At 47.0% G+C, this 57,671-nt stretch carries 48 protein-coding genes and 1 pseudogene (2 of these 49 only partly in view); 43 read left to right on the top strand and 6 right to left on the bottom strand.

Features of this window, described 5'->3' with window-relative positions:
- The 3 genes from BS614_RS25000 to BS614_RS24990 form a co-directional block, all read left to right on the top strand.
- A protein-coding gene (locus tag BS614_RS25000) for a ComEA family DNA-binding protein (protein ID WP_074095914.1) crosses the window boundary here: on the top strand, positions 1–111 show its end. It extends 528 nt beyond the left edge of the window; the window shows 111 of its 639 coding nt (coding positions 529–639); its start codon lies off the left edge, out of view; the stop codon is at positions 109–111.
- 39 nt (positions 112–150) lie between these two features.
- On the top strand, positions 151–669 hold the full coding sequence (locus BS614_RS24995; RefSeq protein WP_017687196.1) for a deoxycytidylate deaminase: 519 nt from the start codon (positions 151–153) through the stop codon (positions 667–669).
- Between the two features lie 102 nt (positions 670–771).
- Positions 772–3,639, top strand: coding sequence for a ComEC/Rec2 family competence protein (locus BS614_RS24990; RefSeq protein WP_074095913.1), 2,868 nt, complete (start codon positions 772–774; stop codon positions 3,637–3,639).
- A gap of 15 nt (positions 3,640–3,654) precedes the next feature.
- Here the strand turns inward: BS614_RS24990 and BS614_RS24985 are convergent, their stop codons facing one another.
- A complete protein-coding gene (locus BS614_RS24985) occupies positions 3,655–4,107 on the bottom strand; it encodes a hypothetical protein (protein WP_074095912.1) in 453 nt (150 codons plus the stop codon).
- 792 nt (positions 4,108–4,899) lie between these two features.
- On the opposite strand from BS614_RS24985, the gene BS614_RS24980 reads away from it, so the two are divergent.
- The 5 genes and pseudogenes from BS614_RS24980 to BS614_RS24960 all read left to right on the top strand — a co-directional run bounded on the left by BS614_RS24980 (position 4,900) and on the right by BS614_RS24960 (position 9,362).
- Positions 4,900–5,412, top strand: a complete 513-nt coding sequence (locus BS614_RS24980; RefSeq protein WP_074095911.1) for an RNA polymerase sigma factor SigV — start codon at positions 4,900–4,902, stop codon at positions 5,410–5,412.
- Positions 5,409–6,299, top strand: coding sequence for an anti-sigma-V factor RsiV (gene rsiV, locus BS614_RS24975; protein ID WP_074095910.1), 891 nt, complete (start codon positions 5,409–5,411; stop codon positions 6,297–6,299). The genes BS614_RS24980 and rsiV overlap by 4 nt, the downstream gene beginning before the upstream one ends.
- Positions 6,300–6,470: 171 nt before the next feature.
- Entirely contained in the window at positions 6,471–7,247 is a 777-nt protein-coding gene (locus tag BS614_RS24970) for a DUF3298 and DUF4163 domain-containing protein (protein WP_074095909.1), read from the top strand.
- Positions 7,248–7,566: 319 nt separating this feature from the next.
- Positions 7,567–7,860 (top strand): annotated as a pseudogene (locus BS614_RS32730) (hypothetical protein); the annotation flags it as partial.
- A gap of 62 nt (positions 7,861–7,922) precedes the next feature.
- Entirely contained in the window at positions 7,923–9,362 is a 1,440-nt protein-coding gene (locus BS614_RS24960) for a polysaccharide deacetylase family protein (RefSeq protein ID WP_074095907.1), read from the top strand.
- A 247-nt stretch (positions 9,363–9,609) separates the two neighbouring features.
- Here the strand turns inward: BS614_RS24960 and BS614_RS24955 are convergent, their stop codons facing one another.
- On the bottom strand, positions 9,610–9,912 hold the full coding sequence (locus BS614_RS24955; RefSeq protein ID WP_017687204.1) for a hypothetical protein: 303 nt from the start codon (positions 9,910–9,912) through the stop codon (positions 9,610–9,612).
- A 351-nt stretch (positions 9,913–10,263) separates the two neighbouring features.
- Between BS614_RS24955 and BS614_RS24950 the strand changes: the two genes are divergently transcribed.
- The 3 genes from BS614_RS24950 to holA all read left to right on the top strand — a co-directional run bounded on the left by BS614_RS24950 (position 10,264) and on the right by holA (position 13,359).
- Positions 10,264–10,812, top strand: a complete 549-nt coding sequence (locus BS614_RS24950) for an RNA polymerase sigma factor (RefSeq protein WP_017687205.1) — start codon at positions 10,264–10,266, stop codon at positions 10,810–10,812.
- A complete protein-coding gene (locus BS614_RS24945; RefSeq protein WP_074095906.1) occupies positions 10,809–12,086 on the top strand; it encodes an anti-sigma factor family protein in 1,278 nt (425 codons plus the stop codon). The genes BS614_RS24950 and BS614_RS24945 overlap by 4 nt, the downstream gene beginning before the upstream one ends.
- A 256-nt stretch (positions 12,087–12,342) precedes the next feature.
- The gene (gene holA / locus BS614_RS24940) at positions 12,343–13,359 is read left to right on the top strand and encodes a DNA polymerase III subunit delta (protein ID WP_074095905.1); all 1,017 of its coding nucleotides are present in this window, start codon (positions 12,343–12,345) and stop codon (positions 13,357–13,359) included.
- Between the two features lie 188 nt (positions 13,360–13,547).
- On the opposite strand, the gene rpsT is transcribed toward holA, so the two are convergent.
- Positions 13,548–13,820 (bottom strand): 30S ribosomal protein S20, encoded by a 273-nt coding sequence (gene rpsT, locus BS614_RS24935; protein ID WP_024628504.1) that lies wholly within the window; start codon positions 13,818–13,820, stop codon positions 13,548–13,550.
- 175 nt (positions 13,821–13,995) lie between these two features.
- On the opposite strand from rpsT, the gene gpr reads away from it, so the two are divergent.
- The 18 genes from gpr to BS614_RS24845 all read left to right on the top strand — a co-directional run bounded on the left by gpr (position 13,996) and on the right by BS614_RS24845 (position 31,964).
- Positions 13,996–14,997, top strand: coding sequence for a GPR endopeptidase (gene gpr / locus BS614_RS24930; protein WP_074095904.1), 1,002 nt, complete (start codon positions 13,996–13,998; stop codon positions 14,995–14,997).
- Positions 14,998–15,143: 146 nt separating this feature from the next.
- On the top strand, positions 15,144–16,439 hold the full coding sequence (locus BS614_RS24925) for a stage II sporulation protein P (protein WP_074095903.1): 1,296 nt from the start codon (positions 15,144–15,146) through the stop codon (positions 16,437–16,439).
- A 55-nt stretch (positions 16,440–16,494) separates the two neighbouring features.
- A complete protein-coding gene (locus tag BS614_RS24920) occupies positions 16,495–16,854 on the top strand; it encodes a hypothetical protein (RefSeq protein ID WP_074095902.1) in 360 nt (119 codons plus the stop codon).
- 145 nt (positions 16,855–16,999) lie between these two features.
- Positions 17,000–18,814, top strand: a complete 1,815-nt coding sequence (gene lepA, locus BS614_RS24915) for a translation elongation factor 4 (protein WP_074095901.1) — start codon at positions 17,000–17,002, stop codon at positions 18,812–18,814.
- A 153-nt stretch (positions 18,815–18,967) separates the two neighbouring features.
- On the top strand, positions 18,968–20,152 hold the full coding sequence (gene hemW, locus BS614_RS24910; protein WP_036668565.1) for a radical SAM family heme chaperone HemW: 1,185 nt from the start codon (positions 18,968–18,970) through the stop codon (positions 20,150–20,152).
- A gap of 118 nt (positions 20,153–20,270) precedes the next feature.
- The gene (locus BS614_RS24905) at positions 20,271–20,741 is read left to right on the top strand and encodes an N-acetyltransferase (RefSeq protein ID WP_074095900.1); all 471 of its coding nucleotides are present in this window, start codon (positions 20,271–20,273) and stop codon (positions 20,739–20,741) included.
- Between the two features lie 255 nt (positions 20,742–20,996).
- Entirely contained in the window at positions 20,997–22,028 is a 1,032-nt protein-coding gene (hrcA, locus tag BS614_RS24900; RefSeq protein ID WP_036615092.1) for a heat-inducible transcriptional repressor HrcA, read from the top strand.
- Between the two features lie 44 nt (positions 22,029–22,072).
- Positions 22,073–22,636 (top strand): nucleotide exchange factor GrpE, encoded by a 564-nt coding sequence (grpE, locus tag BS614_RS24895; protein ID WP_074095899.1) that lies wholly within the window; start codon positions 22,073–22,075, stop codon positions 22,634–22,636.
- A gap of 161 nt (positions 22,637–22,797) precedes the next feature.
- Positions 22,798–24,642 (top strand): molecular chaperone DnaK, encoded by a 1,845-nt coding sequence (dnaK, locus tag BS614_RS24890; RefSeq protein WP_074095898.1) that lies wholly within the window; start codon positions 22,798–22,800, stop codon positions 24,640–24,642.
- Between the two features lie 129 nt (positions 24,643–24,771).
- Positions 24,772–25,896: a molecular chaperone DnaJ gene (gene dnaJ / locus BS614_RS24885; RefSeq protein WP_036615086.1), complete on the top strand. Its 1,125-nt coding sequence runs from the start codon at positions 24,772–24,774 to the stop codon at positions 25,894–25,896.
- Positions 25,897–26,136: 240 nt separating this feature from the next.
- A complete protein-coding gene (locus tag BS614_RS24880; RefSeq protein WP_074095897.1) occupies positions 26,137–26,505 on the top strand; it encodes a hypothetical protein in 369 nt (122 codons plus the stop codon).
- A gap of 256 nt (positions 26,506–26,761) precedes the next feature.
- Entirely contained in the window at positions 26,762–26,941 is a 180-nt protein-coding gene (locus BS614_RS24875) for a YfhD family protein (RefSeq protein WP_017687220.1), read from the top strand.
- On the top strand, positions 26,934–27,326 hold the full coding sequence (locus BS614_RS24870; protein WP_074095896.1) for a hypothetical protein: 393 nt from the start codon (positions 26,934–26,936) through the stop codon (positions 27,324–27,326). Before BS614_RS24875 ends, BS614_RS24870 begins: the two co-directional genes overlap by 8 nt.
- Positions 27,327–27,515: 189 nt before the next feature.
- A complete protein-coding gene (gene prmA, locus BS614_RS24865; RefSeq protein WP_074095895.1) occupies positions 27,516–28,481 on the top strand; it encodes a 50S ribosomal protein L11 methyltransferase in 966 nt (321 codons plus the stop codon).
- Positions 28,482–28,484: 3 nt separating this feature from the next.
- Positions 28,485–29,165 carry a site-2 protease family protein gene (locus tag BS614_RS24860; protein WP_074095894.1) on the top strand — a complete coding sequence of 227 codons (681 nt, stop codon included), beginning with the start codon at positions 28,485–28,487 and terminating at the stop codon, positions 29,163–29,165.
- 137 nt (positions 29,166–29,302) lie between these two features.
- Positions 29,303–30,067 carry an RsmE family RNA methyltransferase gene (locus tag BS614_RS24855; RefSeq protein WP_074095893.1) on the top strand — a complete coding sequence of 255 codons (765 nt, stop codon included), beginning with the start codon at positions 29,303–29,305 and terminating at the stop codon, positions 30,065–30,067.
- A 2-nt stretch (positions 30,068–30,069) separates the two neighbouring features.
- Positions 30,070–31,416 (top strand): tRNA (N(6)-L-threonylcarbamoyladenosine(37)-C(2))-methylthiotransferase MtaB, encoded by a 1,347-nt coding sequence (mtaB, locus tag BS614_RS24850; protein ID WP_017687225.1) that lies wholly within the window; start codon positions 30,070–30,072, stop codon positions 31,414–31,416.
- A 110-nt stretch (positions 31,417–31,526) separates the two neighbouring features.
- Entirely contained in the window at positions 31,527–31,964 is a 438-nt protein-coding gene (locus tag BS614_RS24845) for an NUDIX hydrolase (protein WP_074095892.1), read from the top strand.
- A 57-nt stretch (positions 31,965–32,021) separates the two neighbouring features.
- Here BS614_RS24845 and BS614_RS24840 read toward each other — a convergent pair whose 3' ends face one another.
- Positions 32,022–33,023: a Na/Pi cotransporter family protein gene (locus BS614_RS24840; RefSeq protein ID WP_074095891.1), complete on the bottom strand. Its 1,002-nt coding sequence runs from the start codon at positions 33,021–33,023 to the stop codon at positions 32,022–32,024.
- Between the two features lie 697 nt (positions 33,024–33,720).
- Here BS614_RS24840 and BS614_RS24830 point away from each other — a divergent pair.
- From BS614_RS24830 to BS614_RS24805, 6 genes are all read left to right on the top strand, one after another.
- Positions 33,721–35,097 (top strand): class I SAM-dependent rRNA methyltransferase, encoded by a 1,377-nt coding sequence (locus BS614_RS24830; RefSeq protein WP_074096980.1) that lies wholly within the window; start codon positions 33,721–33,723, stop codon positions 35,095–35,097.
- A 200-nt stretch (positions 35,098–35,297) separates the two neighbouring features.
- Positions 35,298–38,801 carry a helicase-exonuclease AddAB subunit AddB gene (gene addB, locus BS614_RS24825; RefSeq protein ID WP_074095889.1) on the top strand — a complete coding sequence of 1,168 codons (3,504 nt, stop codon included), beginning with the start codon at positions 35,298–35,300 and terminating at the stop codon, positions 38,799–38,801.
- Positions 38,798–43,210: a helicase-exonuclease AddAB subunit AddA gene (addA, locus tag BS614_RS24820; protein WP_074095888.1), complete on the top strand. Its 4,413-nt coding sequence runs from the start codon at positions 38,798–38,800 to the stop codon at positions 43,208–43,210. The genes addB and addA overlap by 4 nt, the downstream gene beginning before the upstream one ends.
- Positions 43,211–43,269: 59 nt before the next feature.
- The gene (locus BS614_RS24815; protein ID WP_074095887.1) at positions 43,270–44,454 is read left to right on the top strand and encodes an exonuclease SbcCD subunit D; all 1,185 of its coding nucleotides are present in this window, start codon (positions 43,270–43,272) and stop codon (positions 44,452–44,454) included.
- A complete protein-coding gene (locus BS614_RS24810) occupies positions 44,451–47,870 on the top strand; it encodes an SbcC/MukB-like Walker B domain-containing protein (protein ID WP_074095886.1) in 3,420 nt (1,139 codons plus the stop codon). The genes BS614_RS24815 and BS614_RS24810 overlap by 4 nt, the downstream gene beginning before the upstream one ends.
- A gap of 589 nt (positions 47,871–48,459) precedes the next feature.
- Positions 48,460–48,804, top strand: coding sequence for a hypothetical protein (locus BS614_RS24805; RefSeq protein WP_036674796.1), 345 nt, complete (start codon positions 48,460–48,462; stop codon positions 48,802–48,804).
- Positions 48,805–49,578: 774 nt separating this feature from the next.
- On the opposite strand, the gene BS614_RS24800 is transcribed toward BS614_RS24805, so the two are convergent.
- A complete protein-coding gene (locus BS614_RS24800) occupies positions 49,579–50,712 on the bottom strand; it encodes a bifunctional cystathionine gamma-lyase/homocysteine desulfhydrase (protein ID WP_074095885.1) in 1,134 nt (377 codons plus the stop codon).
- A gap of 1 nt (position 50,713) precedes the next feature.
- The gene (locus tag BS614_RS24795; RefSeq protein ID WP_425320263.1) at positions 50,714–51,664 is read right to left on the bottom strand and encodes a PLP-dependent cysteine synthase family protein; all 951 of its coding nucleotides are present in this window, start codon (positions 51,662–51,664) and stop codon (positions 50,714–50,716) included.
- A gap of 220 nt (positions 51,665–51,884) precedes the next feature.
- Here BS614_RS24795 and BS614_RS24790 point away from each other — a divergent pair, with 220 nt between their 5' ends.
- The 8 genes from BS614_RS24790 to yqfD form a co-directional block, all read left to right on the top strand.
- The gene (locus BS614_RS24790; protein ID WP_024628477.1) at positions 51,885–52,244 is read left to right on the top strand and encodes a histidine triad nucleotide-binding protein; all 360 of its coding nucleotides are present in this window, start codon (positions 51,885–51,887) and stop codon (positions 52,242–52,244) included.
- A 232-nt stretch (positions 52,245–52,476) separates the two neighbouring features.
- Positions 52,477–52,650, top strand: coding sequence for a 30S ribosomal protein S21 (gene rpsU, locus BS614_RS24785; RefSeq protein WP_005547957.1), 174 nt, complete (start codon positions 52,477–52,479; stop codon positions 52,648–52,650).
- Between the two features lie 15 nt (positions 52,651–52,665).
- On the top strand, positions 52,666–53,109 hold the full coding sequence (locus BS614_RS24780) for a GatB/YqeY domain-containing protein (protein ID WP_017687237.1): 444 nt from the start codon (positions 52,666–52,668) through the stop codon (positions 53,107–53,109).
- A 282-nt stretch (positions 53,110–53,391) separates the two neighbouring features.
- Positions 53,392–54,714 (top strand): NfeD family protein, encoded by a 1,323-nt coding sequence (locus tag BS614_RS24775; RefSeq protein WP_074096979.1) that lies wholly within the window; start codon positions 53,392–53,394, stop codon positions 54,712–54,714.
- 166 nt (positions 54,715–54,880) lie between these two features.
- Positions 54,881–55,891: a flotillin-like protein FloA gene (gene floA, locus BS614_RS24770; protein WP_017687239.1), complete on the top strand. Its 1,011-nt coding sequence runs from the start codon at positions 54,881–54,883 to the stop codon at positions 55,889–55,891.
- A gap of 13 nt (positions 55,892–55,904) precedes the next feature.
- Positions 55,905–56,504, top strand: coding sequence for a hypothetical protein (locus BS614_RS24765; protein ID WP_074095883.1), 600 nt, complete (start codon positions 55,905–55,907; stop codon positions 56,502–56,504).
- A 180-nt stretch (positions 56,505–56,684) separates the two neighbouring features.
- Positions 56,685–56,978 (top strand): sporulation protein YqfC, encoded by a 294-nt coding sequence (yqfC, locus tag BS614_RS24760; protein ID WP_017687241.1) that lies wholly within the window; start codon positions 56,685–56,687, stop codon positions 56,976–56,978.
- A protein-coding gene (gene yqfD, locus BS614_RS24755; protein ID WP_074095882.1) for a sporulation protein YqfD crosses the window boundary here: on the top strand, positions 56,975–57,671 show its 5' portion. It continues 497 nt past the right edge of the window; the window shows 697 of its 1,194 coding nt (coding positions 1–697); the start codon lies at positions 56,975–56,977; the stop codon falls past the right edge of the window. The genes yqfC and yqfD overlap by 4 nt, the downstream gene beginning before the upstream one ends.

The following is a 57,671-nucleotide window of genomic DNA, read 5'->3' as shown; positions in this document are numbered from 1 at the left end:
GATTATCGGAATGCACATGGTCCTTTTGCAAAAGTCAGTGATCTGACAAAGGTCAAAGGAATCGGTATGAAGATGCTGGAGAAGATGGCACCGTATGTGCAGATCCGGTAATATTAGAATAAAAAATGTGTTGAGCGGGAGGAATGCAGCATGAGTACAGAGGTACGCAAGGACTGGGATACGTATTTTATGGACATCGCGTATATGGTTTCCACCCGTTCCCGCTGTTCGCGTCGTCATGTGGGTGCCGTTCTTGTTCAGGGAAAGAAACTGCTGGGAACAGCCTATAATGGTGCACCCACCGGCGTCCCGGATTGTTCTGAAGCAGGTTGCATGATATCGGAAGAGTATGAGTTGGTCGTGACCGATGGTCAGGAAGAAATGGTCAAAAAGCAACGATGCATTCGCACAATCCATGCGGAGCAAAATTTGCTTTTATTCACAGATCGAATCGACCGTGAAGGCTCGTCCGTGTATGTGACCGACGAACCTTGCTGGACATGTGCCAATATGCTGGCGAATAGCGGGATTACAGAAATCGTGTTTCATCGTTCTTATCCTAAAGATACCGGCAAGGTTACCAATATGATGGAACAGAAGGGCATAACGTTCCGCAGGCTGGAGAATTATCAGCCCCCGCGGGAAACGATGATGACTGTGAGCAATTAATGTGAATATGGTCGAATACGTGAGGGAGAACCTCCGGCAAGCCTGAATTGGCTTTCCGGGGGTTTTTCTGCGTTCAACGGGTGAAATGAAGGAGGGGTAGAGATGAAAGGCAGACCATTATTAAGTTTTACGATTTGTTGGTTGTGCGGGAGCGGGATAGCTTGCGCGTTAACAGGCTGGACGTTAATCTGGGGGTTAATTGGAGCTATGGCATGTTTGCCACTTTTACTTCGTTTTATGGATGTGCGTGGATGGTCTGTTTTATTTTTACTCGCTGCCTTTATTGGAGGTGCTGCACATTGGGAGTGGAATGACGCACGCAATCATAGTAGTCTGCCGGAGACCATGCATATCGCTGCTCATGAGTTGGACGGATGGTCAGCTGAAATTCAGGGTGAGCTGGTGTCAGATGTACGTATTGATGGAGATCGGGCTGACTTTAAGATACAGATGTCTTCATTATTGCCAATATCGAATTCGTCAGCAGTTACAGATCTTGCAGTATCATCTGCATTCAACATAGATGAACAATTGATGGTACAAGTCAGACTGTTGGAGGAAGAAGAACAACAGGTAGCAGCGGGCTGGAAGAGGGGCGATACAATCACGCTTAATGGTTCTTTTGCCCTTCCTGGCGAAGCAAGGAACTTTGGCGGGTTTGATTATCGCAGTTATTTGCGAACCCTGCATATCCACTGGTTGTTCAAAGTGAAAGGAGCCAGTTCGGTAACAGCAGTTGCTCCTGAGGGACTTGGACAATATAACATACTAAGGTGGACGGATTGGATTAGGCATAAGTTGGGCTCGGCGGTTGAGCAGTTATTTCCTGAGCCTCATGCTGGATATATGAAGGGTCTTATTGTCGGGATGGCTACTGATATCGATCCAGGTACATATGGTCAGTTTTCACAATTGGGTTTAACGCATATCCTGGCAATCTCCGGGACCCATGTAGCTGTATATGTCGCTTCTCTTCTCCTTATTCTATCCTGGCTAAGGCTTACCAGAGAGACGGCACTCACGATTGTTCTGATCCTGGTGCCAGCTTATGTACTGTTATCAGGTGGTTCACCTTCAGTGATTCGGGCAGGAATTATGTCCATGATTGGGTTGTATATGGCACGCCGTGGCCTCGCCAGAGACGGTCTTCAGATGATCAGTGCAGCAGCGTTGGTGATGATGTGGTGGGACCCGTACTTTTTGCTGAGCGTGAGCTTCCAGTTATCCTTTCTTGTGACCGCAGGTTTGATGATCTACATGCCATTGATTAACCGGCTGTTCAGCGGCTGGCCGAAATCTCTGGCAGCAACGGCATCCGTTACCGTGACCGCTCAGCTGATTTCGTTCCCAGTAACTATTTTGTATTTCAACCAGTTCTCACTACTCTCATTTGTAGCTAACTTTCTGCTGGTTTCTTTGATCAGTGCTATTGTATTACCTCTGGGGACGGTCGCCATGTTATTGTCATTCATATGGGTTCCCTTGGCGAAACCTCTCGCATGGATTGCGATGCAACTGAATCAACTGACATTTGTAAGCGTGGAGTGGATGAACAGTTTGCCAGGTTTTGTATTGATCTGGGCAACACCGCCCTTGTTATGGATCGCCGCATATTATGCTGTGTTGTATGCCTTACTCTACCTGTTGCATCGTGGCAATGGTGAGCAGCGAGAAACAACGTTTATTGAGGAGGATACGGCACCTCTTGTGAGGCGACAACCTTCAGTTTCCATGGGGAATATGGGCATTCGCTCTTCGATGTCTACCGTGGCACAGGATCAAGGTAAGAACCATGTAGGTGGAAAAGAAACTTCATTAACGACATTAGGAGCCAGTATTGCCTGGCCGGAGTATACAAGTGCATTTACCGCACGAGGTGCAGGGTATTATGCACATGAACGAATGAGTATAGCTCAGCAATGGTTGTGCGGGTTGCTCGCAATCAGCTTTATTGCTGGATTATGGTGGGCATATCAGACTCCGAAGCCTGCTGGAACCGGCATCGTGCAGTTTTTGGATATTGGACAAGGGGACAGCACATTGATTACAACCCCGGAAGGCAAACACATTCTGGTGGATGGCGGGGGAATGGTTAGTTTTGGGAACACCGAACAATCGTGGAAAACAAGACGTGATCCGTATGAGGTAGGTGCCAAGGTCGTGGTTCCTCTATTGAAAAAAAGAGGCATCCATCAACTGGATGCTGTAATTGTCACACATGCTGATCAGGATCATGCCGGAGGACTTCAGGCGGTGCTGGAACAGATTCCGGTTAAACGTTTCATGTTTAATGGCACGACCAGCGGTAAGGATAACTTTGAAAAGTTACTGGACACAGCCATGGAACGGAAAATTCCTCTGTACGCCATTCAGCAGGGCATGTCCTATAAGGCTGATAAGGAGACAATTTTACATTTTATAGCTCCAGATCTGGCACATATGGATGTAAGTGTATCGGGCAGTTTGCCTGTGTCTGAACATCAGAATCATGATTCGGTTGTCTTTTTGCTAGACATGGCTGGGACTTCCATGTTGTTCACCGGGGATATGGATGCAGCAGCCGAGCAGGACCTGCTCTATATGATTCAGGATGGATCGTTAGCTGCCCATTTTGAACAGAAAGGTGCAGATATTGGAGTTACAGAGGGAGTTGTACAAAGGATACTTACACGACCGTTGCAGGTTGATTCAAAAGATGCTTCAGCATCTGTCTCCATTGACGTTCTAAAGGTCGCTCATCATGGTAGTAAAACGTCGTCCACTGAAGCCTGGCTCCAATACTGGAACGCCAAAACCGCTTTGATATCTGCAGGAGTTAACAATACATATGGGCATCCCAATCCGGGAGTGATGGAACGTCTGGAGGCTACCGGGTCAGATATTTATCGGACAGATCAGATGGGTGAGGTACAGATGAGGGTGAAAGATGGGAAGATTGATATCCGGTACAAGTTGTTTGGAGTTGAGTGAAGGCAGGCAATCTATTTATCGGTGTGAAGATGAGTGAAGAAAACTCCGATTTAATACCAACTGGAAGGTTAAAAAGACAAGAGAACATACAACAATGTGGATAGTTTGAGCAGAAAAAGTAGTGAAGTTACGTGTAAATATCGAGTAGATGATCCCACCTATGCAGCCTAATAGAGCATATGCGGCAATAGCAACGAGCAATCTCATATACGTATTATCTTTTTTTCTGTATAAAAGTAATCCATCCACCAATATAGAAAGTGGCGTAATTAAGAAAAGTAAAATAGCGAGGTTAATCAATAATCCAACTGCAAATTCATACCCGAATGAATAATAGTAAGTATTCTCTAATCTTTCATCTATAGGGACATAGTGATATATCCCCATTGCAAGTGAAATGAACACTGCAGTTAATACAGCTGTAACTATTTTTCCGCGCGGCCTATTGATTCTATGGGTTTTTGTCATTCGAAAATTGACCTCCCTAAATAACTATATTTAATAAGAGATAGATTAAGGCGTTACTATATTTTAACATACAGAGGTTGAGGGAAAGTGGGAATTAGAGAAAGAAAGTACTTAGTTGACCTATAAAAGAAAGAAGTCGTTTCGCTGCGAACGACTTTTTTCTTAATTTCATGGTGGTGACATATATTTTTTGGTAGTGGCATGGTAGGAAATGAGGGATGGGATGCCCATTTATTATTGCATTTGGACGGTTCAAGTTACTGAGTATCATTTGATAACGAACAAAATTCAGGAACTTATTGAAGCGGTCATAATTGAACACGTCGCAACTTTTGAAATGGATATTCCTTCTATTGAAATTTGCAGCCAGCGCGAAGCAAATTAATTCAATACGCGTGGTTCCACCGGCACAGATCAGAAGGAGACGAATTAAAAATATGAAATATCGTTACATAGAAAGCCTACAACGACAAAAGCGCTACAGACTACCAAACAACTTTCGGTTCCGAGTGATACATTGTTTTTTCGGAAAGAAACCTTCAAAAGTTTCAAATGAATTCGGTCATCGGTAGTAGACTGGTATTCGGCAAGTGTAGGAAGGGAAGATTATTTTTAAAAGGACGGGGTGCAGCATTTAATAGAGGCGCCGAGGTTTACGCTGACCTGCTTGTGAGGGCCTTGAACGGTTTGCAGAATTAAAAAAAATTTTGGATGCGAAAACTTTTTGGGAACCCGTATACGTCTTACTTCTTGTTACGACAAAAGATTTATATAGAAAAGGGATAATCGACCATGTTCAATAGGAAAACTGAAAAAATTCTTACACACTGTATTATCGAGCATAAGGAGAACGTATACCGACTTGCTTATAGCTATGTCAAAAATAAGGAGGATGCCCTAGATATCGTACAAGACTCCATATACAAAGCGATGACGCATCTCGAACTTTTGAAGAACCCAGATGCGGTAAAAAGCTGGTTTTACCGGATTGTGGTGAATACCGCCCTGGATTTTCTGCGCAGTAACAAAAAGGTTCAGGCGATGGATCATGAAATGATCGAAACCTACAGCCCCGGGACAGAAGATACGTATACGGACATTGATTTGAAGCAAACGCTCGAATCCTTGCCGGATAAATACAAGAGCGTCATTATACTGAGATATTTTGAAGATATGAAGATCGAAGAAGTTGCTGCTGTACTGGATGAGAATGTGAATACGATTAAAACAAGGCTGTATCAGGCGCATCAGCTATTGCGAATCAAAATAAATGATGAAACAACCAAAGGAGATCGAGTAAGATGAACAATAATATGGAACAGCTACGAAAAGAATATCAAGAAATACCCATTCCTGATGAATTGGATAGCATTGTAAACCAATCGATTCATAAATTCTCTAAGGAGGGAAGGAGGGGCCGCGGCTCAAAGTACAGATGGTTAGCCGTTTCCAGTGCGGCTGCGTTCATGTTCCTTGTTGCGATCAATGTCAGTCCTCCTGTAGCGAAAGCCTTGTCATCCATACCGGGTGTGGACCGGGTTATCCAGGTGCTCACGTTCAAGGAATACGTGGTTGACGAGTCTAATTACAATGCGAATATCAAAGTGCCTTCCATTACCGATATGGAGAATGAGCAGTTGCAAAGCGGGTTGAACGAGAAATATATGAAGGAGAACAAAGCGCTTTACGAAAAGTTCCAGGCGGAAATCAGCGAATTGAAGAAGCAAGGCGGAGGCCATCTGGGACTTGATGTCGGATATGAAGTAAAGACGGACAACGACGAGATTTTATCTATACAAAGGTACGTAGTCAAGACCGCCGCTTCATCCTCGGAGGAGCTTCAGTTTGATACGATCGATAAGAAAAACCAAATCCTCATAACTCTGCCGATGCTGTTCAAGGACGATCGTTATGTGCGGCTCATCAGCGACAACGTTAAAGAGCAGATGCAGGTGCAAATGAGAGAGGACCCTAATAAGATTTACTGGACTCCGGGAGCTACCGACGTGCCGACCACCAGTGAGTTCCAGAGCATCGCGAAGGATCAAGGCTTCTATATCAACAACGACGGCAAGCTGGTGATTGCTTTCAACGAATATGACGTCGCGCCAGGCTATATGGGTTCTGTGGAATTCGTCATTCCCACGGATGTGTTGAAAGACGTTCTAATTAATAACAAATACATTAAGTAATGGAAGAGACCGGTGATCGGGTACCCCGCGCCGGTTTTTTTTTGTTAGTACTTTGGTCGAAGAGACATTGTTCTATTTTTGATTTTCTAAAACTTTCTGTGCCATCTCATGCGTCTAGCCAATGAGTGTGCGTGATTAGACACTCATACAAAGAGATGGAGGATGAAAGCTATGAAAAAGAAAACGATAAAATACATGAAGATGGGGGCCATGGGCTGTGTAGCCATGCTCGGCGTCGGCGCAGCGAGCTTATCTGCAAATGTGCTGGCCTCGGCACCTGTTTCAGCGAACGTAACTGTCAGCTCTAAGGTACATTCAACCGTCCCTTTGGCTACAGGAGTAAAAATCGTGGAGAAGGTACTGAGCACAACAAGCAAGAACCTTATTGTGAACATCAAGGTACCGCAGCTGCACGGCATGCTGGACACCAGATACCAGAATGAACTGAATGGTATCCTTTTATCCCGTGCGCAAAAGGATCTTGCTCAGTGGGAGAAGGATGCCGCAAAAACGGCCAAAAAGGCAAAAGTAAATCACCAGAAGTTCCACCCCTATGAATTTTACGTCAGCTATAAGCTAAAGTCGGACGGAACTGGAAACCCGGCAGGAGTAGTTTCGCTTGAAGTAATCACGGAAGGTTACAGGGGCGGAACAAGCATGCCCCGGATCGATACCTACAATTTGAAAAATGCCTCTGCGGCTCAGCGCGTGACACTGGAGGATCTCCTCGGTTCTAACTATAAAGAAAAGCTTGATGCAGATATTCTTGCGCAAATAAGAAAGGATCCCGATCAATACTTCCTGGAAGAATTCAAAGGGACGTTCACCGAACAGTCGTTTTATATTGAAAAAGGCGAACTGGTTATCGTCTTCCCGAAATACAGTATCGCGCCGGGATATGTGGGTTCACCGGAGTTCCGTTTCAATTTAAAGAATGCCAGCCTCTGAGGCAAAGCCGAATGATATGAAGCCAGAAGTCGCAGTAAAGTTGGATCTGAAAAAGGTGGCAGCTTGCTACTTCTCGAAAATGGCTCCCAAAGCGCTCGGCGCAGCCACTTCGATTCATAAAAATCAGTTTTACGTTATTCTGAATATGGCATCCCGAAGACTCTCTTCTTACGGGATGCTTTTTTTAGTTTTAAAGGTAGAAGTTCCATGAAATTGTTTTGTTCTCTTCATTGATTACATTAATTGGAGAAAACTTTCTTTACAACCTCGGCGTCCTGCCTATGAGCGACAAATCAAAAAGGATAGGGACGAAAGCAAAATGCATGATAACACGAATCATTTCGGAAGTCGGAACTTTGCACCGGTACGAGGCGACGGTAAGCGTTATACGCCAGGACTTGATGGCTTCAGGGCATTATCCGTCATGGCTGTCATGGCCTACCATCTTAATATCAATTGGGCTCAGGGGGATTTGCGTGGCTCCTCATTATCGATCTGTCGAGAGTGAAGGCACTCAGTGGTGCTTTTCTGTCATCGATGTTTTATTGTGAATAACTGGTGGTTGATTTTTCATCAGGTATCGTATTTCGAGAGTTTTGGGCCACCCTTGCCGGAAGAAATGATAGACAATGACTTGCAGTTTTATGACTAGAATAAAGATAAGGATGATTTGAAATGACCAAAAGGAAGAAAACACGGTGGCCCGTTTGGCTGGTTGGATTTATTGTATTAGCTGGCGGGATTCTAGGAATCAATCTAGTGGTGCAAAATGTTCTGGCTGGAAACCACAGCGTTACAGAGAACGTTGAAGTGTCGCCCAGTGCATACCCAGGCTTAAATATCGAAACAAGGACGAAGAATACGAAGCATTATATATTGTCGATTAGCAACGTTCTCACAAACAGCAAGGAGATTAATACTCCTATTCAGACGTGGGTCAATGATCAGGAAAAGAAATTCTTAACCCAGATTAAAACCGGTGCAAAAACGCTTCAAGGCGATTATCGTGCTGAATTGAATATTACAGTAGATACGAATAAAATTAGTGACCATTTATATAGTTTAGTGTTCACTTCCTATCAAATCACCACAGGCAGTGCTAATGGACAATCGATAATAAAATCTTTTAATATCGACACAGCTGAAAATAAAATTTTGAATTTATCCGATATCATGACTTATGACAAAGCAGCTGTTGACCATATTATGTCCATCGTGAAGGAAGAATTGAAGAAACAGAAAAACGTCCACTCTTATGTATTCGAAGCAGAACTTCAAAAATCTATAAAAAATACATCTGAATGGAAATGGTCCATAGGTAACGGAGTCTTTACTTTATACTTTAATAAATACGAGATCGCTGCTGGTGTAGCCGGAACGGTCCAAGTGAACATTCCACTGAAATCCTTGCATTCCTACTTGAAAAAGGACCTCACCAAAAAATGGAATATCACTTATGAAAATAACGAGAAGCCAAAAGGGAAGAAGCCAACTCAGCCTCCGCTTGATCCTAAAGGGAAATATGTGGCTCTTACCTTTGATGACGGGCCTCACCCAAAGGTGACACCTAGAGTTCTAAAGACTTTGAAGGAGTACAACGCGAAGGCTACTTTCTTCATGCTGGGCGTACAAGTAGAGTATTATCCTGATATGGCTAAAAAGGTTGCTGAGGCTGGCCACGAGATCGGCAATCACTCCAAGAGTCATCCGAATCTGGCGAATATGAGCCTGAGTGAGGTACGCAAACAAATCATAGAATCATCGCACCGAATCAAAGATGCGACTGGAGAAAAACCAACCCTATTCCGTCCGCCTTATGGTGCTATGAATGAATCAGTCAAAAAAGTCACCAAAGAACAGAAAACACCCATTATTTTATGGTCTGTGGATTCGCTGGATTGGAAAAGCCGGAACGCCCAAGCTGTAAATAAAGAGGTTGCTAAAAACATCAGATCAGGTTCGATTGTACTTATGCATGATATTCACGCTTCTACAGCTGATGCGCTGCCCCAAATGCTTAAATCACTAAAAAAGCAAGGCTACCAATTCGTAACGGTTTCTCAGTTGTTGTCCTTGAATGAATCCAAAGGCAATGCCCCTTATTATAATCAATAAGTTCATCTCACAAAAAGAGGTACAAACCTTCGTTTTTCTAAGGTTTGTACCTCTTCTATAAGAATTTGGATTTGTACTATCCTATATAAACCGACCTTCATTTATTTGGATTTAAAATCATTCCTTGCTGTTTCATTTGATTGCAGGTTACAGCACAGCACAAAAAAAGCCCGCTTTCCGTTACACTCCGCGAGGGAGAATATCGGAAAACGGGCCATTTTTTCAAAATGTAGAAGAAATATAAGAACTACTCTACGCCATCCTTAAAGTGTTTGCTCCAGTGTTTGTCGCCTTTGTGCAACAGATCTTCTACCGTTTTCTCAAGAGTCATCAACAGCTGTGCTCTGACATCAAGTACGGTTTCTCTGTACAAGCGTTCTTCCGATCCAACGATTTTATCGCCGTACAATGCCTGTGCAGCTACGTACTTCCGATGTTCCTCGACCAGAGTATCAATGGACTCCAATGCATGTTCCACAAAGTGGGAAATACTTTGGTATTCTTTGGGCATTTGTTCTTTTAAAGCTTGGATTTTCGCAAGAGCTGGCATGCTCATCACCTCGTGTTTATGAATGTAAATTTACAATACACCATTTTCATGAAAATTGCATTAAAAACAGCTTAAATTTGGACAAATTTCGACTTTTTTTATTTTCGGAACCAAAAAAGTGCTTATCTATAATGTATGCCATTGCATTTGAATTGAGTCGTGTAAGTAATGGAATCCCTTTTGGATACGTTTGGTGACTCGTTATGCAATTTCTGTTATTCTAAGAGAAGATTTCAGCGGCCCTAATACATACGCCGTTATTTTGTTATGGCAAATTAAAAAAATACTTAACTTTGCAACAATTTTATTGATGATCACGTCTGTAAGGTTGCAGGGAGAGGGGGATCCTTTGTGGTAGAGCCGGAACTCATCAGAGCCGCTCAATCGGGCGATCGCGACGCTCTAATTACCCTATTGCGGGAGATTGAACAACATGTCTATCGGACCGCATATTACATTCTAAATAATGAACAGGACGCTTTGGATGCTGCTCAGGAAGCGTTGATCCGAATTTACACCAAAATCAATTCATACGAAGAAAAGGCCCAATTCAAAACATGGGTACAACGCATCGTCACGAACATCTGTATTGATAAATTCAGAAGAACCAAGCCGTCCGTCTCCATTGACGAACATGACATGGTTTTTCAGGATAATCAGGATGTGGAGTACGAGGTCATGTCTACATATGTGGCCCAGGACATTCAGGATGCGATCAACAAGCTTCCCGAGCATCATCGTACCGTTATTGTTCTAAGATATTTGCAGGACTTATCCTACAATGAAATTGCGGATTGTCTCGATCTTCCGTTGAATACGGTGAAATCTTATTTATTTAGAGCCAGGCAGCAATTACAGAATCTACTACAGGAATATCAGAAAGGTGGTGTGACAGGATGAAATGCGAAGAGGTGGTGGAATGGATGCACCGCTATCTGGATCATGATCTGGGCGAGGCGGAAACCGCGCAGATGCTACAGCATGTGGCAAAGTGTCCGGAGTGCGCCGAGAATTTTAGTTTACTCAGAGCTCTTTCCAGAGAACTGGAAGAATTACCGCAAGTAAGCCCGAAATTTAGTCTGGTTGATGCGATTATGCCACAGCTTGATGCCATTGACGAAGCGCGGAAGGAACAAAGTAGCACCATACAGGAAATGAATCCTGTCCCCGCTGCATTTGAGAATTTACAACGTTCAAGTGAGCGGAAAACGAAGCAAAAATGGCTTAACTCGATGGCAGGACGTATGTCCATGGGTGCAGCGGCTGCGGCAGTTGTATTGGGATTCGCCATCTGGGGATATCAGCCTGAACAGATCGAGAATGCCGATTCCATGCTGATGAGCTCTGGGGCTTCTCAAGAGAGTGGCAATGTGGATGAGAATCCATTAAGCAAGAGTATTGAAAATTCTGATCCGGCAACTTCATCCCAACCAAGCAGCAACGATGTATTTGTGGGTGAATCGAATGCTTCCTCAACGGAAGGGGATAACTTGGGATCAGAAACAATTCCTGAAGAGAACGGTGGAGATGAGGTACAGGAGCCTGAGGTTAAGTCAGATCCGACTCCTCAACAACCGGCTACCGAATCAACCCCTGCACGGAATAAAGGAGCTCAGGATAATTCGTCTAAAACTTCTTCGACCGATAATCAGCAGAGTCAGGTTCAGAACCAAGATTCTGAGCAGAGAAATCAAGGATCAGGAGATTCTCCTAAATCTTCTGCAGATGGGGAAGAGAATGGAGTAACAGAAACAGAAAATGGAGATTCCTTCACTTCTCAGACAATCGTACCGAATGTAAATGAAGATGCTCCGGTGGAAGGCAGTTCTGCTCCTGATTCCAGTGCAGGTGCAGACGCTTCTGGAGGGAACAAAGGATTCGCAGCAGGACCGGATCAGGGAATGACTACAACAGCAGCACCAAAAGAATGGAAGTCACCTGACGGCTCTTATGTAGTTATGCTTATTGGTGATCAAATCAGCATATACTCCAAACCTGTGAGCGAACCGGATGTTCTAAATTTGGTTGAACAACGCAGTATAGAGGGGACACTGAAGTCAGCGAGTTGGTCGAAGGATGGTACCCTATTTAATTACGAAACGGACAAGGACGGAACAACGGCAAAGAACTCGTTTAATGTACCTGCTGTTTCAGGTGGAGCTTCTGCGAAATAATTAAAAATGGGGAGTGCGCTCTTCTAAACGAAAGAACATTTTCAGTATGACAAGCATATAGTGGAAGTAACAAAACGTCCTATCTCAGTTCAAACAACTGACGTCGTATGACCGCGCACCGGCTTTTTCTAGAACTGCTGGTGTCAGCGTTTATATAGATGTAGGACAGGGGGCCTTCATCCATAACTGGATGTAAGGTCCCTTTGTTGTCTTGCGCTTTTTCTGGTAGGATAAGAGGGATAAGGAGGCGCCGTGAATGGATGTAAAAAGTGCAACAAAGGCAATACGTAATGGAGAAACGGCACCGATCTATGTGCTGTACGGAACGGAGAAGTACCAGATACAGCAATTTACGGATATGTTAAAAGAACAGGTTATTGAAGAAGAACATCGTGATTTTGCGATTATTCCATATGATTTGTCTGAAACGGCTGTGGAGGTCGTTATTGAAGAAGCAGAGACCGTACCTTTTCTGGTTCCACGCAAATTAATTATTGTAAGGGATGCGAGCCTGTTCACCGCAGGTAAAGAATCCAAGATTGAACATCAGGTTGATCGTCTGCTTACATATATGGAAAATCCGGCAGATTACAGTACGATTGTTTTCCTGGCCCAAGGGGATAAGCTGGATGAGCGTAAGAAACTGGTGAAAGCTGTCAAGAAACAGGCAGTAGTTCTTGCTTTTGCTCCACTCAGTGGAGAAGAGTTATTGAATTGGATAGTGAAACTTGCGAAGCAGCGGGATGTTTCCTTGGAGACGGGAGCGGCGGAAACGTTGATCAGCTATGCAGGAACGGGTCTTCAGACCCTGTCTGCTGAAGTAGATAAGTTATGTTTGTTTGCGGGTAATGGGGGGACAATCAAACGTGCTGATATCGAGTCACTGGTTGCCCGTAGTACAGAGCAGAATGTATTTTCACTGGTGGAGGAACTTGCTAATTTGCGACTGGAGAAAGCGTTGTCTCTTTTCTATGAGTTGCTGAAGCAGCGGGAAGAACCAATTAAAATTGCGGCTTTAATCGCACGCCAGTTTCGGATCATGATCCAGGTGAAAGAGTTGGGACAACAAAGTTACTCCCAGCAACAGATTGCCAGTCAGCTTGGTCTGCATCCGTATGCTGTTAAGATTGCAGGTGAGCAAGCCCGTAAATTTCAGCCGGAACGTCTGAGAATGATTTTGAGTCACCTCAGCGAACTGGATTACCAGATGAAAACAGGAGCGGTGGATAAAGTGCTTGGTCTGGAGCTGTTCTTATTGAGACTTGGTGCATGAATGGATAAGTAAACGTAATAGATTACTAGTGTGAATAACAAACAAAGCGACCTTTGCTCCAAGATCGTTAAATCATCGGAATAAAGGTCGCTTTATCTTTGTCTTATACTTATCGAATCAGATACTAAAAAATCCTGAAAGCCTATGCTGTTCAGGATTTTTCCATTGGATCGTATAAGTAACGCTTCTTACGCTTGTGCGGAAAGAGCGTTCAGTTTTTTCGCCAAGCGAGACTTTTTGCGTGCTGCAGCATTTTTATGAACCAGACCTTTAGTTACAGCCTTGTCCAGCTTTTTGGAAGCAGCTTGAATCGCAGCTTTTGCAGTATCAACTTCGTTACTTACCAGAGCAGCATCAGCAGCTTTAACAGCTGTACGGAGTGCAGACTTCTGGGAAGCGTTGAGTGCGCGGCGCTTGTCGCTCGTTTTTACGCGTTTAACAGCGGATTTGATGTTTGGCATTACATTCACCTCCTGTAAGGCATTTGCATGAATACAAACGTTTCACAACTTAAAATATTCTATCACGCTAGCATGTAAAATGCAACAGATATTCCTACGATGTTCGACATGCTGTATAAAGAAACCCTTTTTCCCACACAATATGCTCAAATGCGGTAAGGGAGGCAGGGACAGAATGACACTGGATTTGCAAAACTATACAGTTCGTACCGATTTGGCGATCGACTCCAAGGAAATGGCGCAAGGTGGACAGAAACAGACGATTCCCGGACTACAGGAAGATGTAGAGAAAAAAGAGGGAATTACGATTACACGTATTGATGTCCTGACTGAAGAAGCAGCCACGGCTATTGGTCGGGTGAAAGGTCACTATGTCACCTTGGAAGTACCTTCACTACGGAATGGTGATACCGAGTTACAGGAGCGAGTTGCTGCCGAGTTCACACGTGAAATGGAAAATTTTATGGTTAAGGCCGGAATTAACAAAACATCCAAGGTCTTGATTGTTGGCTTGGGCAACTTAAATGTCACCCCGGATTCACTCGGTCCACTTGTTGTGGAAAATCTGATGGTGACGCGTCAGTATTTCGAATTGGTGCCAGATCAGGTTGCGCCAGGGTATCGGGAAGTCAGCGCGATTGCTCCCGGCGTGTTAGGTACAACGGGCATTGAATCCAGTGACATCGTACAGGGGATTGTAGATCGGACCAAGCCGGATGCCATTATTGCGATTGATGCGCTGGCCTCCCGTTCCTTGGAACGTGTAAATACAACGATTCAGGTAGCGGACATTGGTATTCATCCTGGGTCCGGTATTGGAAACAAACGGCGTGGCCTGACCCGGGAGATATTAGGTGTGCCTTGCATCGCCATCGGAGTACCAACCGTATGTTATGCGTCCACCATTGTGAACAATGTGATTGAGATGATGCGCTCACACTTCCGCCAGGAAACGGATCAGACCAAACAGATCATGGGTATGCTGGACGACATCGGTGAGCAGGATCGCTTGAGTCTGGTGAAAGAGGTACTGGAACCACTGGGTCATGACCTCATTGTTACCCCAAAGGAAATCGATGAGTTTATTGAGGGAATTGCCAATGTTATTGCTACAGGACTTAACGCGGCACTCCATGATGCTGTGAATCCAGATAACGTAGCGGCCTATACACATTAAAACTTAAAACTGCTGAGAAGAAGGTCCGAATCTATCGGACTTTCTTTTTTTTGTTTTTGGAATCTTTCATTTTCCTGTTCTATCAAATTGGGCGGGCTCATAGAGTTGAAGTATAAGAGTTGTCCAGCAGGGAAGGAGACAGCAGAATGAACAAGATATTGGCCTGGAATATTGGAAAGTGGAAAAAAAGATGTCTGCACGTGCTGGCCATGGGCCGTACGTTGTTGTTGCTTATGATCATATCTGCTTTGTTTTTTGTCGTACTTGGTCTCGGGGGAATGGCAGAGAAACGCTTGAATAATTCACCCGTTTCTTCCATGAAAGGATTTGCGAGTGCCGTATCAAGCCGCTTTTTCGTCGATATGCTCGGTATGGAGATGCCCCATCTCACCCAGAAGGAACAGACGTCTGCTATATCCGGTGAAAATCTCACCTCATTTGTTTTCCAATTACTAACGAATGTAAATCCTCAAGATCCGAAGAGCCTGATTGCGAGAGAAATGCCGGGTATGGGTTCCAACCAACCTGTTCTGCTCCGTCCTGGATCTGGTAACGAAAAAGCCGAGGCTCCCGAAGATTATCAGCCCGGCCCCGGTCTTACAGATACGGCTTCCGCAGGTGGAGGAAAACCCGGTAGTGAGCTGCATGTTCCACCAGGTCAGGACAATACGGATCCACCTGAGTCGAGTGAGCCTGGAGATGGAGAAGGTAAAGAAGATCCCCCAGCGAAGAATGGCGAGAAAGACAATTCAGGCTCACCGACAACAGGCCAAAAGTCAATTCTTATCTATCATTCCCATCCACGGGAAGGCTACAATCCACTGCTAGGTACGAAAAGTGATAATCCATCATCAGGCAAATCAACAGGCAATGTGTTTCAAGTGGGAACCTACCTCTCAGACAGTCTGGAGAAGCTGGGAATCGGCGTAGAACACGCCAAGGATGATTACCCCACTAAAGTTAAGGACTATAACTGGAACTATTCTTATAAATACTCCCGTCAAACGGTAAAAGCGGCACTCGCTCAAAATGATGATCTGACACATCTCATAGACATTCATCGCGATTCACAGCGTCATGGCAAAACAACAACCACTATTAATGACTTGGGCTACGCCAAAGTGTATTTCATTATTGGACATGAAAATCCAAATTGGCGGCAAAATGAAGCCTTTGCAGCGAAAATTCATAAGAAACTGGAAGCCAAGTATCCTGGGGTATCCCGTGGTGTGTGGGGCAAAGATGGTGGAGGAGCCAACAATGGAGAGTATAACCAAACCCTTTCACCCAACAGCATTTTGATTGAGATTGGCGGCATCGACAACACAGGAGCTGAGCTCCAACGGACATCGAAGATTCTAGCAGACATGATTGCCCAAGTATATTGGGAAGATCAGAAGGTGGACAAAGCCAGTGCAGAAACGTCATCACAGGGTGGATAGGGACTATATATGGTATGAAGCACAAAATAGTAGAGAGTGACAGGAGGCAAAGCATATGTCCAGATTCGGTAAAAGACTGTTATCCATCGCTGTATTAATGTTGCTGGGTGTGCTGTTTGGAATGCAGCTGGCTGGCAGCAACTTTCATATGGGCAATCCCTCAGGAGGCACGTCAACCGCTGTGACAACAGAGCCAACTTCACAGGTTACCGAATCTGTCCCGACTGCACCTGTCCAAAAGGAAATCAAAGAACCACCATTTGTACCTGTTCAGTCACCAAGCCAAGTGCTTGGGGCAGATCAAAATAAGGCTCCGGTTGATGTGTTGGCAGACAAAACGGCTGGACTACTGCAAAATCTCTCACACAGTGGAATCAAATGGGTGGTCTCTCTTTTTAGCGGCGTTGCTGAATAAAATACTATAATTTTAAGGTACAATATAACCTCTGGGAGTGCATGATGACACTTTATTATAAAGTTGAGACATCACGGGATTGATGCACTGTGCTTCAACTGTTATAATGAAGTGATTGACACTAGGCTGTTTCTGGGGGTAAGGAATGACTGACATTCGGGCAAGACAACGTAAAATTCGTAACTTTTCTATTATTGCACATATAGATCACGGCAAATCAACACTTGCGGACCGGATCTTGGAGCACACAGGTGCGCTCACTTCACGTGAAATGCAGGAACAAGTTCTGGATAAAATGGACCTTGAACGTGAACGTGGAATAACGATCAAGCTACAAGCAGTAGCCTTGACTTACAAAGCGGATGATGGTGAAGAGTATTTATTGAATCTGATTGATACACCGGGACACGTAGACTTCACGTATGAAGTATCACGCAGTCTTGCTGCATGTGAAGGTGCTCTGCTGGTTGTGGATGCGGCTCAGGGAATTGAAGCCCAAACACTTGCCAACGTGTATCTGGCATTGGATAACAATCTTGAAATTTTACCGGTTATCAACAAAATTGACCTTCCGAGCGCTGATCCTGAACGGGTGAAGCAGGAAGTGGAAGATGTTATTGGTTTGGACACAAGTAATGCGGTTTTGGCTTCGGCCAAATCAGGAATCGGAATCAAAGAAATTTTGGAACAAGTGGTGAAAAGTGTTCCAGCACCAACTGGTGATCCTGACCAGCCTTTGAAAGCGCTGATTTTTGACTCGCACTACGACCCGTACAAAGGTGTAATCGTATATGTGCGTGTTGTTGACGGCAAAATCAAATCCGGTTCCAAAATCAAAATGATGGCAACGGGTAAATCATTTGAAGTCATTGAAGTTGGAGCGTTCAAACCTCGTATGACCATCGTGGACGAGCTGAACGTCGGGGATGTTGGATTTATCGTTGCAGGTATCCGGCATGTTGGCGATACACAAGTCGGGGATACAGTAACGGATGCCAAAAATCCAACACTGGAACCTTTGCCGGGTTATCGTAAAATTAACCCAATGGTGTATTGTGGTCTCTATCCGATCGAAACATCGGACTATGTTGATCTGCGTGAAGCGTTGGAGAAATTGCAGTTAAACGATGCGTCTCTGAGCTTTGAACCGGAAACATCCAGTGCACTCGGTTTTGGATTCCGTTGCGGATTCCTTGGACTGCTTCACATGGACGTTATCCAGGAGCGGATCGAGCGGGAGTTTAACATTCCGTTGATCACAACGGCACCAAGTGTAATCTATCACGTCACCTTAACGAATGGTGAAGTGATGAAAATCGACAACCCATCCAACTATCCTGAGGTGGGACGGATTGATTACGTCGAGGAACCATACGTCAAGGCAGATATAATCGTACCGAATGATTATGTAGGTACGATTATGGAGCTGTGTCAGACTAAACGCGGTGAATATGTAAATATGGAATATCTGGACACAACCCGGGTTACCATTACCTATGAGATTCCGTTGTCCGAGATTGTATATGACTTCTTCGACCAGTTGAAATCCGGTACCAAAGGATATGCATCTCTGGATTATGAGCTGTCCGGTTACCGTCAGTCCAATCTGGCGAAAATGGATATTGTACTCAATGGCGAACAGGTGGATGCTCTGTCTTTCATCGTTCACCGTGACCGTGCCTATAATCGCGGACGCATTGTCTGTGAGAAACTGCGCGAGCTGATTCCACGGCAAATGTTCGAGGTGCCAATTCAGGCATCTGTAGGTACCAAGGTCGTTGCTCGTGAGACGGTAAAAGCAATGCGTAAAAACGTACTTGCCAAGTGTTATGGCGGTGACATCTCGCGGAAACGGAAACTGCTTGAGAAGCAGAAGGAAGGTAAGAAGCGGATGAAGCAGGTTGGTAACGTTGAGGTGCCACAAGAGGCATTCATGGCGGTACTGAAAATTGATGATTAATAATTCATTTTCGGGTACAACACAGATTGTGTGTATCGAAATTGAATTGTAGGACGTTTGCTTGCAAACATGGTTACAACACAGAATATTAAATAACTAAGCTGAAAGGGAAGCCGGATGGCTTTCCTTTTTTCAAATAGAGGGGGACTTGCCATGACATTGGCAGCACACAGCCGGAAGACAGGTGCGCCCCAAGCGGTGTATCTTCACATTCCCTTTTGCACGAATAAATGTTTTTATTGCGACTTTAACTCCTACGTTCTGAAAGATCAGCCCGTGATGCAATATCTCGAAGCGCTGGAACGGGAGATGGAACATACAGTTAAGGCCAATCCACCGGGTGAGATCAAGACTATATTTGTAGGTGGGGGTACGCCAACAGCTCTGAAACCGGATGAGATGGCAGTATTTCTTCGTTCCGTGAAGACGTATTTCCCAAATTGGGCGGACGATATTGAATTTTCGATGGAAGCCAACCCGGGAACAACGGATGCGGAGAAACTCGCTGCGATGAAAGAAGGCGGCGTCAACCGTGTCAGCTTTGGCGTGCAGGCTTTTCAGAATGATCTGCTGACAGGCATTGGCCGTATTCATAATACGGATGATGTATATCGCAGTTTGGAGAATGCTCGAAAAGCAGGCTTGAATAACCTGTCCATTGACCTGATGTTTGGTTTGCCAAACCAGACTGTTGAAATGTTGAATGAGAGTATCGACAAAGCGCTGGAACTGGATCTGCCGCATTACTCCATCTACAGCCTGAAAGTGGAAGAGAATACACTTTTCCATACCCTGTATCAGAAGAACCAGTTACCACTTCCTCATGAAGATGATGAGCTGGAGATGTATCTTCTATTAATGAGACGTATGAAAGAAGCAGGTTATGGACAATACGAGATCAGTAACTTTGCCAAGCCGGGCTTTGAGAGTCGTCACAATATTACCTACTGGCGTAATGAGGACTACTATGGTCTGGGTGCAGGTGCACATGGATATGTGGGCCGCGAACGGCATATGAATATTAAAGGTATAAATCCTTATGTTGAAGCTTCACGAGCAGGGCTGCCTCGTCTGGATCATTTTGAGATTGCTCGCCCGGAAGCCATGGAAGATTATCTGATGGTTGGACTGCGAATGTTGGAGGGAGCTTCGGCCTCACGCTTTAGCGAACAGTTCGGAGAGTCCATGGAAGAAGTGTTTGCGAAGCCTTTGGGCAAAATGTTGAACGCAGGGTTGCTTGAGCGGACGGCAGACGGCTTCCGACTGAGCGAGCAGGGTATCCTGTTCGGAAATGACGTTTTTGCGGAGTTTATCGGGTCCATATCGCTGAATTCATAGCTTGAAATTCTATACGCTCTGTTGTATATTTATTCATATTGATTTTACAGAGCGTGTTAATTTAACAACTACGAAGTCAGCTTTCCTCTGGAAAGCTTGGTAATAGGAGGAGAGCAGGATGTCGGTAATATGCAGAAAAGCCGTGCCGGAAGATGTTGAACCACTGTATGAAATGATTAAGGGCTATGCAGAGCGTGGGATCATGCTTCCGCGATCACGGGAAATACTGCACCGACAGCTGGAGCACTTTGTTGTAGCCGAAGTTGATGGTGGAGTGGTGGGTTGCGGATCGCTTTGTCGTCTGGGGAATGATTTGGTGGAAGTCAGATCACTCGGTATCTCGGAAGGACACAAAGGGCTCGGTATTGGCTCCCGATTGCTGGACCGACTGGTAGAAGAAGCGGAGAAACTACAGATTCCTAAGGTTATGGCGTTGACATATGAAGTATCCTTCTTCCTCAAAAACGGCTTTGCCGTAGTGGAAAAAGAGATTTTCCCTGAGAAAGTATGGACCGACTGTGTTCATTGCAGCAAGCAAGATTGTTGCGATGAGATCGCGGTATTAAAAGAGCTTAACGTTTCAGCATAACAACTGAATGGACTGCATGGATCGAGCCGAGTCAGCCTCTGCCCTACATGCAGTCTTTTTTTACTTCAAAGTATGTTCAATAAAGTTGTTAGGACTCGTTGACATTGGTCTATACTATAAATAGATGAGCCCACTCATCAAACTCACTTGACAATGTTCACGTCAGTTTGGTATTTTTGTATTACCGCTTAGCACTCATCTAACCGGAGTGCTAACGACATGGGACAGTACAGTCAGAAGGAGGGAATACTCACCATGTTAACAGAGCGTCAACGAATGATTCTGAACGCTATAGTGGATGACTATATCCGTTCAGCTGAGCCCGTAGGGTCCCGGAGCATTTCCAAAAGGGGAGATGTTGGATACAGTCCGGCGACGATCCGTAATGAAATGGCGGACCTTGAAGATATGGGTTTCCTGGAACAGCCGCATACATCGGCAGGACGCATTCCTTCTCATAAAGGCTATCGATATTATGTCGATCATTTGGTCCCTTGGAATCAGGTGGAGCCTCAAGAGTTGGATGATCTGAAGTCATTCTTTGCTGAAAAACTGAACGTCATGGAACAAGTTATTCAGCATGCATCCAATATTTTGTCACATATGACGAATTATACTTCGATCCTGCTTGGACCGGAAGTATTCCATACGTCCTTACGTCACTTCCAATTGCTTCCGCTGAACGAGAGTGAAGCTGTGGCGATCATTGTGACCAATACAGGTCAAGTGGAGAACAAGACGGTTCAGATTCCACCAGAAATCTCGGTAGCCGAGATGGAAAATGTGGTTCGCTTGTTAAATACCAAGCTTGTGGGCGTACCAATCTACAAATTGAAATCCCGTCTTTATACCGAACTTGGGCAAGAGATGGAACGGCATATTACACGTTACGAGGAAGTTATGCAGGTGCTGAACAGTGCCTTTGACAATGAGCATGATAATCGTCTGTTCCTCAGTGGTGCCACCAATATGTTGACTCAACCGGAGTTTAAAGATATCGAAAAGGTAAAAGATATTCTTGACCTGCTGGAAGAGACACCAACACTCATGAAATTGATGATGCCCGTGCCGGGTGGATCTGGTATTCAAGTGCGAATCGGCACTGAAAATGATCATGAAGCCTTTGCCAACTGCAGCCTGATTACAGCCTCCTATTCATTGGACGGTGAGGCTTTGGGTTCGATCGGTATTCTAGGACCCACGCGGATGGATTATGCACGTGTCATTCATATTCTAAATACACTATCCCGTGACTTGACGGCGATGCTGACACATCGTTTCAAATAAGATTCGGGAATGAACCATTTCATTCGTATAAGGAGGTGAACATCTTGAAAGAGGAGCAATCATTTACAGAAGAACAAGAGGTAACAGCAACTGAGCAGGAGCCTATTAATGAAGCTGGCGCTGCAGAAGCACAAGCTGAAGAGATGGCTGGTCAGGAGCAGGATGAGCTTGCACGTCTGAAGGCAGGAGCTGAGGAGCAACAACAGCGTTATGTCCGTGCACAGGCTGATTTTGATAACTTCCGTCGTCGTACGCAGAAGGAAAAAGAAGAATTGGCTAAATACGCTTCGATGAAGCTGGTCACCGAACTGGTACCGGTTATTGATAACTTCGAGCGCGCCATGGCTACTGTACCGGAAGGAGCAGAGGTCGAATCTTTCTCCAAGGGCATCCAAATGATTTTCCGTCAATTGGAAACCGTGATGAATAATGAAGGTCTGACGGCTATGGAATCGGTAGGACAACCGTTCAATCCTGAATTCCACCAAGCAATTATGCAAGTGGAGAGCGACGAGTACGAAGAAGGTATCGTTGTTGAGGAAGTCCAAAAAGGCTACATGCTGAAAGATAAAGTGCTTCGTCCAGCTATGGTTAAAGTCAGCTCATAAATTCCTTATAGGAAGGAATGAGTCGGCTCCATGGTTGAACAATGTGGGCGAAGTTTAATATAAAGGTTTGTACACATAGAGCACGATTAGCAACATGAACATCTAAATAAGGGTCAGATCAGACCCATTCATTTTAAATTGTTGAGGGAGGAAATTTTCGGATGAGCAAAGTAATTGGTATTGACTTAGGAACAACAAACTCATGCGTAGCAGTAATGGAAGGCGGCGAGGCTGTCGTAATTCCAAATCCGGAGGGCGCACGTACCACTCCATCCGTAGTTGGTTTCAAAAAGGATGGAGAGCGCGTTGTTGGTGAAACAGCAAAACGTCAAGCGATCACCAATCCGGATCGTACCATCATGTCGATCAAACGTCACATGGGTACTTCCCACAAGGAAACAATCGATAGCAAAGACTACTCCGCACAAGAGATCTCTGCAATCATTCTGCAAAAATTGAAAACTGATGCTGAAGCTTATCTGGGTCAAACGGTAACTCAAGCAGTTATCACTGTACCAGCTTACTTCAATGACAGTCAGCGCCAAGCGACTAAAGATGCGGGTAAAATTGCAGGTTTGGAAGTTCTGCGTATCGTCAACGAGCCAACAGCAGCAGCTTTGGCATACGGTATGGAGAAATCCGAAGACCAAACGATCCTCGTATATGACCTGGGTGGCGGTACGTTCGACGTATCCATTCTTGAACTGGGTGATGGCTTCTTCGAAGTTAAAGCAACTAGCGGGGACAACAAACTAGGCGGGGATGACTTTGACCAAGTAATCATTGATTACCTCGTAAGTGAATTCAAAAAAGATCAAGGCATTGACTTGAGTAAAGATAAAGCAGCGGTTCAACGTTTGAAAGATGCAGCGGAAAAAGCGAAAAAAGAACTTTCCGGCGTATTGACTACAACGATCTCCTTGCCGTTCATCACAGTTGCTGATGGCGTTCCTCAGCATTTGGAGTTGAACCTGAGCCGTGCGAAATTTGAAGAAATCTCTGCAGGTCTGGTTGAGCGTACGCTTGAACCAACTCGTCGTGCATTGAGTGATGCGGGTATGACAGCTAACGATATCGACAAGATCGTATTGGTTGGTGGTTCCACACGTATTCCTGCAGTACAAGAAGCAATCAAAAAACTGACGGGTAAAGAGCCACACAAAGGTGTTAACCCGGATGAAGTTGTAGCTTTGGGTGCTGCTGTACAAGCGGGCGTACTGACAGGTGACGTGAAAGACGTTGTATTGCTCGACGTAACGCCATTGTCCCTGGGTATCGAAACAGCGGGTGGCGTATTTACTAAAATGATCGAGCGTAACACTACGATCCCTACAAGCAAATCTCAAGTGTTCTCCACGTATGCAGACAATCAACCAAGCGTTGAGATTCATGTTCTGCAAGGTGAGCGTGAGATGGCAGCGGGTAACAAATCGCTTGGACGTTTCATGTTGGGTGATATTCCACCAGCTCCACGTGGCGTTCCACAGATCGAAGTTAGCTTCGATATTGATGCCAACGGTATCGTTAACGTATCTGCAACAGATAAAGGTACGAACAAAACTCAAAAAATCACAATCACTTCTTCCAGCGGTTTGAGCGATGCTGAAGTGGAGCAAATGATGAAAGATGCTGAGTTGCACGCTGAAGAAGATAAAAAACGCAGAGAACTCGTTGAAGCGAAAAACAGTGCAGATCAATTGATCTACTCTGTTGACAAAACGATCAAAGATCTTGGCGAAAAAGCAGATGCTGGCGAAGTTGAAAAAGCAAATGCTGCCAAAGAAAAACTGCAAGGCGTTCTGGCTTCCGACAACCTGGAAGATATCAAAGCTGCTACAGAAGAACTGACAGAGATCGTTCAACAACTGTCCGTGAAACTGTATGAGCAAGCTCAGGCGCAAGAGCAAGAAGCACAAGGTGCTGAAGAGCAACAAGGTTCTGCTAAACGTGACAACGTCGTAGACGCTGATTACGAAGTTGTGGATGAAGATAAAAAACAAAACTAATTCGTAATTCTACGCGAATTAAACATCGGTGACGTTCGAATTAGAGGGAAAGTCATAGCCGGGGCTCCCGCGCTTTGGCTTTCCTTTTGTCACGATGTGCGATATGGTGAATGATATGGGGGTGGAAGAGTGGCTGAAAAGCGTGATTATTATGAGGTGCTTGGCGTTAGTAAAACGGCTAACGACGATGAGATTAAAAAGGCTTACCGTAAGCTTGCCCGTCAGTATCACCCTGACGTAAACAAGGCTGCTGATGCGGAAGCTAAATTTAAAGAAGTTAAAGAAGCTTACGACGTAGTGAGTGACGGTCAGAAGCGTGCACAATATGATCAATATGGTCATGTCGATCCGAATCAAGGTGGATTCGGTGGTGGCGGTGATTTTGGCGGCGGCGGATTTGGCGACATCTTCGATATGTTCTTTGGCGGCGGTGGCGGTGGACGACGTGATCCAAATGCTCCGCAACGGGGGAATGATCTGCAGTACACGATGACAATTGAGTTCAAGGAAGCTGTATTCGGTAAAGAAACCGATATTACGATTCCGCGTACCGAAGGCTGTGATACCTGTCATGGCTCAGGTGCCAAACCTGGAACGAAACCGGAAACCTGCTCGGTCTGCCAAGGTAGCGGTCAGCAGGAAGTCGTGCAAAATACACCGTTTGGTCGTATGGTTAATCGTCGTGCATGTTCGAACTGTAGCGGTTCGGGTCAAATTATCAAAGAAAAATGTACAACGTGCAGTGGCAGCGGTAAAGTTCGCAAGCAACGTAAAATCCATGTCCGCATTCCAGCGGGTGTAGATGATGGCGCGCAACTGCGTATGACAGGCGAGGGTGAAGGCGGCCTGCGTGGCGGACCAGCGGGAGATCTGTATATTGTCATTCGCGTGAAATCACATGATTTCTTTGAGCGTGAAGGCGACGATATTTATTGCGAAATCCCACTTACCTTTGCTCAGGCAGCTCTGGGAGATGAAGTTGAGATCCCGACGCTCACCGAGAAAGTGAAGTTGAAAGTACCAGCTGGTACACAAACGGGAACGTATTTCCGCCTCAAAGGCAAAGGTGTACCACGCCTGCGCGGTATGGGGCAAGGGGATCAGCATGTGAAAGTGGTTGTGGTTACACCTAGTAAGCTGAATGATGAGCAGAAAGATCTGCTTCGCCAAATTGCTTCGCTGGATGGAGAGCAAACACATGAGCATGAACAATCTTTCTTTGATAGAGTGAAACGCGCCTTCCGCGGCGACTGAGAATAAAATAAAGCAAGTTCAAAAGGACACCACAGCGGTTTTTACCGCAGGGTGTCCTTTTTTGTGCGCCTTTTTTTGTGGTTCAGTGGTTTTTGTGAAATCCATGGATCTATGCTACGAATAACGACAGCAATTTGTGGGAGCATTTCGGTATATTCTGAGCGAACTTGCGGAAAGATAGCATGGCGAGAATGATATGCATAGCTGATATGCGAGAAATTAGGAAAGCAGGTGAAGCGGATGACCGAAAAAAATATTTTGGCGTACTTTCACAGCCCGGAGCAGGCTCAAGGGGCGGCCAAAAAACTGGAGGCATTGCGAGTGGAGGACCTGTCAATTAATCGATTCAGCCGATATGCGGGTGTAGGACCAAGCGGGGCTTCCTACAAGCCGGGCGTTTCCGGCAGTTTTTCATCATGGGTGCCCGATTCGATGCAAACAAATGTCAGTGCTGGAATCATGGCTGCGGCGGACCCTTCTGCAAGCGGCATGAGTGATGGTGGACAGGGTGGACCTACAGGAAGAGATGTATTACTAACTGTCATCGTAGATGAATCGGTACATCACCGCGCCATGTCCATAATCGAACAAGCCGGTGGAATGATCTAGTTTCAAGAAATCCATATAAGATGGACAGATAATTACACTTTAACGGAGAGTGTAGAACCAATCTGAAGAAGCGAAGAGTTCGCCTAAAAGCTTTCGCAAGAAAGCTACCTCGGAAGCATACGCTATCCCCGGATTTTCCCTTTAAGGAGGGAGTTGAAGAAATCTGGGGATAACAGCGATCGGAGGATGGGACTACAATCGGAGTGTTACAGTGTAACACGTATTAGTTCATTTAATTTAAAGGAGGAACATTACAATGGCAGAACATGAACGTCCAGGCAAGATTTTAACGAAAACGGAAAAGATGAAACGTATGCAATCCGCAAAAAATGAGGACGTGGAATTCAGCGCTGAAGCTGCGGATCATGAAGATATTGAAGCACTACGCCGCAGTGAAGCGGCTGATCGACGACAGGGACGGGAGCTTCATGACTGAAGATCGCTCGGCAGTGACCCTCGAAGCTGTTTTTACAAGCTGGACTGAGGCCGAGTCTGCACGCAGAGCCCTGGAATTGCTGCACCCGAACCAATTGAGTATTGAGAGCCTTGGCAATGAAGCGTCTGCATTGGACTCGAACGATGTTAAGGGCTCCGATAATTCTCCTACGGCCGTCGTTGGAGGATTTAGTGGCGAACTGAATGTACTTGCCCTGATTAGTGATGAAACGGAAATGTTGTCCAATGGTCAGGTGTATGATACACCCAAAGAGGACTCGGCCAACAGGCTAAAACAAGAAATTTTGCTGACCGTGTCCGTATCCAACGATTCGCTCCCGCAAGCCGCAGAGATGATCACGCAGAATGGTGGGCGTTTTTGCTAACTGAGATGCAAATTATGCAAAATGCTGAAGTAAATGAAACAGATATGTATGAATAGATGACAGGATATTCGAGCAGTCAGGCTGCGGATATCCTGTTTTGCTTTTCTTTTAGTGGTCGGCTTTGTGCTCCGGCTAGCTTGTGTAGTACAATAGTTGGGATGTTTGAATAATGAGGAGGAAAAACCAAGTATGTTATGGCATGAACTAACAATACATACCACAGAAGAAGCTGTGGAGATGATTTCGAATTTTTTACATGAAGCGGGTGCTGGAGGGGTTTCGATTGAAGAGTCCGGTACTTTAAATAAAAAACGGGACACGACATATGGTGAGTTATACGACGTTCCTTTGAATGATATTCCGGAAGGCTTTGCAGTCATCAAAGGGTACTTCTCTGAAGGTACGGATATGGTTGTATTACAATCCGAAGTTCATCCGAGAATCGAGGAACTCAGCGATTTCGGAATTGATACAGGTGAGGTTCGTTATGAGACGCGTACAGTGGATGAAGATGACTGGGCAACAGCCTGGAAGCAATATTTCAAGCCAGTACGTGTATCGGAACGTCTGACGATTAAACCAACGTGGGAAGAGTATACGCCAGAAAGTCCGAATGAGAAAATTATTGAGCTTGACCCAGGCATGGCTTTTGGTACAGGAACACATCCAACGACCTCCCTCTGCTTACGTACACTGGAAACGGTTATTCAGGGCGGCGAGGAAGTCATTGACGTAGGTACAGGTTCTGGTATTTTGGCTATTGGAGCGATAAAACTTGGGGCAAAACATGTACTGGCGCTTGACCTTGACCCAGTTGCGGTAATCAGTGCCAGGGAGAATGTGGAACTGAATGGGCTGGAACAACAAATTACGGTTAAAGAGAGTGATCTGTTGTCCGTCCTTGGGAGTCAGGACCCTGCACTTGGTGTACAACTGCCGGTTAAGGTTGTCGTGGCGAACATTCTGGCTGAGATCATTTTGTTGTTCGTAGACGATGTCTATAATGCACTTGAGTCTGGTGGGACCTATATTGTATCAGGCATTTGGAAGAACAAAGAGCAGGTTGTACATGATGCACTGGTAGCCTCCGGGTTTGAAGTGAGTGCGATCCACCGTGATGAGGATTGGCTGGCGTTTGTAGCCAGAAAGGGGTAACGTATGGACTTTTGGAATTCGTTCTTTCGTTATCCGATCGATCAGCTTCCGTTTTTCCTGCTGACCATCCTGATCGCATTTACGGTGCATGAATTCTCGCATGCGTATTTTGCCAACAAATTCGGTGATCCGACAGCCAAGCTGTTGGGTCGGGTCACGCTGAATCCGGTTGTACACTTTGACTTGTTTGGTGTGCTGTTGCTCATTATTGCCGGCTTTGGTTGGGCACGTCCAGTTCCGGTTAATCGTGCTAACTTCGACAAACCTAGATTGATGGGCATCATCGTATCCGCAGCAGGGCCTCTGAGCAATCTGTTGCTCGCGATCATCGGTACAATCATCTATGCTTCACTGGTTGGTTCGGGAGCACTCGGCGGTATTGATAATGAGCGGTTGCTGACAGCAATCACAACGTTCTTCGCTATCTTTAACTTAACCAACTTTTTCCTGTTCCTGTTTAACTTAATTCCGTTGCCACCACTGGATGGTTATCGGATTCTGGAAGATGTAGTGCCACCTTCAATCAGCCGCAAGCTACAAGGGGTGGAGCAATGGTCCATTTTTATCTTCCTATTGATTCTTGTTATACCTCCGTTGCAAAATGTGACGATTCAACCTTTGTATGAGTTTGCACAAACGATGTATGTGGATCTGGCCAAGCTGGTTATTGAATTATATCGCTAAAAGCGCATCGTGTTTTGGCTGATATACTGGTCAGAAACACGTAAAAGTTGTATGATCATCTGTGGCGATTGGATTCACGCCTGTCATCAGGCGGGGTGAATTCCAGTCATAACAGGACAGAATGGGTGGATTGACTAATGCAGCGATATTTTGTATCTGCAGAACAGTTTAATGAACACGCTGTGATCATCACAGGTGATGATGCACGCCATATTGGCAAGGTCATGCGTGGTAAACCTGGAGATAAACTGATTGTCAGTGACGGAAACTCCAGAGAAGCACTCGTGAAAATTGAGAGTATTGAAGTTGGCCAAGTTACAGCCAATATTGTAGAACCTCTCGAGATGGACCATGAAGCAAGGATTCGTGTAACCGTGGCACAGAGTTTGCCCAAGGGTGACAAGATGGAAACAGTCATCCAGAGATGTACTGAGATTGGGGCGGTATCATTTGTACCCTTCCTATCAGAACGTACGATTGTGCAATATGATGCCAAGAAAGAAGGCAAACGGTTGGAGCGGTGGCGGAAAATTGCCAAGGAAGCTGCCGAACAGAGTCACCGGAATCGCATTCCAACTGTTGAGCAGCCGCTTTCCTGGAAAGGGCTGTTATCTTCTTTTGAGGGCTATAGCCTGGTATGTTATTGTTATGAGAAAGAAAACGGTAAACAGCTGAGAGATGTACTGAAGCCGTTTGTAGAGCAGCTTGCACCTGATGCAAGTGCAGAAGTTTTGATCGTGGTTGGACCGGAAGGTGGATTTTCTGAGAAGGAGACGGCAGAGGCTGATCAGGCAGGTGCTGTATCTGTTGGACTGGGCAAACGCATTTTGCGTGCTGAGACAGCTGGAATGGCAGCACTAACTTGCGTGCTATATGAATCCGGAGAAATGGGAGGAATGTAATTATGCCATCCGTGGCGTTTTACACCTTAGGCTGCAAAGTTAATTTCTATGATACAGAGGCGATTTGGCAATTGTTCAAAAACGAAGGTTACGATCAAGTGGACTTTGATGAACAGACAGCGGATGTATACTTGATTAATACTTGTACAGTAACCAATACCGGCGACAAAAAGAGCCGTCAAATTATTCGTCGTGCCATTCGGCGCAACCCGGAGGCGATTGTGGCCGTTACAGGCTGCTACGCGCAGACTTCTCCGGCAGAGATTCTGGACATCCCAGGGGTGGATCTGGTTATCGGTACACAGGACCGTGACAAGATTTTGCCATATGTTAATGAAATTCAGGAGTCCCGTCAACCCGTTAATGCGGTGCGTAATATTATGAAAACCCGTGTATTTGAAGAAATGGATGTACCGGATTTTGCTGACCGTACCCGCGCATTTCTGAAAATCCAGGATGGATGCAATAACTTCTGTACATTCTGCATTATTCCATGGTCTCGTGGTCTCTCGCGCAGCCGTGAGGCGAACAGCATTATTCAACAGGCGCATCAACTCGTACACGCCGGATACAAGGAGATTGTTCTGACCGGTATTCATACAGGTGGGTATGGCGATGACATGGAAAACTATGATCTGACCGACCTGCTGTGGGATTTGGATAAGGTAGAGGGTTTGGAGCGTATTCGAATCAGCTCGATTGAAGCCAGCCAGATCGATGACCGCATGCTCGACGTGATCAAACGTTCGGACAAACTTGTTCGTCACTTCCATATTCCGCTGCAAGCGGGTGATGATACGGTGTTAAAACGCATGCGTCGTAAATATACGACAGAAGAGTTTTACAACAAAATGCTTCGCATTCGGGAAGCAATGCCTGATGTAGCGATTACAACAGACATCATTGTTGGATTTCCAGGTGAGACGGATGAGATGTACCGTAATGGCTATGAGTTGATGCGGAAGATCGGTTTTTCCGAAATGCACGTATTTCCTTATTCCAAGCGTACGGGTACGCCAGCAGCACGAATGGAAGATCAGGTGCACGAAGAGGTCAAAAATGCACGTGTGCATGAACTGATTGACTTGTCTGAGCAGATGCAGCTGGAGTACGCTGAGCAGTTTGTTGGACAGGTACTGGATGTTATTCCCGAAGGTGAAGCCAAAGGCCGCGAGGGAAGTGGCAAGCTGCATGGTTATAGCGACAACTACATTCAACTGGTCTTTGATGGAACGATGGATATGGTCGGTAAAGTGTGCCGAGTTAAAGTTGTTGAAGCTGGCGTCAACGAGAGTCAGGCTACGCTGGTACGTGTGTTGGAAGAGAATCTTAAGTCCGCCGCGATGTAGATCGAGGCGTCAGAAACAAGGATTTCATTTCCTTGGGAGCTTACCCGGGGAGATGAGGTCCTTCTTTTGCAAAAAATAAGATATAGATACCGAAGTTGATGGGGGAGAGCATGATGAACAAAAAAGAAATTTCAGCAGGCGGAGTTGTTTATAGAACAGGGGAAGACGGACGTCTTCAAATTCAGCTTATCGTAGATCGTTATGGTAAAACAACTCTCGCCAAGGGCAAAATGGAAGATGGAGAAACAATTGAACAGACGGCACTGCGCGAGATTTTGGAGGAGACAGGTATGGTGGGCCGCATTGTAGAGCCGGTTGATATCATTGCTTACACGTACCAACATGCAGATTTTGGTCCGGTGGACAAGGAAGTTCATTATTATCTCGTTGAAGCCGAGAGTGGTGATCTACAGCCTCAGATTGAAGAAATCAAGGGTGTGGATTGGTATGCTCCGGAAGAAGCATGGTCCTTACAGCATCAGAGCGGATATGATAATAACGATGATATCTTGCGTGTAGCCCTGAACAAGTTAGGCATTAACGTATAACGCACTATTGTTCGAGTCAGTTAGCCGCGCGCTCTGTGGGTCTGGATAGGCAGATCATCAAGCCACGGGTGACTTCGCCGCGGGGGCGTGGACCGGTGGTTTTTTGTGCCAGATTGGCAAGTAGCAGAACGGTAAAGCAAGCAGTGAGCTAGTGATGTTAAAAAGGGTCTGGGCATGCGCAATCTGTGCCCCGTTGTCCGCTGACAGCCAGGCCGAAGCTGCATGCAGCTGGCCGATCAGCGGCATAAACAGCAGCGCTCCCGCAATGTTTAATACAACATGGGAGGCTGCGACAAATTTGCCTGCGGATGCTCCGCCCGCGGCAGCAATCACAGCAGTGATGCAGGTCCCCACATTGGACCCGATCACAATGGCGATGCCGATCTCCACAGGTAATACCCCTGTGGCTGCGAGCGTAATCGCCATGCTAATGACAGCTGCGCTGCTGTGAATGAGTGCTGTCAGACAGGCGCCTGCCAGGAAGCCCCACCACAAGCTGTCGGCCGAGCGGTCGAGAAACCATTGAAATACGCCCATGCTCCGCAAGGGTAAGGCAATGGATTGCATCACCTGAATGCCTGTCATAACAAGTGCAAATCCCGCAGCTGCGAGGAAGCTGTACTGGATGTTAAACAGAGTCTGGCGCGTGCGTTCAGGAGCGACCAGATTGCGTTCACCAAGAACAACAAACATGGCCCAGCCCGTTAGCGACAGGACGAGTAGCGGCAGGGAAGCACGTCCGATCTGTAGTCCCACCAGCTCCGTTGTCAGGCATGTCCCGATGTTGGTGCCGAGGATGATGCCAAGTGTGCGTCCATAGGTAATTAATCTGGCATTAGCCAGTCCAATGGTGAGTACGGTGACCGCAGTACTGCTCTGTAACAGGGCCGTTGCGCCCGCACTGAAGGCCATGCCTTTCCATGGAGCAGAGGTGGCACGATTGAGCCAATCTGCCAACATGGGCCCTGCCATGCGTTGCAAGGCCGTTTCCATCAGCTTCATGCCACCAAAAAAGATAATAAGCCCATAGAGTAGGGGCAATATAACATCTCTAAACATAGAAATATCATTCCTTCCGTCCGGTTCCTTAACTCATCCTATGAGTAAGAAAAGACAACCATGACAAGCCTAAAGGAATTCAGAGTGGAAGCGACCTAAATTACCCCACCCCAATTCGATAGATACGGTGATTCGTGCAAACGCAGCGAAGAAGACGAAATTGTTACCGAAGTAGTGAAGCGTGCGCCTTTGTCTCCGGATTTTCCCTTTAAGAAAGGGAATCAAAAAATCTGGAGACAACAGCGATCGGAAGATCGATTCGAACCCGGAACGTCACCTAATTGCCGCACCCCAATTCGAAAGATATGGTGATTCGTGCAAGCGTAGTGGAGGGGACGAAATCGAATCTGAAGAAGCGAAGCGTGCGTCTTTGTGTCCGGATTTTCCCTTTAAAAAAGGGAATCAAAAAAAATCTGGAGACAACAGCGATCAGAAGATCGATTCGTAACCGGAACGTCACCTATTGCTGCACCCCAATTCGAAAGATACGGTGATTCGTGCAAACGTAGTGGAGGGGACGAAATCGAATCTGAAGAAGCGAAGCGTGCGCCTTTGTCTCCGGATTTTCCCTTTAAATAAGGGAATCAAAAAAATCTGGAGACAACAGCGATTGGAAGATCGATTCGTAACCGGAACGCCACCTACGCGCCGCACCAAACCTATCTTTTCAACTAACTATGAAAGAAGTGGATCTACCTTGCCATCAGTTACACTCGAACGCAGTCGCAAAAAGCGGCTTGAACATGCACATCCATGGATATTTAACAATGAAATTGCCTCTGTTGACGGAAACCCTGAGCCGGGAGATCTGGTCAATGTATTGAATCATCAAGGTCGCTATCTGGCGACAGGATATTACAATCCTGCATCTCAGATCACTGTAAGGGTTGTAGCTTATCAACCGTTGGAGTCCGAACAGATGGACACCGCGTTCTTTGCAGCACGTTTCCGCGATTGCTTGCGTCATCGGGAACGTTTTATCCAGGATGGAGAGGCATACCGTCTCGTTTACGGAGAAGCTGATTTTCTGCCAGGATTGATCGTTGATCGATTCGGCAGCATCCTCGTTGTACAGTTGCTTACACTTGGCATGGATCGTTGCCGTGAAGCGATTGTACAGGCACTCATTGAAGTAATGCAGCCGGAAGGCATATATGAGCGCAGTGATGTCTCAATTCGTGAACTCGAAGGTTTGGAGCAGACCAAAGGTCCGCTGTACGGAGAGTGCCCACGACATGTCACCGTTACAGAGAATGGACTTCTCATTAAAGTGGATATCGTGGAAGGACAGAAAACAGGTTACTTCTTCGACCAACGTGAGAATCGTGCAGCCATAGAACCGCTCATGAAAGGTTGGGGCTACAAGAGTGGAATTACACTTCAAACGACCGAGCAGGATGGCACAGAGCAGCTCTTGCCTGTGAATAAAAGCGGTAAGGTAGTTACATTCCCTTATTGGGACGGTGCTACTGTACTGGAGTGTTTCTCACACACGGGCAGCTTTACGTTGAATGCTTGCAAGTATGGAGCTAAAAAAGTGACTTGTCTTGATATTTCGGAGCATGCCATTGAGAGTGCACGAACAAATGTGGAGCTGAACGGTTTTACCGACCGGGTCGAATTTGTAGTTGCTGACGCATTCCAGTACTTGCGTGAACAAGTGAAAGGACTGGATGAACGTACTGCACGTGCGCGTGCTGGCGAACAAAAAGTAGATACATCCAAGGCGCTTACAGCTGGCGGTAAAACATTCGATGTCGTTATCCTCGATCCCCCGGCGTTTGCCAAAACAAAATCAGCAGTCAAAGGTGCATGCCGTGGATATAAGGATATCAACCTGCAAGGAATGAAACTGGTCAATGAGGGCGGATATTTGGTAACAGCAAGCTGTTCGTATCATATGCGTCCAGACCTCTTCCTGGATACGATTGCGGATGCAGCAGAAGATGCAGGCAAAGTGCTTCGTCTGATCGACTGGAAAGCAGCCGGTAAGGATCACCCGCAAATTTTGGGCGTGGATGAAGGACATTACCTGAAATTTGCTATTTTCGAAGTGCGCAGTAAAAAGAATTAATTGTATGATTTCCGTTCCAATCAAGTATAGATCAAGTCAAAAGTCCACAGTGTGAACAACTGCGGGCTTTTTGCTGTTTTGCTGTGTTAACGGAGATGATCTCCGGTTTTACCGGATAGTGGCAAACGTATGTTCCGAACCAAGTCAGATATGTTATACTGGGAATTAAAATCTTGTACGTGTGGTTTGGAGGATTAGACATGTCCGTTCGTTTTGTTATTGGCCGGGCAGGCAGCGGAAAAAGCTCGCTGATTACCCGGGAAATTACAACCCTGCTTCAACAAGAACCGCAAGGTAAACCTTTGATTTTACTCGTTCCCGAACAGAGTTCTTTTCGAACAGAGCAGGCATTGGTGTCTTCTGGAGCAATTAAAGGTACCATGCGTGCAGAAGTGCTCGGCTTTCGCCGTTTAGCCTATCGTGTAATGCAAGAAGCAGGTGGTTCTGCTCGTATTCCGATCGGAGCCGAAGGCAAAAAAATGCTGCTTTACAAAGTAATCCAGCGCCGTAAGGAAGAATTAAAGCTGTTTGGTGCATCCGGTAGCCAGCTGGGTTTTATAGGCGAATTAAATGATTTATATAGTGAATTTAAACGTTATGAAGTTGATCCATCATTGCTGGAAGAAGGGCTGTCTGGATGGAATACTTCATCCTCTTCGCCAATTCTGGAAGATAAGCTACATGACTTGAATCTGATATATCGTGACTATGAACAGGAATTGACCAATTTATATATTGATGATGAAGACACGTTGACCGAGCTGACAGATCGTTTGTCGGAAAGTGCATTGCTGCAGGATGCCCAGATCTGGATTGATGGTTTTCAGGGATTCACACCACAGGAGATGAGTGTGGTCGGTCGGCTGATGTTGCAGTCCTCTTCCGTGACGATTGCACTGACATTGGATCGTCCTTATGATCACGGCGCACTGCCTGGAGAACTGGAACTGTTTTATCCTACGGCAAGTGCCTATGCGCGCCTGAAAGGGATGGCTGACGAACTGGGTGTACCGAGCGATATAACCGTGCTAGATTCGGAGATTCCACCGAGATACAAGGATCGCCCGGGACTTGCTCATCTGGAGGCTGGTTTCGACCGTCGAATTCGTTGGAAAAGTGAAGGCCTTGATTCCGGAATCCGACTGGTTGCAGCGGAAAACCGACGAGCTGAGATGGAGGGAGCACTGCGTGAGATGCGGCGCCTGGCACAAAACGAAGGTGCGCGTTATCGGGATATGGCGGTACTTGTTCGTCAGTTGGATACCTACGCTGATATAGCTGAACCTCTATTCAGGGATTATGACGTACCCGTCTTTCTGGACCGCAGAAGAAATGAACTTCATCATCCATTATCCGAGTTTATCCGTTCTGCACTCGACATTGTTCGTCGACATTGGCGTTACGAGGATGTATTTCGCTGTGTCAAAACGGATCTGCTACTTCCGCGTGATGGTTCCATCACTCGTGAAGATATGGACCAGCTTGAGAATTATGTACTGGCTTGTGGTATTCACGGGTATCGCTGGACTGACGGCAAACCGTGGAAGTATGTACCAAGCCTGTCGCTCGAAGACAACGGTCAGGATGGCCGTAGTCGAGGACGGGACCAGATGCTTTCTTTAATGGAGAGCTGCCGAACGGTCATTACAGATTCTTTGGGTGTTTTTGAGAAACGAATGAAAAAGGCAAAGACAGCCAAAGCCCAATGCGAGGCACTATACAGACTACTGGAAGATGCTGAGATCCCATGGAAGTTGGAACATATGTCTGCTGAAGCTAAAGCTCAGGGTGACCCCGAACGTTCGAGAGAACATCGGCAGATGTGGGGAGCTGTGCTGGATTTATTGGATCAGATGGTCGATATGATGGGGAATGAACGGCTGGATATCACGCTGTTTGCCGGGATGATTGAGACCGGATTGACGGAACTGAAGCTGGGTCTGGTACCACCAGCACTTGATCAGGTTTTGATGGGTTCTATGGACCGTACACGCCTTCAGGACATCAAATACGTATTTATCCTTGGCGCCGTTGATGGTGAATTACCCGCCGTACCTCAGGATGATGGCGTATTAACGGAACTGGAGAGATCGTTACTGACGGAAAGAGGCGTGGCACTTGGACCAGGTGCAACAAGGCAGATGCTGGATGAACGTTTTCTGATCTATACGGCACTTACAGCGGCAAGCAGCCAGTTGTGGCTGAGTTACCCGGTTGCTGATGATGAGGGGAAAACACTGCTTCCTTCCGAGATTGTCCGCCATGTACGGAAAATGTTTGGACTACAAGAACAGCCATTGCTCGCTCAACCACCGGTTGCGAACTCTGAAGAAACGCATTGGTCCTATGTCACCCATCCAGGTCAGAGTCTGTCTACGCTCATTGGACAATTGCGCAAATGGCGCCGTGGAGAAGACATCCCTGAAATGTGGTGGGCGGTCTACAATTGGCATGTATCTCGGGAGACAAGCAGACCTCAGCTGGAGCGGTTGATGGGATCGATCTTTTATCGTAATAGAGCATTACCACTACGTACAGCTACCAGTCGCAGACTGTATGGTACAGAGGTGAGGACGAGTGTCTCGCGAATGGAGCGGTTCGTTGCTTGTCCGTTCTCCCATTTTGCTTCGCACGGGTTGCGTCTCAAAGAACGGCAATTGTACCGCCTTCAGGCTCCTGATATCGGACAGCTGTTTCATGCTGCACTAAGCCAGCTGGCTATGCGATTGCGTGAAGAAAATCGTAGTTGGGGCAGCTTGACTCCAGACCAATGCCGTAAGGAAGCCGAGCAAACCGTGGAGCAGATTGCACCACAACTGCAAGGGGAGATTTTGCTAAGCACCAAGCGATACGGTTATATTTTCCGCAAATTGAAGGACATTGTTAGCCGGGCATCCGTTATTCTTGGTGAACAGTCCAGACGTGGAAGTTTTGAACCGATTGGGCTGGAGCTTGATTTTGGACCGGATAAAACACTGCCGCCATTACGTTTTGAACTGGAAAACGGCTGTGTGATGGAGATCGTGGGTCGGATTGACCGTGTGGATGTGGCAGAAGGAGAGAATGGTCTGCTCTTACGTGTCATTGACTATAAATCAAGCCAGACGGACCTCAAGTTACATGAAGTTTACTATGGTTTGTCATTACAGATGCTCACCTATTTGGAGGTGCTGCTTAGTGCTGCCGAGGAATGGCTTGGAGAAACGGCGATGCCGGGAGGAACGTTGTATTTCCATGTGCATAACCCGCTGTTGCAATCTGCAAACGGCATGACATCAGAGCAGGCAGGACAAGAACTGCTGAAACGGTTCAAAATGAAAGGTTTGCTGCTGGCGGATCGGGACGCAATCGCTCAAATGGACAACACCCTGGACAAGGGGTATTCAGCTATTATTCCAGTTGCCCTTAAGGCGGACGGAAGCTTTTATAGCAGTGCCGCTGTAGCCACACCAGAGCAATGGGATACGCTGCTTGCTTCGGTTCGCAGTAATATCCGTGAGATTGGTACCCGGATTACGGATGGAGATGTGGCCATTGAGCCTTATCGTATTCAGCAGGAAGTGGCGTGCACGTTCTGTCCGTATAAGCCTGTTTGTCAGTTTGATGAGAATATAGAAGGAAATGAATATAACCTGTTGTCCAAACCGGGCAAACAGCAAATCTGGGATATGTTATCTCACACCAAGGGAGGGGAAACATCATGACGAATATGCCAAAACCGGAGGGTAGCTTCTGGAGTGATGACCAGTGGAGTGCCATCTCGGAAAGCGGAGAAGACATCCTTGTTGCCGCAGCGGCGGGATCAGGCAAGACAGCCGTACTGGTTGAACGAATTATTCGCAAGATCGCAGATCCCTCCCAAGGATACAGTGTGGATCGTTTGCTTGTAGCTACATTTACCAAAGCCGCCGCCGCCGAGATGAAACAACGGATTCGGGAAGCGCTGGAACGTGCGCTTGAAGAACAGCCTGGAGAAGAGCATCTGCGTAAGCAGCTCTCGCTGCTTGGACGTGCATCTATTACAACGCTGCATTCATTCTGTATGGAAGTCATTCGCCGTTACTATCAGCAAATTCCGTTGAACCCGGCTTTCCGTATCCTGAATGAAAATGAAGCGGAAATCATGCGCCAGGAACTGCTTGAAGAACTATTTGAGGAAAAGTATGGCGAAGAAGATGAAGGGAGTACATTCCGCGAATTGGTGGACTGGTTCAGTGGAGAACGAAATGATGATGCCATGCATCGACTGGTGCAACGATTATATGATTTCTCCCGCAGTCATTCCTGGCCGGATCATTGGCTCTCCGAGATGGCATCCGCTTTTCAGGTGGAAAGTGTAGAGGCGCTTGGACATTCAGCATGGGTTCAGAGTATTTTGCGTGATGCGGCTCTTGCTTTAAGTGGTGCAGCAGGACTGCTTCGTCAAGGCATCCATATTTCCATGCAGCCTGAAGGTCCGGCACCTTATGCAGATACGTTAAAAGAAGACCTGGTGATGGTAGAAGAACTGTTGTCTGCGGTTGAGATTATGCCATGGGAGAGGTTGCCTGAAGTGTTTCAACCCGCTGTATTTGGCAAACTGAAACCCTGCAAAAAAGATCAGACGGACCCGGCTTTACAGGATCAGGTGAAGGAACTCCGTGAGGCCGCGAAAAAGGCAGTTACCGACCTGAAAGGTTCATTGTTCGGAAGAAGTGCGTTTGCGTTCTGGCAGGAGTTGGAGCAAGCGGCACCACTCATGCAGGAGTTGTCGAAGTTGGTTAGTACATTTGGAGAACGTTATCGACAGGCCAAACAGGAACGTGGGCAAGTTGACTTCAGTGATCTGGAGCATTACTGTCTTCACATTTTACGACATGAGGATTCAACGCCTGAATTGTCGATGCCTTCCGATGCGGCTATGGAGTACCGTTCGCGATTCGATGAAGTGTTGCTTGATGAATATCAGGACACCAATACGGTTCAAGAAGATATCGTGAAACTGATCTCCAGAGAAAACCCGGGTAACCGATTCATGGTCGGTGATGTAAAACAGAGTATCTATCGTTTCCGGTTGGCCGAGCCGGGTCTATTTATGAACAAGTATCGCCAATATGGAGCGAGCACACGTGAGGACGGAATGGTGGGAAATCATCTGAGTCGTACAGGTCAACGTATTGATCTTGCGCGGAATTTCCGCAGTCGTGCGGAAGTCGTGCATTCGGTCAATATGATATTCCGGCAACTCATGAACGAAGGTGTAGCAGAGATTGCTTACGATGAACGAGCTCAGCTGGCATATGGAGCTACGTTCCCGTCAGAGACGCTTGGAGATCAGGCGTATATACCTGAACTCATGTTGATTGATCGTCAGGGTGGTGGGCCTGATCTGACAGAGAGTACGGATGAGAATGGGGATGCATCGGTCTCCGCAGAACTGGAGAGTGCCGAACTTGAAACAGCCCAGTTGGAAGCGAGGGCGATCGCAAGGCGCATTCGTGAGATGGTTGGGGATACGGACAAACCTGCCCTCCATGTATATGACAAAGCCCTGCAAACGATGCGCCCGGCACGTTACGGTGACATGGTCATCTTGCTGCGTTCAACCTTGATGTGGGCCCCGCTCATGATTGAGGAATTCAGACAGCAGGGAATTCCTGCTGGAGGAGAACAGAGCAAGGGCTATTTTCAGGCTACAGAAGTGGAAATCATGATGTCTCTGCTTCAGCTTGTTGATAATCCAAGACAGGATATTCCGCTCGCTTCCGTGCTTCGTTCCCCGATTGTTGGACTGGATGAAGAGGAACTGGCACAGATTCGGCTTGGTGACAAAAGACAGTCATTCTATGATGCGGTTATATCGGCTGCGGGAGATTGGAGCGATGTACAACAATCCAGGCAGGATAATCATCCTGATTCCAATATGGTCCAGTTGCAGTGGCCGGAAGCCTGGGCAGAGATGGAACAGAGGGAGCGGGAGACAGCAGCTTCAGTCGAGGCAGAGATCCTGGATGATGTCTATGAATCCGATGTGCATAAAGTGCATACAGATGGAATGCAAGATGCTGGTGTTGCGGGACATGCAAGTGAGGATTTGGGCATAACAGAGATCTCAGGCTCGGAATTACAGCAAAAGTTAATTCGTTTTATGCGTCAATTGGAGCAGTGGAGACTTGAGGCAAGGCAAGGCAGTCTAAGTGAACTGATCTGGCGTATGTATCGGGAAACCGGTTATTTGGACTGGGTTGGTGGTCTTCCAGGAGGACTGCAACGTCAAAGTAATCTTAAGGCACTGTACGATCGCGCACGACAATATGAGGAAACAACTGCGAATCGCGGCTTGTTCCGTTTCCTGACCTATGTTTCCAGACTGCGGGAAAACGGGGGAGACCTCGGGACTGTAGCAAGTAGTTCTGGCGAGCAGGACAACGCCGTACGTATCATGACGATTCACAGGAGTAAAGGTTTGGAGTTTCCAATTGTTTTTGTCGGTGGCATATCCAAGATGTTTAATCAACAGGACTTGAACGCACCGTTTCTAATGCATAAGGAACTGGGATTTGGCCCGAGGTTTGTGGATCGTGAGAACCGGGTTGCCTATCCTACATTAGCCAATCTGGCGATTCGTCGTCGTGCGCAATTTGAACTGCTTGCTGAAGAGATGCGTGTGCTGTATGTTGCGTTGACCCGTCCCAAAGAGAAAATGGTTTTGCTAGGTACTGTAAAAGATGCCGCGAAAAAAGCGCTGGCGTGGTCTCAGGTCAAAGATAGCCCTGAATTGGCATTGCCAGACTATTTGCTGGCTGCTGGACGGAGTTACCTGGACTGGATTGGACCATCCCTGATGAGACATCCAGATGCGGCTGTGCTGCGTGAACTTGCTGGAAGCAATGGTTCGTTCTCAGCCTGTCTTGCAGATGATCAATCACGCTGGGCGATTTCTATTATTTCCGCCGAACAGGTATCCCGTGATCATGTAGTGGATCAGACACTCGGAGAAGAAGACGTGATGACTGAGGTACGGAAAGAACGAATTGCTGCACTAAAAGCCGTTCAGCCTGTGAAGTTGGTTCCATCCTCAACAGTAGAAGAGCTGACGAAGAGTGCACAAGTCACGGCTAACCCAAACATTGGAGATGAAGGTGCAGCTACAGTAGCTCTTCAACAAGAGGAGACACGGCTGATCAACGAGGTTGATCAACGCCTTTCATGGACGTATCCCTATGAAGCAGCAACTCAAGTAGCAGCCAGTACATCTGTTACGGAGTTGAAAACGTTACTTGCGATGCAGGACATCCAGTCCGTAGAGGTGATGGAGGAACTGGGGGAGAAGTCCGAGAGATTATTGGATCATAACACCTCAGGAATCAATAACATCAAGGATGAAACAAGTCATGCTCATCGTGGTGCATCCAGTGAATCTATCAAGCATGAGGCTGGGTTAGGGTCAGATTCAAACCGTCCGGTGAACGTTTGGGATGCGGGATCTGCGGGTACGTCTTTCAAACTGCACCTGCGTCGTCCCAAATTTATGGGAGAGAAGCAATTGACAGGGACAGAGCGGGGGACCGTGTATCATACGTTGATGCAACATCTTCCTGTAGATGGATCGGCCATTGATTCACAGCTTATTGAGCAGACCACTCAGCGATTGGTAGAGCTTCAGATTTTGCTGCCCCACCACGTGGAGGCTATCGAACTCGAAGAACTGGTCGAATTTTTCGATACAGAACCAGGGAAAGAGCTGTTGCGTGCAGCGTGGGTAAAACGGGAGATTCCGTTTGTGTACGGACTTCCGGCACATCAGTCCCCTGTGGAATGGCTACATGCGCAGTCTACGAACTCAGAAATCCAGACTGTAGATGAAGAAAATAAAATGCAGGCCACGATTGAAAATGAAACGGTTTTGGTTCGGGGAATTATTGACTGTCTGTATGAGGTGGACGGTGAGCTTGTGTTGCTCGATTACAAGACAGATCGGGTGTTGGACCATCGCGGTGGATTGGAAAAACTTACGGAAAACTATGGCTTCCAGCTGGATCTGTATGGACGGGCCATTGAAGATATATTGGGTCGGAAAGTTGACCGGAAATGGCTGTACTTTTTTGATGGTGGACATGCAGTGGAATTGTAAGAGAACTGGATCGGAATTAAAAACCATGGATTTCATATGGGAGAGGGGTGGAACGGACGATGCGTATTTTGCATACAGGGGACTGGCATTTGGGAAAAACGCTGGAAGGACGAAGCCGACTGCGTGAACAGGAAGATTTTGTTGATGAACTCGTCAGGGTCGCTGATGAGCAGCAGGCAGATGCCATATTGATGGCCGGAGATGTGTATGATTCGGTGAATCCTCCCGCAGCGGCGGAACAACTTTTTTATGAAGCGGCAGCGCGTCTGACGGAGCATGGAAGACCTCTTGTGGTGATTGCAGGAAATCATGATCAGCCAGAACGTGTAGCTTCTGTGACTCCACTTGTGAACAGACAGGGCATTACACTCGTAGGGATGCCTACTTCTGAAGCGGTAACCATCCATGCAAAGCGAACCGGAGAGACTGCACAGATTGCTGCATTGCCTTATCCTTCTGAAGCGAGATTGAATGAATTGCTGACAACAGATGGGGACGAAAATGTGCTTCGTCAGGCATACAGTCAACGGGTGGGTATGTTAATGCAGCGTCTGGCTGCTTCTTTTCGCCCGGATACCGTGAACTTGGCCATGAGTCATATCTATGTGCTCGGCGGACTTGAGAGTGATTCGGAACGTCCGATTCAGATCGGTGGGGCCTACACGGTAGACCCTTCGTCTTTATCAATTGGTGCGCAATACACGGCGCTTGGACATCTTCATCGTGCACAGGCTGTCAAAGGAGACGGTGTGATTCGATATAGCGGTTCTCCCCTGGCCTACAGCTTCTCCGAAGCAGGGCAGAGCAAGTCTGTCACGATGGTTGATCTGGCACCGGGTGGAGCAGCACAGGTAGAGGAAGTTTTGTTAACATCCGGGCGTCCGCTTGTGCGTTGGCAGGCGCGTGGTGGTCTGGCAGAAGTATATCGCTGGCTGGATGAGGGACGTGATCCGCAGGCTTTTATCGACATGGAAGTGTGGCTGGACGAGGCAATGTCCCTGAAGGAGATTCAGCAGCTGCGAAAATCACATGAAGGTATCATTCATATTCGCCCGGTGTATCCCGAGATGGCTGCAGCAGGACTTTTGGAGCAACGATCCGAGCTACCTGTACATGAACTGTTCCGTAAATTCTATCAGCGTCAGACGGGTGGTGCACAACCGGAAGACAGTCTGGTACAGCTTTTCCTGGAACTTGTGGATGAAGATGAGCCGAGTGTGCGTGAGGAGGTCGAGGAAAGATGAAGCCGATTTTATTAAAAGTTTCCGGACTGCAAAGTTATCGGGAGATGCAGGAGATTGATTTTACCGTGCTGACAGAGACGGGACTATTCGGTATTTTTGGTCCAACGGGTAGTGGTAAATCTTCCTTGCTCGATGCCATCACACTCGCCATGTACGGAAAAGTGGAACGCGCGGTGAACGGGACGCAAGGCATTATGAATCATGCAGAGGATTCGTTGTCGGTTGCTTTTACATTTGAACTGATGTCGGCGGAAGGCACTCGAAGGTTCCGGGTAGAGCGACGTTTCAAACGAAATAATGAAGTGTCGGTGAGTAACACGATCAGCAAATTCATAGAGACGGTTAATGGCGAAGAACAGGTACTTGCCGACAAATTGGCAGATGTGAATCGCTGTGTTGAAGATGTGATCGGTTTGAAGATGGATGATTTTACACGGGCAGTGGTGCTTCCGCAAGGGAAGTTTGCCGAGTTTTTGTCACTCAAAGGCAGTGAACGTCGTCAGATGCTGCAACGATTGTTCCATCTGGAGAAGTATGGGGATCAGCTGGCCATCAAATTAAGTCGGCGGGTTAAGGATAATGATATGGTTCACCAATCTCTTGCTGCGGAGCAACAGGGACTTGGGAATGCCAGCAAGGAGACGCTGGAAGAAACGAAACGTCTTCTTCAAAACGCTGTTCAGCAGTCTGAATTGTCCCGCAAAGCGCTGGATGAAGCTGTGAAGGAAGCTGAACAACTGGGCAAAATTCGTGAGTTAAGTAACGAACGGCAGGCCCGGACGGATGAACAGCAGAAGCTGAAAGCACTGGAACCACAGATAGAGGTAGGCGAACAACGGCTGAAACAATCCGTTGCGGCAGATGCAATACTGCCTGCATTGCAGACGGTTCGAGATGCCATGGCTACACAGAAGCAGCGGCAGGATACTGCCGAGACAGCTCATCAGCAAGCACTGGAACATGAGCGTCTGGCTGTTCAGGAAGCGGAGAAGGCTGAGACGGCACGCAAGCAAATGACGGAGGAAGAACCGAAACTTCTGCTGCGCCTGGAGCAACTCGAACAAGCGAAAGAGCTGCAACGTGAACGGGACGGACTTCAAGCCGATTGCTCGCGCCTCGCGCAGTTGCTGGAACAGGGGCAGAGCGAACAAACTACGCTGGGACAGCAGCTTGAGAAAGAAAAGGAACTGCAACAGCGCGGACGGAAACGGCGAGAGGAACTACAGGAGAGCCTCAAGCCAAATGAAGTGAAGTCAGAGGAACGCAGGCAACTTCAAGCTGCGCTTGAACTGAAACATCGTGTGGATACTGCCGCGGAGCAGTTGCAGCAAAATAAGGCTGACATGCAAGCCTATAAGCAATCGGCAGAACAGGGAGCCGACAAGCTGAAGGCGGCGGCTGAGGAAGAAAAACGCCTGAGTGATCAGCGTCAGCATCTGGTAGAACAGGCGTCAGCAGGCCTTGAGGCCTTGCTTGCCTGTGAGCAGGATATTAGCCGCGAACAGAGCCTGCTGGCCCTTGCGGAGGAACAGCTGCGTGGCACGATGCGTGAGCAGGAGCTGCACCGGCTGTCCTCCGCTTTGCGCGCCGAGCTGCACGACGGCGAGCCATGCCCGGTGTGCGGCTCGCCGCATCACCCGCTCCCGGCTGCGCCGCCGGGAGAAGGTCCGCACGCAGGCGATGCGGACCTGGAACTGCTGCGCAGCCTGCACGCGGAGCTGCAGGAGCTGCGCTTTGGGCTGCGCCAGCAGCTGCACGAACGTCGCAGCCTGCTGACGCAGCTTGGCGCTGCGGCCGGCGAAGCTCCTGCCGCAGCCGAGGCCGCGCCTGCGGCAGCGGAGCCCGAGCCCGCCGGGGCACCCGAACACGGGCGCCCCCCGGCAGGCTGGGCATCGCGTGCCGCTGCGCTGCGCGAAGCCGCGCAGGCGCTGGCTGCCGCAGCAGCGCCGCTCCAGGCCGAAGCCGCCGCGTTGCAGCAGGCGGCTGTGGGCGCGCAGCAGCGCCGCATGGAAGCGGCAGCTGCGCAAGAGGCCGGCCGTGCCGGGCTCACCCAGGCGGAGCGCAAGCTGGCCGAGAGCGAGGCCGTAGCGGCTGCTTTGCAGGGCCGCTGGGCCGCGGAACTGCCCGGCATCGCTCAGGAGGAGGCCAAGGCCCTCTATCAGGCGATGCAGGAGCGCGATGCGCGCGCCGAAGACATCAAGGAACGTCTTAACAAAAGCGTGACGTTCCTTGAGGATAAAGACCAAATCATTCAATCTCTCCAGCAGAAGCTGGTTGAATTGGACAAACAACTGATTCAGTGGCAAACGGAGTGGCAGGGCAATAGCAAACAGCTGGCCGAGAAGGAAGAACGCTTGCGCCAGTGGGTTGGGGAGCAGCGGGTAGAAGATCTGATTACTGCGGCTCAGGCTCGTCTGGATGGATTGCGGAAAACAGCTTCGGACTCGGCACAACGCTTCAAAGAAGCGGACACGCTGAAGCAGGAATCAGCCAAGAAAGACGTTATGGCTCAGCAGGCAGCCGCCTCGGCCACAGAACATCTGCAACAAGCACAGGAACGGTGGAAGCAGTTGCTTGAACAATCTCCGTTTGACTCGGATGATGCTGTTGTATCCGCGGCAATTCCTTCCCAGGAAGCAGAACGACTGGCAGGAGAGATCCAGCAGCACCGTGAACGTGAGCGTGAACTGGCATCCCAGTTGCGTGAACTGGAACAAAAGCTGGGTGGTGCTGTCGTATCGGAGGAACAGTGGTTAGCTTGCACCGAACGTTTGCAGCAGGTCCGAATTGAGGATGAGGCTGCCCTTCGTGCCAAAGCACGTGCAGAACGTGATTTGGAGGATGTGGAGCAGCGACATGTTCGGTGGACCGAACTGGAGAACAAGCGGGTGGAAGTAAGCCGTCAAGGCGAACTGCTCAGCAAACTGCAAACAGCTTTCAGAGGCAATGCTTTTGTCGAGTATATTGCCGAAGAACAACTGATGCAGGTTAGTCATGCGGCATCTCAGCGTCTGCGTTTCCTGACCAAACAGCGTTATTCACTGGAGGTGGATTCCGGCGGTGGTTTTGTAATCTGTGATGATGCCAACGGGGGAGTAAAACGACCGGTATCAACGTTGTCAGGTGGCGAGACGTTTTTGACTTCGTTGTCACTGGCCTTGGCACTGTCGGCCCAGATTCAACTGCGAGGTCAGTACCCACTCCAATTCTTTTTCCTGGATGAAGGGTTTGGTACACTTGACCCTGAGCTGTTGGATACCGTCATTACTTCTTTGGAAAAATTGCATGACGACCGATTGGCTGTTGGTGTAATCAGTCACGTGCCTGAACTGCGTGCACGCTTGCCGCGCAAACTTGTGGTGATTCCGGCAGGTGAGGCCGGAAACGGCTCACGGGTGGTCTTGGAGACCCTGTAGAGGGCAATGTGTAAGCAATATAGATCATAGAAGCGTCTCTAATAGTCCAAGCAAAATGAATATTAGAGGTTGTTCAAAAAGTCCGCTTTTAATTACGAATGGTGCCTAGCGGCATCATCAACATCGAATATGGAATTCAGCCGAAATAAGTAGGGGCTTACGAAGGTTGTTTCCTTCGGAAACATTGCGGTTGCTCCGTAGCTCTATCTATGCTCCGCTACTCCATTTCTAGCTTTATCCCGTCTTTTTTGGTACTGAAAACCGCCCTTTTTAAACACGCACTATTACGGAATATTATTTTTGTAAAAATATTTCTTTTCTTGCTTTTATAACTTAGCGGAGTGAGTTACATCACAGATACAGGTTCATCCGGCTGTTATACTACAGTTAAGCCGACAAACTTTATTTAAGTACCCCGGCGGACATCTGATCAGGACGTTTCCTGAATAGATGTCCGCGCAGCAGCCCTTCCAAGGAAGCCGCTCACGGGGTGCTTCTTTTTTGTGTTTTTTCGTCAGTAGTGTCAATTCGCCCAGTTCTGAATACCATGAAAAGGTGATCAAGAGCTGAATCAGGGAGGCGTTGGCAAGTGGAAAAAGTGGAAGCAAAGAAAATATGTAAGGAACACATGCACCGTTATGTATGTGTCCAGATGAATGACGGTATGCACTACGATGGCATTATGGAAAATGTGGATGACGAAATGATCTACCTGGCTGTTCCCGTTGGACCGGAAGCCATGGTGAATCATGCGAACTGGGCTCCAAATGCAATGCCTGGAGCAAACTATCCGATAGGTCATACTCGCGGATTTTATCCAGGTTACGGCTACCCTACACCTTATCCGTATTATGGTTATGGCCGTAGACGTTTTAACCGGCTGGTGCTCCCGTTATTTGCGCTTACAGCGTTAACCCTTTTACCGTACTATTGAAATTAGAAAAAACAGTCATAACTGCAAGTGACGCATTCTTATGTACCCTATGGGCATCCTATGAAAATCTTGAAAATAACAAGTTGAGGATGGATGTTTCATTCATGGCACTATACAGAATGAAATAGAGAGGTCTTATCACATATGAAGTCTCAGCCTGATGTATCGCGACAGTCATTGCAATACAACTGGCAACATACCGAATATCCAAAAAGGTCATGCCTGTGCAGAAGCGAACTTCTGTAAGGTATGACCTTTTTTTGAACCTAATTAGTGTAAGATCGAAGACAAACGGGTAGCACATAACGTGTATTCAAACTTGCTGAAAGCAGAACCTGACCTGAACGTGTCCGGAGCAGAGGCGTACCGCATCCTCTGAATATGCGAGAACGTGCCTATGTGCGAGCAAACGATCAGGACACCGGAAAGCTTTAATTCTCTATTTCAATAAAAAGCATCGATTCGTGTTGGAATCGATGCTGTTCTCTTGCCCGCGGTTGGAGGAGTGGAGCTTGATGTGAGCGCTGACGAATCTGAGGCATCTTATTCAAGCCTTTGAAGCGCCATCAGAATTTTAAGGAATCTGAGACACGTTATCACCGAATAAAGAGCCGCTATCAGCATTTTTTTCAGGGTAATTTGGGAAATAACGTGCCTGATGTTCCTAATAATTTCAAATGAGGGCCTGAACGCCAAATAAGACGTCCTGTGTTCCTTGGAAAATCGTCCACTACTCCCTCTCCAAGATCAGCCAGCAGCGACTTCAAAATGCCCTCAACTTAATGCAGATTTCAAATCCTCAAGTAAATCTTCAACATCCTCGATCCCAACAGAGATACGAATCAAACCATCCGTGATCCCCAATTCTTGCCGACGTTCATAGGGAATGGAAGCATGTGTCATTCGGGCAGGTACAGAGATTAAACTTTCTACCGCGCCCAGACTTTCAGCCAATGTGAAATAACGGACTTTGCTTAACACCTCATCTACTTTTTCAGCACTGCCTACATCAAAGGAAACCATACCACCATATCCTCTCGCTTGTGTGGAAGCAAGCTTGTGCTGTGGATGGTCGGGTAGCCCTGGATAATAGACTTTGCTTACTGCTGGATGCTGATTCAGAAATGTCACAAGCTGCTCTGTATTGCGTTCTTGCGCTTCCATCCGCAATCCCAATGTTTTAAGACCTCGCATTAACAGCCAGGAATCCATAGGTCCCAGAACTGCGCCAATTGCATTTTGAATAAAATGCAGATCTTCACCAAGTTGCTCGCTGTTGACAACCGCAAGTCCTGCCACGACATCGCTATGCCCACCGATATATTTCGTTGCAGAATGCAGTACAATATCTGCCCCCAGAGCCAGCGGGGTTTGCCAATAAGGCGTACTAAACGTGTTATCCACGATGAACAGCAACTCATGTTGTTTTGACCATTTCGCTACAGCAGTAATATCGGTGACCTTGAGTAACGGATTGGTAGGTGTTTCTACATAAATGGCCTTTGTATTGGATTGCAAAGCCTTTTCCAGTGCTTGTGTTGAGGTAGTATCTACAAAGGTAGACTCGATCCCCAGACGACTCAGCACCTTGGTGAAAATGCGGTAAGTCCCGCCGTATACATCATCCGTCAGAATGACGTGATCTCGAGTTTTCAACAGAGACATTACAGCGTGGATCGCAGCCATTCCCGAACTAAAAGCAAAACCTCGAACGCCATCCTCCAGTTCTTTAATGACTTCTTCCAACGCATGACGGGTAGGGTTGCCTGTACGTGAATACTCGTATCCTTTGTGTACGCCAACCGATTCTTGCTCATACGTGCTTACTTGATAGATCGGTACACTCACTGCTCCAGTGTGTGTATCACCAACAATACCTGCATGAATCAGCTTGGTTTTTGGTCTCATTTCATTGTCCTCCATTATAGATATTTTGGCTTAAATACCGTTCGCTGCTATCCGGGAAAATAACGACGATGTTACTTCCGGGAGCTGAGTGAACGACTTCGTTTAATGCGGCTTGCATAGCTGCACCTGAGGAACTTCCTACCAGTAAGCCTTCCAACAAGGCTAGATCCTTGACCCGCTCAAAGGCATCTTCATCTGAGATCGTATGAATGGCATCAAAGTAACTCGCATCCATAAAAGAAGATAACGTTTCGACTCCTATTCCTTCTGTACGATGGGGTCCCGAGGGACCTCCTGCGAGAATCGAACCTTCGGGTTCTACGATACATGTTTTAATTAACGGGTTTTGCTCCTTCAAATAGCGAGATACTCCCATGAAAGTTCCGCCAGACCCGGCTCCGGCGATATATACATCCACCTGCCCGTTCAGATCACGCCAAATCTCAGGGCCCAGATGTTCATAATGTGCGAGTGGGTTATCCGCATTGGAGAACTGACCTGGAATATACGAACCTGGTATTTCTCTTGCGAGTGATTCCGCCTTGCGTATGGCACCAGTCATTCCTTCTGATGTGGGTGTGTTGACGACTGTAGCTCCAAGGGCTTTCATCAATTGCTGCTTCTCAACGCTGAACTTCTGAGGTACCGTGAAAATGACCTTTAAATTTAGGCCTACAGCCGCCATTGCAAGACCAATTCCTGTGTTGCCTGCAGTAGCTTCAATCACTGTTCCACCTGGCTTAACATCTCCTCTTGCCAAGGCCTGCTCCAATAAAAACTTGCCGATCCGATCTTTCACACTTCCTCCAGGGTTCATGAATTCCAGTTTGGCGAATAGACGGATTCCTTCTGGTAATGGATAACGAGTTAATTCAAGCAGAGGTGTATTACCTATAAGTTCCTGTACATGTTGATAAACGGTCAAATTAACCAATCTCCTTTTTGTGTTCATTAACTATACATATTTGTTTACTCGGGAAAAGTGCGTGATAAAACCATATTTCGTTAAAATGGTCTGTAATACATCCAATGATGTATAGTGTTCAGCTCGATGATAGATGGAGAGTTGACCTGGAATACCTGGTTGTGTGTCTAAAGATTGGACGTGGGTTTTTACTTTTAGTATGATAGAGGGGAATACATACACTGGAATACAAAGGAGGGTATGAACTATGGATTGCTTATTTTGCAAAATTGTAGAGGGCAGCATTCCCTCCAATAAAGTACTGGAGAATGACCATGTTATCGTTTTTCATGACATCCAGCCCGCTGCACCGACACATGTTCTTGTCATTCCGAAGAAACATATTGCTTCCATGAATGAAGTTACTGCAGAAGATCTGCCATTGATCGGCGAGATTCATCTGGCTGCTCAAGAAGCGGCGAAGCGTCTTGGCGTGGAGGAAACAGGATATCGCTTAATCAACAATTGTGGTAAGGATGGAGAACAAACCGTTCATCATCTACATTACCATTTGTTGGGTGGTACCAGACTTGGCGTGTTGACAAGTCTGTCCGATTCTCACAAATAAACGAGCTAATGGGTACTAATATTGAGGATTTAGTCATATGCATTAAATCCACGAATGTGTGACCAAATGCTTATATAATGAATTCATTTTATAATACCTTTGAGTTATAAAATGGATTCAAATAAGTGATCATTACATTGAGGTTGACACCTTTATTATCTTTCGCCTATAATGTAAGATGATGAACCGTGTTATTGCTCTTGGACGGTCTGGTCGGAGGGAGGGAAAACTGGTGTCTGAAACTAAAGTTCGCAAAAACGAGACTATTGATGCTGCACTTCGTCGTTTTAAACGCTCCATCGCTAAAGATGGCGTATTGGCTGAGGTGAAGAAACGTAAGCATTATGAGAAGCCAAGCGTAAAGCGCAAGAAAAAGTCCGAGGCTGCTCGTAAGAGAAAGTTTTAGGAGGATTTTAATTACATGAATCTTAGCGAACGATTGAACGAAGATATGAAGCAAGCGATGAAGAGTAAGGACAAGTTCAGACTCTCCAACATTCGGTTGATTCGTTCGACGATCAAGAATCTTGAAATAGATTTGAAAAGAGATTTGGATGACAACGAAGTGCTTGATATCCTGAGTCGTGAAATCAAACAGCGCAAAGATGCCCTCCAAGAATTTGACAAAGCGGGCCGTGAAGATCTCGCGGCAAATGCAAAAGCGGAAATTGAAGTACTCATCCAGTACCTTCCCACACAGCTTACCGAAGAAGAAATTAAAGTTATTGTACAGCAGACCATCCAGGAAACCGGTGCTTCTTCGAAAGCCGAGATGGGGAAAGTCATGGCGGCCCTTATGCCGAAAGTTAAAGGCAAAGCGGACGGCAAACTGGTAAATCAAGCAGTTCAACAATTTCTGCAATAAAGCAAATCAATAAACACCTTCTGACTTGTCAGGAGGTGTTTTTTCCATTTATCAGAAAGCATGATGTCCTTGGGATGATGGAATTTCTTTTTAATGGTTAATATATATTATTATGGATTTTTATTCTTGCAATTGATCGAGTTTTCAAATATAATTTTAAGATTTTGAAACGAAATGTTGCATTGCACGTAATAAATACCATAAGCTGGACAGTATAACATTAATGGAAAAGGGGGGACTATTGTGAAGGGAAAGCGCCGGAAGAAGCTTACGGGGCCATTGATGCTCTTAATGCTGCTGACGCTGTTGCTTCCTGTCTGGATTGGATCACCGTCAGCGCATGCAGCTGAGAAGAGTGGTGCCGTATATATTATTCCGGTTGATAAACCAATCGAGCAGGGACTTGGCAAGTTCATGGAACGCGGGTTCAAGCAAGCAGAAGAGATGAATGCTGGCCTGATCGTTCTTGATATCAATACGCCGGGAGGCCGTGTCGACACTGCAGAAGCATTGGGTACCCTAATTAAGGACAGTCCGATTGAGACTGTTGCATTTGTCCGTGGAGATGCTGCTTCAGCCGGGAGTTTTCTGGCTCTGAATGCAGATAAGATCGTAATGTCACCAGGCAGTATGATTGGTGCGGCAGCAATGGTGGACAGTACGGGTAAACATGTTGATGATCCAAAGCTTGTTGCATTCTGGAAAAGCAAAATGCAGGGAGCGGCTGAAATCAGTGGTCGTGATGGCAAGATTGCAGCTGGAATGACGGATGTTAACATGGTTGTGGAAATGCCAGAGATCAATAAAACCAAGCAAAAAGGTGAAATTATTGCTCTCTCGGCTGAAGAAGCGTTGAAAGTTGGTTATGCCGACCACATCGGCAACACACCGGAAGAAGCGGCGGCTTGGCTCGGTTACAGTCAGGATGATGTATTTAAGGTAGAACGGACGACAGCTGAGAATATTTCATCTTTTCTTACCAATCCGGTTGTCATGACTGTATTACTGTTCCTTGGAATCGCGGGTGTGATCATTGAATTGATTGTTCCTGGTTTTGGAGTTCCGGGTATTGTAGGTATCGTGTGTTTCGTGTTGTATTTCTCGGGTAATTACATTGCGGGATTTGCCGGAGCAGAGACATGGGTGCTATTTACCGTCGGACTCATCATGATAATTCTGGAGATGTTTATTCCGAGCTTTGGTATTCTGGGGATTTTGGGATCGATTGCGCTTGTGGCCGGTGTTGTAAGGGCTGCTTATGATACGAGTGATGCATTTGTATCTCTGGGTATCGCTTTTGGAGCAGCGCTGGTAGTCATTGCGATCATCTCAATTATCTTTAAGGATCGAGGGATATGGAATCGGTTCATACTGAGTGACAGTTTGTCTGCGGACCGGGGTTATTCATCAGCCACAGAACGCAAAGAGCTGGTTGGTCTGCAAGGAATCAGTCTGACACCACTTCGTCCTTCTGGAACAGCGATGTTTGAAGGGGAACGAATTGACGTTGTGACCGACGGAGATTTTATTCCCATTGATACTCCGATTATTGTGATTAAAGCGGAAGGTACCCGAATTGTGGTTCAGCAAGCTTTGCCGGTGTAACTCGCTCTGTTGTCGAAGCGGATTAACGCTTCGGCAATGTACATAACCACGTAGCTGAAGCTGCCAGCGAGGTGGTGCATTCTTTAATTTAGCAGCGGACTCAAGAGTGTCTTCTCTTCTCAAATATTTTTATCAAATTCAAATTGCAAATGGAGGAAATTAAACAATGGACACATCTATGATTACGATTTTGCTCATTGCGGTAGTAGGTATTATCGTATTGAGCGTATTCTTCAGCTTTTTCCCGGTTATGCTCTGGGTTTCAGCGATTGCATCCGGTGTACGCGTAAGTATTATTACACTGGTAGCGATGAGACTGAGACGTGTAACGCCTAGCCGTATCGTAAATCCACTGATCAAAGCTACCAAGGCGGGTCTTAAATTAACCATGAACCAACTGGAAAGTCACTTCTTGGCCGGTGGTAACGTTGACCGTGTTGTAAACGCTCTGATTGCTGCACAACGTGCCAACATTCCACTCGAATTTGAACGTGCAGCTGCGATTGACCTCGCAGGTCGTGACGTATTACAAGCCGTACAAATGAGCGTTAACCCACGAGTTATCGAAACACCGATTGTCTCTGCGGTTGCCAAAGATGGTATTGAAGTTAAAGTTAGAGCACGGGTTACGGTTCGTGCCAATATTGACCGTCTCGTCGGTGGTGCTGGTGAAGAAACAATCATTGCCCGTGTTGGTGAAGGTATCGTAAGTACGAACGGTTCCTCCAATTCTCACAAAGACGTCCTGGAAAATCCGGATCTGATCTCCCGTACCGTATTGTCCAAAGGTCTGGATGCTGGTACTGCTTTTGAAATCCTGTCCATTGATATTGCGGACGTTGATGTAGGTAAGAACATTGGTGCCTTCTTGCAAACAGAGCAAGCAGAAGCTGACAAACGTATCGCTCAGGCGAAAGCAGAAGAGCGTCGTGCAATGGCCGTAGCGCAAGAGCAAGAGATGAAAGCACGCGTAGTGGAAATGAGAGCACGTGTGGTTGAATCTGAATCCCAAGTACCTTTGGCAATGGCTGAGGCACTTCGCAACGGTAAAATTGGTGTGATGGATTACATGAACCTGAAGAACATTGAAGCGGATACTCAAATGCGTAACACATTGGGAAAACCTGGTGAAGGTTCGAATTCCAACGATCAGGGTGATTCCAAAAACGGAAGATAGGCGGTGAGTGCATATGGGCCTATTTGAATGGATTTTTGATAATCTGTATATTGTGGCCGTCATCGGTTTTGCACTCTTCTCCTTCTTGGGGAAAGCTGCCAAATCGGCTGATCCGAACAAAAAGCGTCCTGCCAACGGGATGCCTACATTTGGAGGCAGTGGTGATTCAGGCCGGGATGAACGTTCAAGAGATAATTCATCTCCGCAGCAGTCTTCCGGACCTACAGACCCCCGCTATGATGAACAGTATGACGATCGGTATGATGACGTGCAATATGAGAATCAGTATGATCAGCCGTATTCGGAGCCTGCTGCATCTTCTCGCCCCGCAACTGACTACAGAAGTGAGGGCACGATGAGTGCCATGGAAAATTCACTTGAGGAACAGATGAGAGGTATGGAAGAACAGCAGCGCTTGATTGAAGAACGCTTGAATCGCATCTCTTCTGCGAATCGGCCAGTTGTGTCTGATTCCAGTTGGGATGAGACCAGCACCGATGAATCGGGAGCGTCTCCACTTCGTCCTGCTGATATTCGTACAGGTGTCCTGTGGGCAGAAGTACTGGGTTCCCCTCGTTCCAAACAGCCGTTTGGTACAAGAGGGAAACTGTAAACAAGTCAATTTATTGGACGGAAATAAAGCCGTCTCTGGTGAGCATAAAGCCACCAGAGACGGCTTTTTCTGTGTTCGATCCTTTTTTCTCAACATTCGTCCCTAACACGCCCCGGAATTTTCATAAATTCATGAATCTGCGCATAAGTTGAACTGTAGAGGAAGGGGGAAGACCTTCGAATGACCCGGATCAGCCGCAAGCTGCGCAGATGGACCAGTGAAGTGTTGGATCTGCCGCAGGATGTGCTTTATGATATGCCACGGTTAACCCTGATCGGCAGTAAGCAACTGTATATAGAGAATCATCGCGGTGTCATCCATTTCACGCCGGATCGTATCGTGTTGGCTCTTTCCCAAGGCCAGTTAGAGATCAAAGGAACTGCCTTGGTGATACGTAATATTTTGCCGGATGAAGTAGCTGTTGAAGGAACGATTCTGGATATTCATATGAATGGAGTGGAGGGGAACGGATGAAGCAGCCCAGTCTGTATAAACTGCGGGGAGCAGTCCGAATCACGGTCACTGGGGGAGACATTGAAACATTAATCAACACGGTGGCAGAGCAGGGACTGGAAGTTTGGAACCTGCGTGCTCACGATGGACGCGTGGCAGAGATGAACATTCTGCTGCCGCATTTTTTCAGGTTGCGTCCTGTGTTGAAACGGACAGGCTGCAGGGTGAAAGTAACCCATCGCAGCGGTTTCCCCTTTTTTGCGGCCCGTTTATTGCGGAGGAAGTTCTTTCTTGGGGGGATGCTGTTTTTTGTGGCAGCTTTGTTTGCGTTGTCGTCCATGGTATGGAGTGTGGAGGTCAAGGGTAACGTCACCATTCCCACCGACGAGGTGCTTGCAGCAGCGAAGAAAGAGGGCATATATCCTTTGCAATGGGGGTTCCGTCTGCAAAGCCAAGACAAGCTCTCCAGGCAGCTTGCACTCGCTCTGCCGGATGTAACCTGGATTGGCGTGAGCAAAGAGGGGACAACCATTACCATTCAGGTCGTAGAATCTGCCCAACCAAAGCGCGAACCATTGCTGAATCCCAGACATCTGATCAGTAAGTCAGATGCTGTGGTCACTCAAATCTATGCGGAGCAGGGACGCCCTGTTGTTCAGAAGGACATGCGTGTCAAAAAGGGTCAGGTATTGATCTCGGGGATTCTCGGGGATG

This window comes from Paenibacillus xylanexedens, assembly GCF_001908275.1.
Taxonomy (GTDB): Bacteria; Bacillota; Bacilli; order Paenibacillales; family Paenibacillaceae; genus Paenibacillus; species Paenibacillus xylanexedens_A.
Note: the sequence above shows the minus strand (reverse complement) of the source record. Positions and strands in the feature narration are given on the sequence as shown.

Excerpts from the sequence above, each read along its gene's own strand:
- BS614_RS24995 (WP_017687196.1), top strand. The coding sequence starts at position 151 with ATGAGTACAGAGGTACGCAAGGACTGGGATACGTATTTTATGGACATC.
- BS614_RS24990 (WP_074095913.1), top strand. The coding sequence starts at position 772 with ATGAAAGGCAGACCATTATTAAGTTTTACGATTTGTTGGTTGTGCGGG.
- BS614_RS24985 (WP_074095912.1), bottom strand. The coding sequence starts at position 4,107 with ATGACAAAAACCCATAGAATCAATAGGCCGCGCGGAAAAATAGTTACA.
- BS614_RS24980 (WP_074095911.1), top strand. The coding sequence starts at position 4,900 with ATGTTCAATAGGAAAACTGAAAAAATTCTTACACACTGTATTATCGAG.
- rsiV (WP_074095910.1), top strand. The coding sequence starts at position 5,409 with ATGAACAATAATATGGAACAGCTACGAAAAGAATATCAAGAAATACCC.
- BS614_RS24970 (WP_074095909.1), top strand. The coding sequence starts at position 6,471 with ATGAAAAAGAAAACGATAAAATACATGAAGATGGGGGCCATGGGCTGT.
- BS614_RS24960 (WP_074095907.1), top strand. The coding sequence starts at position 7,923 with ATGACCAAAAGGAAGAAAACACGGTGGCCCGTTTGGCTGGTTGGATTT.
- BS614_RS24955 (WP_017687204.1), bottom strand. The coding sequence starts at position 9,912 with ATGCCAGCTCTTGCGAAAATCCAAGCTTTAAAAGAACAAATGCCCAAA.
- BS614_RS24945 (WP_074095906.1), top strand. The coding sequence starts at position 10,809 with ATGAAATGCGAAGAGGTGGTGGAATGGATGCACCGCTATCTGGATCAT.
- holA (WP_074095905.1), top strand. The coding sequence starts at position 12,343 with ATGGATGTAAAAAGTGCAACAAAGGCAATACGTAATGGAGAAACGGCA.
- rpsT (WP_024628504.1), bottom strand. The coding sequence starts at position 13,820 with ATGCCAAACATCAAATCCGCTGTTAAACGCGTAAAAACGAGCGACAAG.
- gpr (WP_074095904.1), top strand. The coding sequence starts at position 13,996 with ATGACACTGGATTTGCAAAACTATACAGTTCGTACCGATTTGGCGATC.
- BS614_RS24925 (WP_074095903.1), top strand. The coding sequence starts at position 15,144 with ATGAACAAGATATTGGCCTGGAATATTGGAAAGTGGAAAAAAAGATGT.
- BS614_RS24920 (WP_074095902.1), top strand. The coding sequence starts at position 16,495 with ATGTCCAGATTCGGTAAAAGACTGTTATCCATCGCTGTATTAATGTTG.
- lepA (WP_074095901.1), top strand. The coding sequence starts at position 17,000 with ATGACTGACATTCGGGCAAGACAACGTAAAATTCGTAACTTTTCTATT.
- hemW (WP_036668565.1), top strand. The coding sequence starts at position 18,968 with ATGACATTGGCAGCACACAGCCGGAAGACAGGTGCGCCCCAAGCGGTG.
- BS614_RS24905 (WP_074095900.1), top strand. The coding sequence starts at position 20,271 with ATGTCGGTAATATGCAGAAAAGCCGTGCCGGAAGATGTTGAACCACTG.
- hrcA (WP_036615092.1), top strand. The coding sequence starts at position 20,997 with ATGTTAACAGAGCGTCAACGAATGATTCTGAACGCTATAGTGGATGAC.
- dnaK (WP_074095898.1), top strand. The coding sequence starts at position 22,798 with ATGAGCAAAGTAATTGGTATTGACTTAGGAACAACAAACTCATGCGTA.
- BS614_RS24880 (WP_074095897.1), top strand. The coding sequence starts at position 26,137 with ATGACCGAAAAAAATATTTTGGCGTACTTTCACAGCCCGGAGCAGGCT.
- BS614_RS24875 (WP_017687220.1), top strand. The coding sequence starts at position 26,762 with ATGGCAGAACATGAACGTCCAGGCAAGATTTTAACGAAAACGGAAAAG.
- BS614_RS24870 (WP_074095896.1), top strand. The coding sequence starts at position 26,934 with ATGACTGAAGATCGCTCGGCAGTGACCCTCGAAGCTGTTTTTACAAGC.
- prmA (WP_074095895.1), top strand. The coding sequence starts at position 27,516 with ATGTTATGGCATGAACTAACAATACATACCACAGAAGAAGCTGTGGAG.
- BS614_RS24860 (WP_074095894.1), top strand. The coding sequence starts at position 28,485 with ATGGACTTTTGGAATTCGTTCTTTCGTTATCCGATCGATCAGCTTCCG.
- BS614_RS24855 (WP_074095893.1), top strand. The coding sequence starts at position 29,303 with ATGCAGCGATATTTTGTATCTGCAGAACAGTTTAATGAACACGCTGTG.
- mtaB (WP_017687225.1), top strand. The coding sequence starts at position 30,070 with ATGCCATCCGTGGCGTTTTACACCTTAGGCTGCAAAGTTAATTTCTAT.
- BS614_RS24845 (WP_074095892.1), top strand. The coding sequence starts at position 31,527 with ATGATGAACAAAAAAGAAATTTCAGCAGGCGGAGTTGTTTATAGAACA.
- BS614_RS24840 (WP_074095891.1), bottom strand. The coding sequence starts at position 33,023 with ATGTTTAGAGATGTTATATTGCCCCTACTCTATGGGCTTATTATCTTT.
- addB (WP_074095889.1), top strand. The coding sequence starts at position 35,298 with ATGTCCGTTCGTTTTGTTATTGGCCGGGCAGGCAGCGGAAAAAGCTCG.
- addA (WP_074095888.1), top strand. The coding sequence starts at position 38,798 with ATGACGAATATGCCAAAACCGGAGGGTAGCTTCTGGAGTGATGACCAG.
- BS614_RS24815 (WP_074095887.1), top strand. The coding sequence starts at position 43,270 with ATGCGTATTTTGCATACAGGGGACTGGCATTTGGGAAAAACGCTGGAA.
- BS614_RS24810 (WP_074095886.1), top strand. The coding sequence starts at position 44,451 with ATGAAGCCGATTTTATTAAAAGTTTCCGGACTGCAAAGTTATCGGGAG.
- BS614_RS24800 (WP_074095885.1), bottom strand. The coding sequence starts at position 50,712 with ATGAGACCAAAAACCAAGCTGATTCATGCAGGTATTGTTGGTGATACA.
- BS614_RS24795 (WP_425320263.1), bottom strand. The coding sequence starts at position 51,664 with ATGAACACAAAAAGGAGATTGGTTAATTTGACCGTTTATCAACATGTA.
- BS614_RS24790 (WP_024628477.1), top strand. The coding sequence starts at position 51,885 with ATGGATTGCTTATTTTGCAAAATTGTAGAGGGCAGCATTCCCTCCAAT.
- BS614_RS24780 (WP_017687237.1), top strand. The coding sequence starts at position 52,666 with ATGAATCTTAGCGAACGATTGAACGAAGATATGAAGCAAGCGATGAAG.
- BS614_RS24775 (WP_074096979.1), top strand. The coding sequence starts at position 53,392 with ATGCTCTTAATGCTGCTGACGCTGTTGCTTCCTGTCTGGATTGGATCA.
- floA (WP_017687239.1), top strand. The coding sequence starts at position 54,881 with ATGGACACATCTATGATTACGATTTTGCTCATTGCGGTAGTAGGTATT.
- BS614_RS24765 (WP_074095883.1), top strand. The coding sequence starts at position 55,905 with ATGGGCCTATTTGAATGGATTTTTGATAATCTGTATATTGTGGCCGTC.
- yqfC (WP_017687241.1), top strand. The coding sequence starts at position 56,685 with ATGACCCGGATCAGCCGCAAGCTGCGCAGATGGACCAGTGAAGTGTTG.